Annotated in this window: 55 protein-coding genes, 1 tRNA gene and 1 pseudogene (2 of these 57 running past the window's edge); 41 read left to right on the top strand and 16 right to left on the bottom strand. The window is 51.7% G+C overall.

Annotated elements, in window-relative coordinates:
- The 4 genes in view from IPM52_13280 to IPM52_13265 are tightly spaced (at most 3 nt apart) and all read right to left on the bottom strand, a layout consistent with a single transcriptional unit that may run on beyond the window.
- A protein-coding gene (locus tag IPM52_13280; protein MBK9292578.1) for a DUF1320 family protein crosses the window boundary here: on the bottom strand, window positions 1-85 show its beginning. It extends 338 nt beyond the left edge of the window; only the first 85 of its 423 coding nucleotides appear in the window; it begins with the start codon at window positions 83-85; its stop codon lies beyond the left edge, outside the window.
- A gap of 3 nt (window positions 86-88) precedes the next feature.
- Entirely contained in the window at window positions 89-328 is a 240-nt protein-coding gene (locus IPM52_13275; GenBank protein MBK9292577.1) for a hypothetical protein, read from the bottom strand.
- Window positions 322-1,833 (bottom strand): hypothetical protein, encoded by a 1,512-nt coding sequence (locus IPM52_13270; GenBank protein MBK9292576.1) that lies wholly within the window; start codon window positions 1,831-1,833, stop codon window positions 322-324. The genes IPM52_13275 and IPM52_13270 overlap by 7 nt, the downstream gene beginning before the upstream one ends.
- 1 nt (window position 1,834) lies before the next feature.
- Window positions 1,835-2,296, bottom strand: coding sequence for a terminase (locus IPM52_13265; protein MBK9292575.1), 462 nt, complete (start codon window positions 2,294-2,296; stop codon window positions 1,835-1,837).
- A 128-nt stretch (window positions 2,297-2,424) separates the two neighbouring features.
- Between IPM52_13265 and IPM52_13260 the strand changes: the two genes are divergently transcribed.
- The 7 genes from IPM52_13260 to IPM52_13230 are packed head-to-tail and all read left to right on the top strand — an operon-like array spanning window position 2,425 to window position 6,767.
- The gene (locus tag IPM52_13260) at window positions 2,425-3,360 is read left to right on the top strand and encodes an HK97 family phage prohead protease (GenBank protein ID MBK9292574.1); all 936 of its coding nucleotides are present in this window, start codon (window positions 2,425-2,427) and stop codon (window positions 3,358-3,360) included.
- 18 nt (window positions 3,361-3,378) lie between these two features.
- Window positions 3,379-4,419 carry a hypothetical protein gene (locus IPM52_13255; protein MBK9292573.1) on the top strand — a complete coding sequence of 347 codons (1,041 nt, stop codon included), beginning with the start codon at window positions 3,379-3,381 and terminating at the stop codon, window positions 4,417-4,419.
- Window positions 4,420-4,434: 15 nt separating this feature from the next.
- Entirely contained in the window at window positions 4,435-4,665 is a 231-nt protein-coding gene (locus IPM52_13250; protein MBK9292572.1) for a hypothetical protein, read from the top strand.
- A gap of 2 nt (window positions 4,666-4,667) precedes the next feature.
- A complete protein-coding gene (locus tag IPM52_13245; GenBank protein ID MBK9292571.1) occupies window positions 4,668-5,867 on the top strand; it encodes a hypothetical protein in 1,200 nt (399 codons plus the stop codon).
- A 3-nt stretch (window positions 5,868-5,870) separates the two neighbouring features.
- Window positions 5,871-6,284 carry a hypothetical protein gene (locus IPM52_13240; protein ID MBK9292570.1) on the top strand — a complete coding sequence of 138 codons (414 nt, stop codon included), beginning with the start codon at window positions 5,871-5,873 and terminating at the stop codon, window positions 6,282-6,284.
- A gap of 4 nt (window positions 6,285-6,288) precedes the next feature.
- Window positions 6,289-6,603, top strand: a complete 315-nt coding sequence (locus IPM52_13235; GenBank protein ID MBK9292569.1) for a hypothetical protein — start codon at window positions 6,289-6,291, stop codon at window positions 6,601-6,603.
- Between the two features lie 11 nt (window positions 6,604-6,614).
- Entirely contained in the window at window positions 6,615-6,767 is a 153-nt protein-coding gene (locus IPM52_13230) for a hypothetical protein (protein ID MBK9292568.1), read from the top strand.
- Here IPM52_13230 and IPM52_13225 read toward each other — a convergent pair whose 3' ends face one another.
- Window positions 6,768-7,007: a hypothetical protein gene (locus IPM52_13225; protein MBK9292567.1), complete on the bottom strand. Its 240-nt coding sequence runs from the start codon at window positions 7,005-7,007 to the stop codon at window positions 6,768-6,770.
- Here IPM52_13225 and IPM52_13220 point away from each other — a divergent pair.
- The 17 genes from IPM52_13220 to IPM52_13140 all read left to right on the top strand — a co-directional run bounded on the left by IPM52_13220 (window position 7,006) and on the right by IPM52_13140 (window position 20,069).
- Window positions 7,006-9,018 (top strand): hypothetical protein, encoded by a 2,013-nt coding sequence (locus IPM52_13220; GenBank protein MBK9292566.1) that lies wholly within the window; start codon window positions 7,006-7,008, stop codon window positions 9,016-9,018. The two genes, IPM52_13225 and IPM52_13220, sit on opposite strands and share 2 nt — an antisense overlap.
- Window positions 9,015-9,545, top strand: a complete 531-nt coding sequence (locus IPM52_13215) for a hypothetical protein (GenBank protein MBK9292565.1) — start codon at window positions 9,015-9,017, stop codon at window positions 9,543-9,545. Before IPM52_13220 ends, IPM52_13215 begins: the two co-directional genes overlap by 4 nt.
- Window positions 9,546-9,553: 8 nt before the next feature.
- On the top strand, window positions 9,554-10,486 hold the full coding sequence (locus IPM52_13210; protein MBK9292564.1) for a hypothetical protein: 933 nt from the start codon (window positions 9,554-9,556) through the stop codon (window positions 10,484-10,486).
- A complete protein-coding gene (locus tag IPM52_13205) occupies window positions 10,483-10,980 on the top strand; it encodes a hypothetical protein (protein MBK9292563.1) in 498 nt (165 codons plus the stop codon). Before IPM52_13210 ends, IPM52_13205 begins: the two co-directional genes overlap by 4 nt.
- Window positions 10,977-11,267, top strand: a complete 291-nt coding sequence (locus IPM52_13200) for a hypothetical protein (protein MBK9292562.1) — start codon at window positions 10,977-10,979, stop codon at window positions 11,265-11,267. The genes IPM52_13205 and IPM52_13200 overlap by 4 nt, the downstream gene beginning before the upstream one ends.
- A complete protein-coding gene (locus IPM52_13195; protein MBK9292561.1) occupies window positions 11,264-11,701 on the top strand; it encodes a lysozyme in 438 nt (145 codons plus the stop codon). Before IPM52_13200 ends, IPM52_13195 begins: the two co-directional genes overlap by 4 nt.
- Window positions 11,698-12,003, top strand: coding sequence for a hypothetical protein (locus tag IPM52_13190; protein MBK9292560.1), 306 nt, complete (start codon window positions 11,698-11,700; stop codon window positions 12,001-12,003). Before IPM52_13195 ends, IPM52_13190 begins: the two co-directional genes overlap by 4 nt.
- On the top strand, window positions 12,003-12,443 hold the full coding sequence (locus IPM52_13185) for a hypothetical protein (protein ID MBK9292559.1): 441 nt from the start codon (window positions 12,003-12,005) through the stop codon (window positions 12,441-12,443). Before IPM52_13190 ends, IPM52_13185 begins: the two co-directional genes overlap by 1 nt.
- On the top strand, window positions 12,430-12,852 hold the full coding sequence (locus tag IPM52_13180; protein ID MBK9292558.1) for a hypothetical protein: 423 nt from the start codon (window positions 12,430-12,432) through the stop codon (window positions 12,850-12,852). The genes IPM52_13185 and IPM52_13180 overlap by 14 nt, the downstream gene beginning before the upstream one ends.
- Window positions 12,853-12,872: 20 nt before the next feature.
- Window positions 12,873-13,115, top strand: a complete 243-nt coding sequence (locus IPM52_13175; GenBank protein MBK9292557.1) for a hypothetical protein — start codon at window positions 12,873-12,875, stop codon at window positions 13,113-13,115.
- A 30-nt stretch (window positions 13,116-13,145) separates the two neighbouring features.
- Entirely contained in the window at window positions 13,146-14,231 is a 1,086-nt protein-coding gene (locus IPM52_13170; GenBank protein MBK9292556.1) for a hypothetical protein, read from the top strand.
- A gap of 4 nt (window positions 14,232-14,235) precedes the next feature.
- Window positions 14,236-15,054, top strand: coding sequence for a hypothetical protein (locus IPM52_13165; GenBank protein ID MBK9292555.1), 819 nt, complete (start codon window positions 14,236-14,238; stop codon window positions 15,052-15,054).
- A gap of 8 nt (window positions 15,055-15,062) precedes the next feature.
- Window positions 15,063-15,869: a hypothetical protein gene (locus IPM52_13160; protein MBK9292554.1), complete on the top strand. Its 807-nt coding sequence runs from the start codon at window positions 15,063-15,065 to the stop codon at window positions 15,867-15,869.
- A complete protein-coding gene (locus IPM52_13155; protein ID MBK9292553.1) occupies window positions 15,862-17,313 on the top strand; it encodes a hypothetical protein in 1,452 nt (483 codons plus the stop codon). The genes IPM52_13160 and IPM52_13155 overlap by 8 nt, the downstream gene beginning before the upstream one ends.
- A gap of 20 nt (window positions 17,314-17,333) precedes the next feature.
- The gene (locus IPM52_13150; protein MBK9292552.1) at window positions 17,334-17,726 is read left to right on the top strand and encodes a hypothetical protein; all 393 of its coding nucleotides are present in this window, start codon (window positions 17,334-17,336) and stop codon (window positions 17,724-17,726) included.
- 2 nt (window positions 17,727-17,728) lie between these two features.
- Window positions 17,729-18,517, top strand: a complete 789-nt coding sequence (locus IPM52_13145) for a hypothetical protein (protein MBK9292551.1) — start codon at window positions 17,729-17,731, stop codon at window positions 18,515-18,517.
- Window positions 18,518-18,635: 118 nt separating this feature from the next.
- Window positions 18,636-20,069: a PAS domain-containing sensor histidine kinase gene (locus IPM52_13140; GenBank protein ID MBK9292550.1), complete on the top strand. Its 1,434-nt coding sequence runs from the start codon at window positions 18,636-18,638 to the stop codon at window positions 20,067-20,069.
- Here IPM52_13140 and IPM52_13135 read toward each other — a convergent pair.
- From IPM52_13135 to lpxD, 5 genes and pseudogenes are all read right to left on the bottom strand, one after another.
- Window positions 20,051-20,983, bottom strand: a complete 933-nt coding sequence (locus IPM52_13135) for a UDP-3-O-(3-hydroxymyristoyl)glucosamine N-acyltransferase (protein MBK9292549.1) — start codon at window positions 20,981-20,983, stop codon at window positions 20,051-20,053. The genes IPM52_13140 and IPM52_13135 overlap by 19 nt on opposite strands.
- Before the next feature lie 8 nt (window positions 20,984-20,991).
- Entirely contained in the window at window positions 20,992-21,558 is a 567-nt protein-coding gene (gene efp / locus IPM52_13130) for an elongation factor P (GenBank protein MBK9292548.1), read from the bottom strand.
- 98 nt (window positions 21,559-21,656) lie between these two features.
- Window positions 21,657-22,445 carry an acyl-ACP--UDP-N-acetylglucosamine O-acyltransferase gene (lpxA, locus tag IPM52_13125; protein MBK9292547.1) on the bottom strand — a complete coding sequence of 263 codons (789 nt, stop codon included), beginning with the start codon at window positions 22,443-22,445 and terminating at the stop codon, window positions 21,657-21,659.
- 12 nt (window positions 22,446-22,457) lie between these two features.
- A pseudogene (locus tag IPM52_13120) lies at window positions 22,458-23,850 on the bottom strand (bifunctional UDP-3-O-[3-hydroxymyristoyl] N-acetylglucosamine deacetylase/3-hydroxyacyl-ACP dehydratase).
- A gap of 59 nt (window positions 23,851-23,909) precedes the next feature.
- Window positions 23,910-24,962, bottom strand: coding sequence for a UDP-3-O-(3-hydroxymyristoyl)glucosamine N-acyltransferase (lpxD, locus tag IPM52_13115; protein MBK9292546.1), 1,053 nt, complete (start codon window positions 24,960-24,962; stop codon window positions 23,910-23,912).
- 189 nt (window positions 24,963-25,151) lie between these two features.
- Here lpxD and IPM52_13110 point away from each other — a divergent pair, with 189 nt between their 5' ends.
- From IPM52_13110 to IPM52_13060, 11 genes are all read left to right on the top strand, one after another.
- Window positions 25,152-26,141, top strand: a complete 990-nt coding sequence (locus IPM52_13110) for an AAA family ATPase (GenBank protein ID MBK9292545.1) — start codon at window positions 25,152-25,154, stop codon at window positions 26,139-26,141.
- Between the two features lie 28 nt (window positions 26,142-26,169).
- The gene (locus IPM52_13105; protein ID MBK9292544.1) at window positions 26,170-27,048 is read left to right on the top strand and encodes a DUF58 domain-containing protein; all 879 of its coding nucleotides are present in this window, start codon (window positions 26,170-26,172) and stop codon (window positions 27,046-27,048) included.
- Between the two features lie 22 nt (window positions 27,049-27,070).
- Entirely contained in the window at window positions 27,071-28,066 is a 996-nt protein-coding gene (locus tag IPM52_13100) for a hypothetical protein (GenBank protein ID MBK9292543.1), read from the top strand.
- Complete coding sequence (locus IPM52_13095; protein MBK9292542.1) at window positions 28,066-29,067, top strand: VWA domain-containing protein; 1,002 nt, start codon at window positions 28,066-28,068, stop codon at window positions 29,065-29,067. Before IPM52_13100 ends, IPM52_13095 begins: the two co-directional genes overlap by 1 nt.
- Before the next feature lie 12 nt (window positions 29,068-29,079).
- Window positions 29,080-30,141 carry a VWA domain-containing protein gene (locus tag IPM52_13090; protein ID MBK9292541.1) on the top strand — a complete coding sequence of 354 codons (1,062 nt, stop codon included), beginning with the start codon at window positions 29,080-29,082 and terminating at the stop codon, window positions 30,139-30,141.
- A complete protein-coding gene (locus IPM52_13085; protein ID MBK9292540.1) occupies window positions 30,134-30,856 on the top strand; it encodes a tetratricopeptide repeat protein in 723 nt (240 codons plus the stop codon). Before IPM52_13090 ends, IPM52_13085 begins: the two co-directional genes overlap by 8 nt.
- 95 nt (window positions 30,857-30,951) lie before the next feature.
- Window positions 30,952-32,805: a protein BatD gene (locus IPM52_13080; protein ID MBK9292539.1), complete on the top strand. Its 1,854-nt coding sequence runs from the start codon at window positions 30,952-30,954 to the stop codon at window positions 32,803-32,805.
- Window positions 32,806-32,814: 9 nt separating this feature from the next.
- Window positions 32,815-33,576, top strand: a complete 762-nt coding sequence (locus IPM52_13075) for a tetratricopeptide repeat protein (protein ID MBK9292538.1) — start codon at window positions 32,815-32,817, stop codon at window positions 33,574-33,576.
- Window positions 33,543-34,847: a hypothetical protein gene (locus tag IPM52_13070; GenBank protein MBK9292537.1), complete on the top strand. Its 1,305-nt coding sequence runs from the start codon at window positions 33,543-33,545 to the stop codon at window positions 34,845-34,847. Before IPM52_13075 ends, IPM52_13070 begins: the two co-directional genes overlap by 34 nt.
- A gap of 293 nt (window positions 34,848-35,140) precedes the next feature.
- The gene (locus IPM52_13065) at window positions 35,141-38,032 is read left to right on the top strand and encodes a T9SS type A sorting domain-containing protein (protein MBK9292536.1); all 2,892 of its coding nucleotides are present in this window, start codon (window positions 35,141-35,143) and stop codon (window positions 38,030-38,032) included.
- A 31-nt stretch (window positions 38,033-38,063) separates the two neighbouring features.
- The gene (locus IPM52_13060) at window positions 38,064-40,346 is read left to right on the top strand and encodes a T9SS type A sorting domain-containing protein (GenBank protein MBK9292535.1); all 2,283 of its coding nucleotides are present in this window, start codon (window positions 38,064-38,066) and stop codon (window positions 40,344-40,346) included.
- Window positions 40,347-40,392: 46 nt separating this feature from the next.
- Here IPM52_13060 and IPM52_13055 read toward each other — a convergent pair whose 3' ends face one another.
- Complete coding sequence (locus IPM52_13055) at window positions 40,393-42,483, bottom strand: ComEC family competence protein (protein ID MBK9292534.1); 2,091 nt, start codon at window positions 42,481-42,483, stop codon at window positions 40,393-40,395.
- Between the two features lie 93 nt (window positions 42,484-42,576).
- A tRNA-Glu gene (locus tag IPM52_13050) sits at window positions 42,577-42,648 on the bottom strand.
- A 196-nt stretch (window positions 42,649-42,844) separates the two neighbouring features.
- On the opposite strand from IPM52_13050, the gene IPM52_13045 reads away from it, so the two are divergent.
- From IPM52_13045 to IPM52_13035, 3 genes are all read left to right on the top strand, one after another.
- Window positions 42,845-44,773 (top strand): AMP-binding protein, encoded by a 1,929-nt coding sequence (locus IPM52_13045; GenBank protein ID MBK9292533.1) that lies wholly within the window; start codon window positions 42,845-42,847, stop codon window positions 44,771-44,773.
- A 232-nt stretch (window positions 44,774-45,005) separates the two neighbouring features.
- Window positions 45,006-45,512: an RNA polymerase sigma factor gene (locus IPM52_13040; protein ID MBK9292532.1), complete on the top strand. Its 507-nt coding sequence runs from the start codon at window positions 45,006-45,008 to the stop codon at window positions 45,510-45,512.
- A gap of 94 nt (window positions 45,513-45,606) precedes the next feature.
- Window positions 45,607-48,003: a DUF4397 domain-containing protein gene (locus IPM52_13035; protein ID MBK9292531.1), complete on the top strand. Its 2,397-nt coding sequence runs from the start codon at window positions 45,607-45,609 to the stop codon at window positions 48,001-48,003.
- Between the two features lie 47 nt (window positions 48,004-48,050).
- Here the strand turns inward: IPM52_13035 and IPM52_13030 are convergent, their stop codons facing one another.
- Window positions 48,051-48,596, bottom strand: a complete 546-nt coding sequence (locus IPM52_13030; GenBank protein MBK9292530.1) for a hypothetical protein — start codon at window positions 48,594-48,596, stop codon at window positions 48,051-48,053.
- A gap of 186 nt (window positions 48,597-48,782) precedes the next feature.
- On the opposite strand from IPM52_13030, the gene IPM52_13025 reads away from it, so the two are divergent.
- Genes IPM52_13025 through ubiE form a run of 3 tightly spaced genes read left to right on the top strand, consistent with a single transcriptional unit; the run spans window position 48,783 to window position 51,708 of the window.
- A complete protein-coding gene (locus IPM52_13025; protein MBK9292529.1) occupies window positions 48,783-49,931 on the top strand; it encodes a pyridoxal phosphate-dependent aminotransferase in 1,149 nt (382 codons plus the stop codon).
- Entirely contained in the window at window positions 49,928-50,962 is a 1,035-nt protein-coding gene (locus IPM52_13020; protein ID MBK9292528.1) for a D-glycero-beta-D-manno-heptose-7-phosphate kinase, read from the top strand. Before IPM52_13025 ends, IPM52_13020 begins: the two co-directional genes overlap by 4 nt.
- 29 nt (window positions 50,963-50,991) lie before the next feature.
- Window positions 50,992-51,708 carry a bifunctional demethylmenaquinone methyltransferase/2-methoxy-6-polyprenyl-1,4-benzoquinol methylase UbiE gene (gene ubiE / locus IPM52_13015; protein MBK9292527.1) on the top strand — a complete coding sequence of 239 codons (717 nt, stop codon included), beginning with the start codon at window positions 50,992-50,994 and terminating at the stop codon, window positions 51,706-51,708.
- A 98-nt stretch (window positions 51,709-51,806) separates the two neighbouring features.
- On the opposite strand, the gene IPM52_13010 is transcribed toward ubiE, so the two are convergent.
- From IPM52_13010 to IPM52_13000, 3 genes are all read right to left on the bottom strand, one after another.
- On the bottom strand, window positions 51,807-53,489 hold the full coding sequence (locus IPM52_13010) for a hypothetical protein (protein MBK9292526.1): 1,683 nt from the start codon (window positions 53,487-53,489) through the stop codon (window positions 51,807-51,809).
- Window positions 53,490-53,611: 122 nt separating this feature from the next.
- The gene (locus IPM52_13005) at window positions 53,612-55,705 is read right to left on the bottom strand and encodes a fibronectin type III domain-containing protein (protein ID MBK9292525.1); all 2,094 of its coding nucleotides are present in this window, start codon (window positions 55,703-55,705) and stop codon (window positions 53,612-53,614) included.
- A gap of 32 nt (window positions 55,706-55,737) precedes the next feature.
- A protein-coding gene (locus IPM52_13000) for a hypothetical protein (GenBank protein MBK9292524.1) crosses the window boundary here: on the bottom strand, window positions 55,738-57,671 show its 3' portion. It continues 4,141 nt past the right edge of the window; the window shows 1,934 of its 6,075 coding nt (coding positions 4,142-6,075); its start codon lies off the right edge, out of view — the gene reads right to left on this strand; the stop codon is at window positions 55,738-55,740.

Here is a 57,671-nt window from a genome sequence, read left to right as displayed (position 1 = left end):
GGTTGGCTTGGTCGCTCTGATGGAGCACTTCGAGGGTGGCCGCATCGCTGACGGCTTTATAATCGTTGTTGGTTAAAAAAGGCATCGCTCAAGATTTTGGGGTGGTTATGTGCAGGGCAATTTTACGTGCGGTATCAAGGCTAAATTCTGGGATGAAGCGTTTGTTGCGTATGGCTTGTTTGAGCTGCTGCTGCTCAAAAACCCGGGGTTTGCCTTGATGAAGGAGCACCAAATAGCGGCGATGGGTGAGCTGGGTCATGATATTGGCAAGGCTGATGGCGCGTTTGAGGCGCCAGGTAAAGAGGATTTTGTTGATAAGTGTTACCATATGTTACGCGAGCTGAGGCGTTTTTGCAGTTTTGGGCTGAAAGAGTTGGTGCGAAGGTGGCGTTGCAACAGCCAGATGGCGCCTTCGTCGGCATCGGGGCCGTCATCGTGGGCGGGGCTGCCTTTTTCAAAACTCAGGAGTTGATCGATACCGGTGAGCATGTCGCGATCGGTTTGGCGATTGATGTTGTAGTGTACGAAGCCGCGTTCCCACAATGGGCTAATGGCCTCGATGCGCTGAAACTTGTCGGGTTTGCGGCGGTGGTCGGGTCGTATGGGCAGTTGATAGCCGCGTTGGTTGCCTTCGGTGGCAAACTCGTCGAGTATCATGTCCTGCATAAAATTGGCCTCCATCACATAGTAGCAGATGGTGCCTTCCGGCAGGTTTTCGTGCAGGTCGTAGAGCCAGCGTACCATCTCGGTGATGGAGCATTGGCGCACAAAGGCCTCCAGATGGTGCAGCTGGGTGCCTGTTTTGCCCCATACTTTGATGGCTTTGTAGTCGTTTTTGGTGCCCGAGCGGAAGCTGGGGTCGCAGTAGGCCACCAGCATATCATATTTATTATATGGCATGGGCTTTGTCCAGCGTATCCAGTGGCTGCGAAACACGGCCCCATGTTTGATGGGGTTGTTCATATATTCTTTCTGGAAGCTGCGGTAGCCCATAAATTGTTCGAGGTGTTTCACTTCGTCCGGGCTCCATTTTTCTTTCCAGCTGATGTGGCCTTTTTTGTCGTAGATATTTATCTGGCTGACAAATGTGCCCTCAGTGGCGGCTATATTGGCCAGCACGCTGTTTTTGCTCAGCAGGTTTCCCACCATCACAAAGCGTCCGCGGCCGCCGTCGAGGGCACCAAACAAAGCTTCTTTTACCCATAGGGTAAGTTTTTCGACACGGGCAGGGTTTTCGACGAGGTCGTCGTCGTCGAGGTCGTCGATCACAATGTAGTCGGGGCGTTGTTCGCGGTAGCGCAGCCCGCGGGGCGACTGGCCGCGTCCGCGTGCAAAGAAGGCGCAACCATCGGAGGTTACAAACTGTCCTTCCTGCCAGCTGCCGGCATTGTATTGCGGCCCGAAATCGTTGATGTAGCGCCGGTTGTATTGCAGTTCGGCCTGAAGGTCGCTCAGCAGTGTGTTGGCATTGTCCTGGCTTTTGCCCACCAGCACCATTACATTTATTCCGCGTTGTCTTTGGGCTTTGAGCCACAGGGGGATCATGATGTCCATGTGGGTGCTTTTGGCGTGGGCTCTGGGCCAGATGAACACGCCCCTGAGGTTGGGGGTGTGCAGTATTTTGTTGGCGGCAGCCACCTGAAAAACAGCTGTTTTAACCTTGGCAAAATGGGGGAAATAGTAATCGGTGAAAAAGGCGTAATCGGCCAGTGCCCGGTTGATGCGTTGTAGTTTTGCGCTTTGGGGTTCGTCGGGCTCTATGGTCGTTTGCTCCTGCACGGTGCGGCAATGGGCCTTCCATGCTTCGAGGGCTTTTTTTTCGTTGAGGGCCATATCACTTGCTCAATTGCTCGCTCACGTAAATGTCCTGGTATTTATTTATGGCGCGAACCAGCTCGGGCGACAGTTCGGGATCGATGGTGCGGCGGTGTTGTATCCAGCGGTTAAAGGCCATAAACACCTCAATGGCATCCACCACGCTGGCTTTGCGATCGAGTTTTTCGATGGTGCTGGCAAATTTGCTCAGGCGGTCGCCCAGCGATACCATCATGGTGGGGTCTTTGGTGTTGTTCACCTCGTCGAGCAGGTTGTTTATAGTGCGCAACAACTTGTTAACCAGCTCGGGACGGGTGATGTTGCTGGCCGCCCTGAGGGCCTCCCATCCGCCGTTTTTAACCCATTTATTGATGGTTACAGGCGTAAGGCCGGTTTTTTCGGCTATGGTTTTTTGCATCTCGCCCTGCATGTAGAGGATGCGGGCATATTCTTTCTTGCTTTCGCGTTCGTTTCGGGCCATCGGCGCGTGGTTTATGGCTGCAAAATTGCAGCCTGCCATAGCTTGTTTAAAATAGTACTACCATTAGAACATCAATAATTTACGGCCAACAAGCCTTCTATTTTCTTTGCCGCAAAATTGATGATGTTATGAGCTACAAGGTGGTAATCAACACCCCGGCACTCAACAGCTACGGCACACGTGTGCTCACCTCGGGCATCGATCTGGAGCAATATCGTCGCAATCCGGTGTTGTTGTGGATGCACAGCCGCCCCTGGAAAGGTACTACTGACGAGGTACTGCCAATTGGTACGGTGCAGGAGCTCGAGGTGCACGACGAGGTGCTCACGGGCCGCCTGGTGTTTGACCAAAACGACACATTTGCACAGCGCATCAAGGAAAAGTGGGATGCAGGCGTATTGCGCATGGTGAGCATGGGCATCGACATTGTAGAGCAAAGCGACGATCCGCATCATCTGGTGCAGGGCCAAACACGGCCCACCATTACCCGCAGCAAGTTGCGCGAGGTGAGCGTAGTGGACATAGGCAGCAACGATGATGCCCTTGCCCTTTACCACGAGGGCAAACGGCTTAACCTTGCATCCGCCGAAACCGACATTGTTTTGAGACCTTTAAAACCCTTTTTAAATATGAATCAAATTGCCCTGAAATTAGGTTTGGCAGCTTCGGCCAGTGCCGACGAGCTCAGCCAGGCCATAGAAGCCCTGCAGCAGCGTGCCGCCAAGGCCGACCAATTAGAGGCACAATTGCAGCAACTGCAATATGCCCAGCTTGAGCAACTGGTGGATCAGGCTATCCAAAACCGCCAGATTACCACCGACCAGCGCGAACATTTTGTTAACCTTGGCAAGAGCGCCGGATACGAAAGCTTAGCTAAAACCCTTGCCTTGCTGAAACCTGCTCAAAAGCCCACCGATGTAATCAAAGGAGCGCAGGCCAAAGCCGGCGGATATGCCAAGCTGAGCGAGCTGCCTCAAAATGAGCGCATCGAGCTTCGCACCAACGATCCAGCCGCTTACAAAGCCTTGTTTGAGGCTGAGTATGGTTTTAAACCCGAGTTGTAATCCAAAAAAAGCATCCTTATGAAAAAACTCATCTTCATTCTTACATTGATGTTCAACATGGCAGTGGGGTTCACCCTTGCCGAATTGCATGGCCTGCCACCTTTGGCCGTAGCACTGTCGCTTGGCCTGGCCGGCTTTTTGGTGCCTATGCCGTCGCAGGCCTTTATGGCCGGCATTTTTGCCGAGGTATGGACGGGCGAAATGGTGAAAGCTTTCCGCAACAGCATGGAAAACATTGGCTGGCTGCAGCGCATCAAGGCCTACGACCAGTATGCCGAGAACGATGTGATCCACTTTGTTAACCTGGGCGGCGATCCGGGCGTGCTTATCAACAACACCACATACCCGATCGAAGTGCAAAGCCTTGAAGATGCTGACAAGGCCATCTCGCTCGACAAATACCAGACCAAAGCCACACGCATTACCGACGACGAACTGCACGCCATAACCTATGACAAGATGGCCAGCGTGATCGAAAGGCATCGCGAGAGCATTGATCAGGCCAAATACAGCCGTGCTTTGCACGCCATTGCCCCTGCCGGCCACAGTGCTGTTACCCCTGTGCTGCTGACCACCGGAGCTGCCTCCACCGATGGCTTACGCAAAACCCTCACTCGTGCCGACCTTATTGCCATGAAGCAGGCCTTCGACAAGCTCAAAGTGCCTACGCAGGGCCGCATCATGGTACTATGTCCCGACCATGTGGCCGACTTGCTGCAAACCGATCAGAAGTTTGCTGACCAATATTACAATTACGCCAGTGGCCGCATTGCCAATATGTATGGCTTTGAGGTATATGAGTTTGCTGATGCCCCCTATTTTGCCCAAGACAAAAGCAAACTGCCTTATGGTGCTGTTCCTGCAACAGGCAACTTTATGGCCTCGGTGGTCTTTTATGCCCCTCGCATGATGCGTGCCACAGGCAGCACCAAAGCCTATTTGTCAGATGCAGCCTCGAACCCGACCACACAGGAAAACCTGATCAACTTCAGGCACTACTTCATTGCCTTGCCTCTGAAGAACGAGGCCATCGGAGCCATTGTTTCCGCGGCCGTTTAAAGATAAGCGCTAAAAATGAAAAGTAACAAAAAGAAAAGCGCCATGACGTCGGAACCTGCAGCCCCTGCGGCTGCAGGCGCTTCCGACCTGAGGATGGAGAGGGCACAACGCCTGTTTGCCCGCATGCCTGATCTGCAAAGCCTGCATTTTACCTCGGATGGGCTGGCATTTGCCGAACATCAGCATGCCAGGGCCCATGCCCGAAACCTTAGCGACGATACCATTGTAACCATCGAAAGAAAGTAAGTATGCTACCACGCGTAAGAATTGATTTTGCTAACGGTGCACTGGGTCAGGTGCAGGCACAGCCCGATGGGGTTTTTGGCCTGCTCAGCTCGGCAGCTCCGGTGAGCGGTAAGCTCGAGCTGCTCGAAACCTATGTGTTGCACTCGTTGGCCGAAGCCAAAAGCCGTCTGGGCATCACCTCCGAAAACAATCCCGGACTGCTGAAGGTGCTCACCGAATTTTACAGTCAGGCAGGTGAAGGAGCTGAACTTTGGCTCAAATGTTTTGCCGAAACAGTGAGCATGACGCAAATGATCAGCCTGGAAACAGACAACGGGGTAAAACAAATGCTTCAGCAAGCACAAGGGCGGCTGCGCGGCCTCTTTGTGCACTTCAGCACACGCCTTGCCCAAACCATCAGCCTCAGCGGCGGGCTCAATCAGGATGTGAGCACAGCCCTGGTGGCAGCACAACAAACGGCCATGTGGGCAACCACCCAACTCAAAGCCCCAATTTTTGTGATCGTCAGCGGGCTCGACTACAGTGGCAACCCCATCGACCTTACCGACCTCACCACCCTCGAACTCAACCGCACAGGAGTGATGATTGGCGACACGGCCAGCGGGAAAGGCTGCGCCATTGGTTTGTTGGCCGGACGCCTGGCACGCATTCCGGTACACCGCAATCTGGCCCGCGTGAAGGACGGCCCCGTAATCAGCCTGAGCCAGGCCTGGATAGGCAGCACCCCTGCCGAAGAGGCCGATGCCACCATGCTGCACGACAAAGGATACATCACCTTGCGCACACATACCGGCAGAAGCGGGTACTATTTTACCGACGATCCGCTGGCCACACTGCCCACCGACGATTACAATCACCTCACGGCCCGTCGAACCATCGACAAGGCATACCGCCTGGCCTACGACAGCCTGCTGCCGCAACTGCTCGACGAAATACCCCTCAATGCAGATGGCAAGGTGAGCGTGGCCTTTGCCAAAAGCGTAGAAACAACTGTCGAGAATGCCATCATCAATACAATGACCACTAACGGCGAGCTGGGCAACGACCCTTCGAACCCTAACGACACCGGTGTGCAATGCTACATCGACACCAATCAGAACATTGTGCAAACCGGCCAGCTCAAGGTGCAGCTGCGCGTGAAACCCTACGGCTATGCCCGTTACATCAATGTTGAGCTTGGATTTAAAACCAATAACATTTAAATCATGTTCGATTCACGTCAGTACGAATATGCCGACATTACCCTGGCCCTTGGCGGAAGGGTGATTACCGGTCTGCGGGGCATCAAGTATGCCAGCAAAATGGAAAAGGAACTGGTTTACGGCAAAGGCAACGAGCCACTGCACATTCAGCGGGGTAATCTCAGCTACGAAGGCGAAGTGAGCCTGCTACAAAGCGAGCTCGAAACTTTGCGCGCTGCCGGCGGAGGTAGTGTGCTCAACTTGCGCCTTGATGCAGTGGTGGCCTATGGCAACCCCAGTAAGGGCGATGTGCTGGTGGTTGATAAAATACGCGGCTTAGAGTTTACCGAAGACGGCAAGGAAATGAAACAAGGCGATAAGTTTATGGAAATCACCTTGCCTTTTATTGCCCTACGCATCGAAAACCAAAAAAGCTGAAGCCATGAGCAAAGAGAAAAACTTAGTAGGCCAAGTAGAGCCGGCACAGATTGAGCAATGGAAAAAGCAGCACGGCGAGGTAAAAGCCCTGATCATTGACGGCCACATCGGGTATCTGAAAAAGCCCGATCGGCGCACCCTGAGTTATGCCAGCACCGTTGGCGCAAAAGACCCTATCAAGTTTAACGAAATCATCCTCAACAACTGCTGGCTCGGGGGCAGCGAGGCCATCAAAACCGACGATTCGCTCTTTTTGTCGGCCGGGCAGGTGCTCGCCGACCTTATCCAGGTTAAAGAGGCTGAACTGGTAAACTTATAGAGGCTGTTGGGGTGAAGGCGACGGACTTTGTGCGTATGATCAATGCCCAGCTCAGCTACTACATGCACATACCCGACCCCGACAGCCTAAGCGACGAACAATGGGCCATGAGGTTCAAGGAGCTGGAATGGATAAGGCGGCAGGAGGCTGAAGCTAAGCGGTAGCTAACGGCCGATTGCCACTGCTGCCGCAAAAAGCAAAACAAAGGCCAGCCAAAGTGCAAAAAGCAGCCGGGATATAGCAGGACGCTGTTTTCTGTTGACCCATGCCACATACAAAGGAGCCAACGGGGCCAGCAGAACGTAAGAAACCAAAAACGGAATACGCTTGATAACCGCAATGCCAAGTTTGACCATCAGAACGGAAATTGCAACTAAAAGGTAAACGCTAATCAGGGTGCTCATGTCGAATATTTTGGAATATACGCTGAACCTCAAAGGTAACCTCGAAACAAAGTTACTAAAAATTGGCATCAACAACGACAAGCAGCTTAATACCTGGGCAAAAGTGCAACAGCAGGTCAATGCGGCAAGCGATACCATGAACAAGATGGGCAGAACGATAGGCGCGATGAACGAACGAATTGCAGCTTTGCGGGCACAACGCGAGTGGATACCCGCAAGCAACCGCTCGGCCATCAGGCAAGCCAATATCGAGATAAAGGCCCTGGAAAAGGAGATCAGCAAACTCGAAAACCTCAATGGCGGTAAATTTAAATCGTGGTTCGACCAACTGAAATCTGCCGTTCCGGGCCTTGAAATGGTTACCAACCCCTTGGTGCTTGGCAGTGCTGCAGTTTACAGGCTAACGCAGGCCTTAGGCGGAAGTAAACAAGCCTATATGGAGGAAAGTGTAGAAGTTGCAAAACTACAGCAGGTAATGCGCAATGCCATGAACGCCCGTGCCGATGAGGTGAGGTCAATCCTCGACCTGGCATCGGCACAGCAAAGGCTGGGGGTGATCGGCGACGAAACCCAGCTTGCCGGCGCCCAGGAGTTGGCAACCTACCTGACAAAAAGCGAAAGCCTCCGGCAACTTCTGCCTGCCATGAACGACATGCTGGCACAGCAATATGGCCTGAATGCCACCCAGGAGCAGGCCATACAAATCGGAAGCATGTTAGGCAAAGTGATGAACGGGCAGGTTGAGGCACTCTCGCGCTATGGCTACAAATTTGACGAAGCACAGCAGAAAATCCTCAAAACCGGAACCGAAGCCGAGCGGGTGGCTGTGCTGTTCGATGTTGTCAACCGTGCAGTTGGCGGCGTTAACCAGCAGCTGGCCAACACCCCCGAGGGCAAGTTGAAGCAGCAGGCTAACAATCTGGGCGACCTGCAGGAAAGGATGGGCAAACTTGTAGTGTTGGCCGAGGCCTCGTTTGCCCCGGTCATTGCATCCATAGGGCAATTTTTCGACAAGGTAATCGGCTTTTTTGAACAGAACCAGGATATAATTCAACAAATCATCGGTCTGCTGGCCCGCACCATCACGGGTGCTTTCAGCGGGTTTTGGGCAATTTTAAGAACGATAGCCGATGCGTTCGGAGTATTTGTTGATAAAATTAAGGCCGGCAGCCCCTTGTTTATTGGCCTGGCCTCGGCAATAACCGGTGTGGCAACTGCACTGCTATTGATGAAGGGTGCACAGATGGCATCAATAGCCTGGTCATCGGCTATCATGCTCTGGAACAACCTGCAAACAGCAAGCTGGTGGCGGCTCAATGCGGCCATTTTTGCCAATCCTGTTACATGGATAATTGCCTCAATTGTGGCATTAGTGGCCCTTATTGGCTTCCTCATCGTAAAGCTGGACGGATGGAGCCAAACATGGAAAAACCTGATGAATTATCTGGTTGTATCATGGCAAATATTCAAAACCACCCATCAGATCGCCTGGCTCGAGATACAGGACACCTTTCTGACGGGTATTGAGCTCATCCAACGGGCATGGTACAAGTTGCAAGCGCTCTGGGATAAGGATGCCGCCAGAGCTGGTTTGGCCACGATAGAGAACAAACAACTCGAAAGGGCTGCCGAAATTGCCGCCGCAAAAGGCAAGATGGATCAATTGCAAGCTCAGCGCAATGCCATCAAAGTGTTACAGCTAAATTGGAACAACACCACACTTGGAGACGTGGCAGGCAGCCTTAAAAAAAAGCTGGGGATTGATGCTCCGGTCATCAGCGGTACTACCGGGCTCGCCGCAAATGACCAAATCAACCCAAGCCCTGTGGCCGCTGCCACCGAAAACATTACCTCAGGTGGCACACGCAACACCCAAATCAACATCAACCTGCGCAATCTGGTTGAGCACATCCACTTCGAAGGGCAATGGCGCGACAAATCGGCCGATATGCAGCAACAGGTGGAACAGGCGCTCATCAGGGTGCTCAACATGGCCTACGCAACCGCATGAAAACACAAGCAAGCATAGCATTTGGCTACAACCTGCCGCCCCTTAGTTTTGCTGAAAAGGTGGTGATTGTGCGCCAGCCCGATGGCAGCATTGAGCTGGCCGAAGGGCTGATGCCTACCAAACAATATCCTGTTGTGTTTACAGCCGACGGCCTCGACAGCTTCAGCTTCCCCATCGATCCTTTTGTTTCGGTGAGCCAGCGCAATGTCGTGGTGCGCCGCCATGTGGCCAAAGGCAACATACGCGGCACCATCAAAGAGCGCTGGACACAGGATGATGCCGAAATAACCATCAGTGGCCTGCTCGTTGGCAGCGAACAATCGCTGGCCGAAAACTTAGGCCTGCTCATGCGCTACTGCAACCTGGCTGCCCCAATACAGGTGCAGTGCCGACTGCTCAACGAACTTGGCATCTACGACATTGTGATCGAACAATACGACCTGCCACACACAAAAGGCCAAGCAAACCAGGCTTTTAGTATAAAAGCCTACAGCGACGATGTTTACGATCTTTTAATTGCCCATTGATGTATATAATGCAGTGGAATATCACCATAGGCAACTACCGCCTGGCCATGCTCGAAAGCGTGGAAATTGTGCGTTCAGTCGAGCAACTTTCTGACACGGCAATCATTGTGCTTCCAGCCACTTTTTTCAACAAAACCCTGAATATAGAGCAACAAATCAAACCGGGCGATGCCGTGAAAATTCAGCTGGGCTACGATAATTACATACGTACCGAGTTTGAGGGCTATCTTGAGCGCATTGCCACAAACGACGGCAGCCTGAGCCTGCACTGCGAAGATGCACTCTACATCTTTCGTTATCCTTTGCAAAACCGCGAGTTTATCAATCCCAGCCTCGACCAACTGCTCAACTACCTGCTGCCCGGTGGCTTCCAACTGGCCAACGACTACGATTTTCGTTACGACCGCTATGTGGTACGCAACCAAACTGCCTGGCAAATGCTTAAACAATTGCAGGAAGAAACTCGGGCCAACATCTACATTAAAGGGAAAACCCTGCACGTGCACCCGCCTTACAGCGAGCTTTTTGGTGAAGCCGTTTACTCCTTTCAGCATAACATAGAAAAAAGCGAGCTGGAGTTTAGAAACGCCGACGATCGTAAAGTTCAGGTGGTGGTTGAAGGCAAAAGCCACGATGGCAAAGTGCTGCGCGCCACTGCCGGGCAAAGCGGGGGTGATGTGGTGCAAATAAAAATTGAAGGCGTCAGCCACATGCCCAGCCTGCAAAAGCTGGCCGACGAACAACTCAAAGTGAAATCGTACACCGGCTACAGCGGTAGCTTCACAGCTTGGCTGCTCCCCTTTTGCGATGCCGGTTTTGCCGTCAGCCTATACGACAATGACTATCAGCACAAATCGGGCACCTATTATGCCACCGAAGTCATTACCCGAATGAGCAAAGAGGGCGCCTCTCGTACCATAATTCTCGGTCGAAAATTATGAGCCAGAACGTGAAAGATATTATCCGTGCCATTGCCGGCCCCGCAACCGACAATCTTTTTGTTGCTAAAGTGGTGATGCTCGACGAAAACACCTGCACGGTAGAGAGCGGCGACATGCTATACAGCGATGTGCAGCTTTTTAGCAGCAACGTACCCGGCAATCTGTTGATAAAACCTGCCCTGAACAGCCGGGTGCTGGTGGCCGACCTGAGCAACGGCCTGCGCCGCCGGTTGTGTTTGATTAAGGTGGACGAGGTTCAGCTCATCGAACTAAAACAAGACAAACTGCAATTTACCATCGACGCACAAAGTGGCACTCTTCAACTGAACGCTCAAGGCGTCAGCCTGGGCAAAATCCTGGCCGAGCTGATGCAACTGCTGCGCCAATTCAAGGTGAACGTGCTCGCCCCCAATGCTCCGAGTGGCCCGCCCACACCCGATGTGGTAACCAAACTCATCGAATTGGAACAAAACATCAAAACCCTGCTGCCATGAACGACATTGTGCTGCTAAACGACTTTTCGCCAGCCATAGCCGATGGCGACTTCGTTGTGGCCGAATGCCTCAATCAGGAGGTGGCATGCCTGCTGCAGGCCTCAAAAGGGCACTTCAGGCAACATCCGGGCCTGGGCGTGGGACTACCCGAACATCTGCTTGACGAACAAACCGAACCACTGCGACGCGAAATCGGCCTTCAACTACGTCGCATAGGCCTCCGCATGTTCACTTTGTTCATCAACAACGGAAACATCCTTCTTAAAGCAGAACGTTCGACGCCATGAAAACAAGCTCCACCGGTTTGAATTTGATCAAAACGCACGAGGGCCTGCGCCTTGAAGCCTACCAATGCCCTGCCGGACGATGGACAATAGGATACGGCCACACACGAACAGCACAGGCCGGTATGCGTATCACCGAGGCACAGGCCCACATGTTGCTCCAAAGCGATCTGGCAGCAGCCGAAGCGATAGTAAACACTGCACTCCCCGGCTTGAAGCAGCACCAGTTCGATGCACTGGTGAGCTTTGTGTTCAATGTGGGAGCAAAAGCATTTCTCAACAGCACTCTGCTGCGCAAAATCAGAACAGCAGCCCCGGAGGCCGACATTAGGGCCGAGTTTGCCCGCTGGATTTATGCCAACGGTAAGCCATTGCCGGGCCTGGCCAAACGACGTGCCGACGAAGCCAATTTGTTTTTCAACACCAATCAAGCATGAGAGAGTTGCTCATAACCGCCATAAGCTCGGGTATTTTGGGAAGCCTGTTCACCTGGCTGGCCAGCCGCCGCCAACGCAACAACGACTTTATTGCCGATTTGCAAAAAAGCATCGGCCTGCTCACCGAAAACTATACCAAAACCCTCGATGAGCTCATAGTTGTGAAACGGCAAAATGCAGAACTACTATTGCTGGTCAACGACCTTCAAGGTCAGATTCAAAAACTAAAAGACGAAAATGCAACCCTCATCAAAAAGATGAACGAACTCAAATGCCTGCTAAAACAACAAAATCAGTCTTAATGGCCACGATTATCCTGGCAATGACTGCCGGATGCAAAGCGCCCCAGCCGGCCAACCAGGTGCCGGTAATGAGCCGCATTGAGCTTCGGCCAAGGCTGGTTCCCGTGCACCTGCCCGACGACAGCGCCCTGCTGAGGCTGCAACTTGAATGCGACAGCACCAAACGTGTGCTGATTACAGCCCTCGACGAACTCAAGGGATACAACGTCAGCACTGCACTCCAACTCGCAGGCAGCCAGCTCACCTACCGCAGCAGCTACACTCCCCCGGTGCAGCACATTGCCGTGCGCGATAGCATTGTCGAACGGCAAGTGCCCATAGAGGTGGTGCGCACCGTGGAGGTAAACCGCCTTTTCATTTGGCAAAAAACACTGATGTGGTTGGGCATAGCCTTTATACTGATTGTTGCACTTAAAATTATCGGCTATGTGCGCCTTTAAGACCATACTTGTAGGCCAGGGGCAAAGCCTTGCAGATGTGGCCATCGAACATTGTGGCAGCCTCGATGCCATGTTTGCCATACTCAGCCTCAACCGCTCTATCCTGTCGGGCATTACAGACGATATCGCACCAGCCACATCGCTTACCCTGCCTGATGAACCATCGAAGCCTGCCCCGGCCTTGCACCACACAACGCCGCCACCTTCCTATTCAACCGCACAACTCATCACCCATGCCCTTGCACAACGTCTGCCCCAGTTGCCTGCCAGCCTGGTCGAAAACGAGCACGAGCCCCTCACGGCCAACGACCCCCCACAGCCACCACAGGCTAACTACTACCTGGGCGACGACCATGTGTATCACCACACCAACGGACGCTGGAAACGCACCCCTCTCATTAACTTCTGAAACACCAACAAAGAAAATATATGACAAAACAAAAGAAAAACACAAACCCTGCTGCGCCCGACACCGAAGCCCTCAGGCAAGCCTTGATGGAGGCCGAAAAACAACAGGTTCAACAGGCTGAGAATGCGGTGGCTGATGTTGAACAACGCTACGGGGTGAGCATTGGCCTGCGCCTCGATGTGCAACGCCTGAGCCAGATTATCACCTTCATGATTACCAACAGGCAAGACAGCGTTACCCTCAAATATGAAATTTGGAAATAAATCAAAAACTATTTAAAACCCTTTTAAACCATGGCACAATACGACCTCATCTTTTTACGCAACAATGCCACCAGTGGCATTGAGTTTGCCGAGCAAATTGTCCCCAAGCCTACAGCCCAGGGAATGTTTCTCACCCAAGACCCCATCAACGGCGCCCTTTCGTGGAGTAAAACCCTAATAGACGGTGTGCTCAGCGGCACTGTAAGCGGTTCGGCCATAGTGAGCAACCTCGACACACCCCCCGCAGCAGGCAAACTGCCCGATGCTCTGGCGGTATATAACAAAATCGTGAACCACCTGGCCGCCAGCGACGCTATGGTGTTCAAGGGAGGCCTCAACTGTGCCTCCAACCCCAACTATCCGGCAGGAAATGCGGGCGACTCCTACCGCATTACGGCAGCAGGCCGCGTAGGCGGCGCCTCGGGCCCTGTAGTAGAAGTAGGCGATGTGCTCATTTGCAGCCAGGACAACAGCGCAGCAGGCGACCACGCTACCGTGGGCACAAACTGGGTGATTGTGCAAACCAACATTGATGGCGTAGTAACCGGCCCTTCGAGCTCCGTTGACAATCGCGTGGCGCTCTTTAACGGCACCAGCGGAAAGGTGATCAAACAGGCTACTGTGGCTATCAGCGAAATAGCACTCAAATCGAGCCTCATTGCCGACATCAATGCCGCTGGCTCTGGTACTATTGCCAAAGAACGCCTCTATGCCTTTACCAAGGCCGACATAGGCCTGGGCAACGTGCCTAATGTTGACACCACCGACGCGGCCAACATTACCTCCGGCGTGCTCAATGCTGCCCGCATACCCAGTCTTACGGCCAGCAAAATCAGCGATTTCAACACGGCCGTGCTCAATGCACCCTACACCTACGGCTCTGCCACCAACATCAACCAAACACTCGCTGCTTTGGCTGCCAACGTGGCCGACCACGATACCACCCTAAGCAGCGTGGCCCTGCGACGCACCCCAACCAAGCCTGCCAGCGCAACCGCAGCAGGCACCTTATTCGATGTGCATATCGACAGCACCGAAGGTTATCTTTACATCTGCACCGTGGGCGGAGCCGCCGGCACTGCCCGCTGGAAGCGTGCTGCACTCGCAAGCTGGTAATGCCATGGCACAATACGACCTTGTTTTGCTGCAAAACCAAAGCCCCTCGGACGTGAGCTTCAACGAGGTGATGCTGGGTGTGCCCAACGAAGCAGGCCATGCCCTCACCCAAAACCCCGCCAACGGCGCCTTGGCGTGGAAACCAGCTATGCTGCTTGTGGCCACGCTGCCCACCAACACCAACCTCAACACCGTTACCACCAGCGGCTGGTACGACCTGCCGGCCCTCAGCTCTTACGACAACATACCTGAGGTACCACCGCCGGCCGTTTTGCAGGTGTTCGACATTAAATCTATGGTTGTTCAGCTTCTTTATGCAGCATACCCCGACCAATCGGGCCACTTTATCTTTTTCCGCAACAAGGTGGGCAATTATTGGCGCGGCTGGCAGCCGATAGCCCAAAGCGCCAACCCGCCCGCCGAACTGCTCGACGAAAATGATGTTGTCAATTTGATCAACAACAGCAACAAACAAATCATCGCAGAAAACCCTGTTGTTGATACTTTTGATTTGCTACCTATTCACAAAAACCACCTGATACTCCTTTATGCCGAATTAGACCCAAGAAATCCACCTCCTTATTTTAATGTCAATATTCATCACCAAAATCAATTTACGCCAGGCGAAGGCTACGAGATTGGGAGTGTGTACGAACTATGTTTGATGTCCGATACAGAAACCCAACTCAATTTCATTGTGGATGAAACAGTTATTTCGGGCGGCGAGCAATTAGTGCATGGGAGGTATGACCTTATAAAGTACACGTCCGCGCGGCTCACATGCATCAAAAACAACGAGTGGTTAGTTGAATATACAAGATAAATATAATCATGGCACGCAGCATAGGCGAGATATTTGACCAGATCGTTGAGGCGAGGGCACAGCAGCCAGGCTTAGAGGCACTTGACAGCAGCAGTAAAATGGCTGTGTGGCGGCTGTGGGCGTATGTAACGGCTGTGGCAATAGCCTCACTGGAACAACTGTTTGACCTCTTCAAACTCGATGTGGCCGATATGCTAAGACGTAAATCGCCGGGTTCGTTGCCCTGGTACCGCAGTACTGCCATGCAGTTCAGGCCGGGCAGCACACTCATCTACGATACCGAAGGCCGACCCGTTTACCCAAATGATGGTCAGCCTGCCATCATCGACCAGTGCAGCGTGCTCGAAACCAACAGCGGCCTGGTGATCAAAGTGGCAAAACGGGATGGCGACAACCTTACATCGCTTACTAACGATGAGATGAGGGGTTTGGTGGCCTATATGCAGGCTTTAAAATATGCCGGAACACCCATACGCTTCATCAGTGGCCCTGCTGTTTTTCTGGATATAAGGCTTGACATCTTTTACGACCCAATGGTGCTGCAAAGCAGTGGCCAACCGTTCAACAGCGATAATGAAGTGGCTGTTGATGCAGTTAAAAACCTGCTTAAGAAATTACCTTTCGACGGCAGGCTCCTGCGTAGCCAAATCATAGAAACCTTGCGCGCTCAGGAGGGAATTGTGGATGCAGCCATCACCGAGGCAAACACATGCTACGACAACCAGGCACCAAAACCACTTGGCAATTACCATATCCCCGAAAGTGGCTGGTTCGAACTTCGCAACATACTAATCAATTACATTCCAAATGTATAACCTTCGTTTCGACAAGCTCATCAATCAGTTGCTGCCGCCTTTCATGCGCCAAACCACGCACGAACAGTGGCTTCTGGTGTTGTTGAAGCCAATCGAAACATTGTATAACCGCTTTATTAACATCAACACCGAAACATCACAGCTGGCACAGGTTACCGGCCAGGTCGCTTCGGTTGAATATTATCTCAATAAACGCTTCTGCGGCAATGGGGAGCTGAAAATCATCCGCATTACCGACGAGTCGCGTCAACCCGACATCTACCTTTTCCTCGCCCCACATCTCGAACAATCCTACTTATTCAGGTTTTTCGACGCTCGCTTACCCCCCATTATTTTTGCGCTAAACGATTGGCATGGGCCTCATTTTGTGGTAAATGTGCCAGCCAATCATTTCGATGATTATACCAACCTGATCAGTTTAGTTAATGCCATACGGCCACGAGGCTTTGTATGGGAGTTGCGCAATTATGTATTGGACGGATACGAACACAGCTGGCACGGCCGGATTTGCATACAGCAAACCATGGCACAGCCAAGCTTTGACCATGAATGGTCTGGAGAAATTTGTCTGCAATTTCCCTTGCCGCCAGAGCTATTTACATATTACATAATTTGGTCAGGTCAGGTCTGCGTGCAAATTCCTGAGCCATCAACAACACAACATTTACACCAATGGACAGGCCAGGTGTGCGTGCAACAGCCTGCCGGTTACATCCATAGCTGGATAGGCCAGGTGTGCGTGCAGCAGCCTGCCGGCTACAACCACAATTGGACAGGCCAGGTGTGCGTGCAGCAGCCTGCCGGCTACAACCACAGCTGGACAGGCCAGGTGTGCATGCAGCAGCCTGCCGGCTACAACCACAGCTGGACAGGCCAGGTGTGCGTGCAACAGCCTGCCGGTTACATCCATAGCTGGATAGGCCAGGTGTGCGTGCAGCAGCCTGCCGGCTACAACCACAATTGGACAGGCCAGGTGTGCGTGCAGCAGCCTGCCGGCTACAACCACAGCTGGACAGGCCAGGTGTGCGTGCAGCAGCCTGCCGGCTACAACCACAGCTGGACAGGCCAGGTGTGCGTGCAACAGCCTGCCGGTTACATCCATAGCTGGATAGGCCAGGTGTGCGTGCAGCAGCCTGCCGGCTACAACCACAATTGGACAGGCCAGGTGTGCGTGCAGCAGCCTGCCGGCTACAACCACAGCTGGACAGGCCAGGTGTGCGTGCAGCAGCCTGCCGGCTACAACCACAATTGGACAGGCCAGGTGTGCGTGCAGCAGCCTGCCGGTTACATCCATAGTTGGACAGGCCAGGTGTGCGTGCAGCAGCCTGCCGGCTACAACCACAATTGGACAGGCCAGGTGTGCGTGCAGCAGCCTGCCGGCTACAACCACAGTTGGACAGGCCAGGTGTGCGTGCAACAACTTTTCTCAGATGATGAAAATTAAACCACAAAACCTTTATAGATATGTCAAACAAAGTTCACAACGGCAATGCAAGAAACAAGTTCTTGACTATTCACAAGAAGGATGCACAGGGCAATAATGTGCCGGGCTATCCTAAGTATTATTCGATTGTAGAGGCCTTCAGCCACCCTCAAGGCAACGAACCAGCCCTGACGAATGCACAATTTGCCCAACTTAGCGATGCGGCCTATACCACTCGCCTGAACAAATTTGTACAAAAAGTTGCACAGCAAAACCCTGGTATCGAACTGGATGTCCCGGATCTAAAAGTTGGAGCAGTGGTTTATACTGCCATGTGCGATATCGCTGTTCCGGTGCCTCCTGATGGCGCAGTAACTGATAGCGTTGGCGCCGGTGATGGAAGTGGAACTATTCCAGTACTCGACAACTTGTAAGTATGGACAGGCTGAAATTAGACCTTTCGGGGGGCATGCCCCTAAACCTTGACGACCTGCACTTCGAAGCCAGTGCGCTTCGAAGTGCTTTGTCCGACATTGTCAAATCGCTATACCCAGGAAATCTTGCAGTCGTACTGCATGGATGTGAGTTGAACCAAACGCCAACAGGTATTTCAGTTGGTGCAGGGGCTATTTTCTATAATGACGAAATTTGGCCTGTGGCACAGCACCACCTCACAGTTCCTCTTCCTTTACCAGATGAGCCAATGTGGGTGTTTAGCTCACAACCTGGACCACACGGCACTAAAACCTTCTTCAACGGCGAAGTTCACAATGTGCACGAGCTACGTAGGTGTATGATGAAACTATCAGGGGATGATGGAGCGATTGCAGCAATCCCTGTTTCATTAGTGCCCTATGCTGGTAAGCTCAACCGCAAAGAGGTGCGGTTGTACCCAATCGCCGCAAATGGTGTTAACGATCTTTCAAACATCAGCAAAAGAAGTTACGCGCTTAAAGTAGGTGAAATAATGCAGTTATTTCTTGGTTATAGTTTTCATCTGTTTGGCTCAGAGCCACTGCACCTAACAACCCTCCCATCTTCTTTACGTCCCCCGTATTTGTCGGAGCATTTAGTTAATGGATTTCAACCGACTTACTACCAGCAACCTAATGTACCTATACTGCTAAAATTTCATTCAGACGGAAAAATCACAGCACAACGCATAATACCGCAACAAGGCTTGTCCGAAGTAGTGCTGCAAGCCACCATTATTCTAATTCTATAAACTAAATTTTACACATTTGGTTTTTGAATTTGATACATTTGGTTTTTGGGATCATAGAACCCAGCTTGAGCTGCAAAAAACACACGACAACCTGCTTTATTTTTTAAACCACCTGCCCGTGGGCATCGCACTCATTAACGAACATTTCCAAATCAGGCGGGTAAACCAGGAACTGCAGAAAACACTGAATCATCATCCAGGCTGTGTTCCCGGGGCCGACATCCGAAAACTTTTTGCAACCTCCTCGCAGGACGATTTTTATAGACTCATATTTAATTTACCTGAAGAAGAAAGCGCCTCCGTTTCACCTGTGCTTATCGTTGACGGTGAGCAGCAACAAATTTTCTGCAGGCTCATGGCAAGGCGAATTGACATGGAAGACGGGAACTATGTTGTATTATTTGAAGACATATCCAAAGAAATAGAAACCCGTCAGGAACTCGAGTACAACCGGCAAATTCTGGAAAAAGTAGGCACCCATGTATGGGATGTGGTGGGTTTTGCAGGCCAGGATCTGCGTTTTCGATGGATAAGCCCTTCGGTCAGACAATATGGCTATGAACCTCACGAAGTGGTCGGAAAAAGCATTTTTAGCTATGTGCATCCTGACGACCTGCCTGCAATCGTGCAGGCTACCCAGGAAGCGATAAAAAATGGCCAGCCCGGAATTGCAGAATATCGCCTGATAAAAAAAGACGGTCAGGCTGTGTGGGTCGAAACCAGCGGAAATCTTGCCTACGATGCACATGGCAACATTTCTTCCGCAGTATTTGTAACGCGCTCAATCGAAGAACGGAAGAAAATGGAAAAGATGCTTCAGCAGCAAAACCAGGAACTGGCAGCGCTCAACGCCACCAAGGACAAGGTGTTTTCGATCATCGCACACGACCTGAGGAGTCCTTTCTCTGGTTTACTGGGGCTTACTGAACTCCTGGTGGGTATCGACCAGGTAAACGAAGCATCAGAAATACCTAAGCTTGCCTCAGCAGTGCACCAATCGGCCCTGCGGGCTTTCAATTCCCTGAACGACCTGCTGGATTGGGCAAGATTGCAACGACAAAGCATCGTCCCAAAGCCGGAACAATTTGAGGCAAAGGCAGTTTATGAGCAGCTGCACAAACAATTCGAGCAAAACCTAAGGGATAAAAACCTCACCTTCCATATGGCATTTTCGCAGGATCTGAAAATATTTACCGATCCGGTGTTGCTGGAGCGTATTCTTTGGAACCTGCTTTCGAACGCCATCAAATTTTCTGAAAAGAATAAGGCAATCACCCTCCGGATTGAGACAGAAAACCCTGATAGATACATATTAAGCATTGAAGATCAGGGCATTGGAATACCCAATGACATGCTACCCGAGCTTTTCGAGCTAAGCGAACGGAAACAACGTAAGGGAACCAACAACGAGCATTCGGCCGGTCTGGGACTGATCATCGTAAAAGACCTTGTCAAGTTGCTTGGAGGCAGCATTGAAGTGCGAAGCGAGGAAGGCAAAGGCAGCACATTCAGCCTGTGGTTGCCGGGTAAAAATCAGGTGCCTGAATCCTGAAACCTGCTGGCCATCATACGCAGTGCGGCCATCTCTCGCCATTTTTTTCTGGCCTCTTCTGCGGGCACGCCAAAGTAGGTTTTTCCAGCTTCAAGGCTTTTGTCCACTCCTGAAGTAGCAAGGACTACCGCACCTTTGCCGATCACCAGGTCTTTGTTTACCGACACCCTGCCCCAAAGAATCACATCGTCTTCGATGCGGGTCACCCCGGCTATGGCAGCAAACGCGCCAATCAGGCAGTTTTTTCCGATATAGGTATCGTGCCCCACCTGGCAATGGTTGTCCATCTTTGTGCCATCGCCAATTACGGTATCGCCTGTAACGCCGCGGTCGATGGTGCACAGCGCGCCCACTTCCACCCTGTTGCCCACCATAACCTTGCCGCAGCTTTCGAACTTGCGGTAGCCCTCGGGCCTGCGCTGGAAATAATAGGCATCGGCGCCGATCACCGAGCCGGAATGAATGATAACCTCGTCGCCTATCACACAATGGTCGTAGATGCTGACGTTGGCGTGGATGACGCAATTGCGGCCGATGACCACGTGATGTCCGATGAACACTCCCGGCTGAATCACCGTTCCTTCGCCAATCACGGCAGTGTCGCTCACCATCGAGCCCGAAGGCACAAACGGCCTGTGTTTTTTGATGAGTGAAATAAATGCATCAAAAGGCTGGTCGTGAAAGATCAGCGCCTTGCCCTCAGGGCATTCCACCTTCTTGTTGATGATGATGGTCGTCGCGGCCGAGTTGAGGGCCTTCTGGTAGTACTTGGGATGATCCACGAAAGTGAGATCGCCCGGTTCCACCATGTGTATCTCGTTGAGGCCGGTAATTAAAAAGTCGGGTTGGCCCTCGAAACTTACGCCGAGCATGGTGGCCAGACCCGACAGGGTATAAGGTGTGGAGAATTTCATGCGCAGGCTTATTCTTTAGCCCTTTCGCTGTAGGTGCCTTCGGCTGTATTTACCTTCACCTTGTCGCCTATGTTGATAAACAAAGGCACGCGGATCACGGCGCCCGTTTCGAGCGTGGCTTCTTTCATGGTGTTGGTGGCGGTGTTGCCGCGTTCACCAGGTTCGGTATAGGTGACCTCGAGCACCACGCTGGCCGGAAGCTCGGCGCTGAGCACGCTGTCCGATTCGGTGTGGTAGAGCACTTCGGCAATGTCGCCTTCGCGCAAAAACTGCGGCGCATTGATCAAATCTTTGGGAATGCTGATCTGCTCAAAGGTATCGTTGTTCATGAAGTAGTAATCTTCGCCGTCAGCATATAGAAACTGCATGGGACGACGCTCCACACGTTGCACGTTGATTTTTACTCCGGCCGGGAAGGTATTCTGCAGGATTTTGCCGGTGCGCAGGTTGCGCAGTTTGGTGCGGACAAAAGCATTGCCTTTGCCAGGTTTTACGTGAAGAAATTCGACGATCGAAAAGAGTTCGCCATTGAGCTCAAAGACCAGACCATTCCTGAAATCTGCCGTTGTTGCCATAAAATATTCTGATTAGTGATTTGATTTTAAGGCTGCAAAAATAGTAAAAAAGCCCCTTCAAGGGCCAGTTGTTTTGTTATAAAAATCACAATTACAAGCTATTCACGGGCCTTGCCCGGGCCTTTCATGATGCCGCGCGTGGAATTGGCAATGAAATTGAGTATTTCGTCGCGGTCGGGCGAGGCAGGCACATTGGCTTCGATGTAGGCCACAGCCTGGCTCACATTATAACCCTTGAGATAAATTATCCTGTAGATGTCCATGATGGCATTGATGCGCTCATCGCTGAATCCTCTGCGGCGCAAACCGATGGAATTGACACCGATGTACGACAACGGCTCCCGACCTGCTTTGGTGAAAGGCGGCACGTCTTTGCGCGCGAGTCCGCCACCGCTAACCATGCTGTGTGCTCCAATCTGGACGAACTGGTGCACGGCAGCCAGGCCACCAATGATGGCCCAGTCGTCGATTCTGATATGACCAGCCAGGTTGCAGGCGTTGGCCAGAATCACGTTGTTGCCGATGATGCAGTCGTGCGCCACATGCACATAGGCCATAAGCAGGCAATTGTTGCCGACTACAGTCTCCCAGCTGGCTTTTGTACCACGGTTGATGGTCACAAACTCACGGATGGTGGTGTTGTCGCCTATGCGCACAATGGTATCCTCGCCATTGTATTTGAGGTCCTGCGGAATGGCAGAGATTACTGCACCGGGAAAAATCCGGCAGTTTTTGCCAATGCGCGCACCTTCCATGATGGTCACATTCGATCCAATCCAGGTACCTTCCTCGATCACTACATTTTTTTCAATGTTCACAAATGGCTCAATCACCACATTGGAGGCGACTTTGGCCTGAGGATGCACGTATGCAAGTGGTTGATTCATAAATATATAATTCTATTTTTTCACGATTTGCGCCATCAGGTTACCCTCAGTGACCATCTTGCTGCCCACATATGCAACACCCTTCATATTGCAGATGCCACGACGGATCGGGGAGATGAGCTCGAGTACAAAAACGAGGGTATCGCCGGGCACAACCTTGTGCCTGAATTTTACATCATCAATTTTTAAGAAGTAGGTAATGTAGTTCTCAGGATCAGGCACCGAATGCAGCACGAAAATGCCTCCGGTCTGGGCCATGGCTTCCACCTGAAGCACGCCGGGCATGACAGGCTCCTTTGGAAAATGTCCGACGAAAAAGGGCTCATTCATGGTTACATTTTTTAAGCCCACTATAAACTCGTCGTTGAGTTCAAGAATGCGGTCGATCAACAGAAAAGGAGGGCGATGCGGCAGGATGCGCTGTATCTGCATCACGTCGTAAACCGGTTCCTTAAGCAGGTCGAAAGGCGGTTCTTTTTTCATGTGTCAGTTGATTGGAATATTGGTTGAAGATGATCTTAGCGAATTCCGTATTGGCATAATGACCTGGCTTATAGGCCTTTACATGACCCTTGATGCGCCGGCCAACCAGGCTGAGGTCGCCTACCACATCCAGCAGTTTGTGGCGTGCCGGTTCGTTCGGAAAATGCAGTTCCAGGTTATTAAGGATGCCTTCTTCTTTCACCTTTACTTTAGGCTTGTTGAAGAGTTCGGCCAGGCGGTCAAGTTCTTGCTGGCTCACTTTGCGGTTAACAAACACGATTGCATTGCTCAGATCGCCTCCTTTGATGAGGTTGTTTCCCAGAAGGTATTCCAGCTCGTGCAGAAACACAAAAGTGCGGCAAGGCGCAATCTCAGATACAAATTCGGTCAGGCTCGACATGTGCGCGGTTTGGGTATTGAGCACCTGGGTGCCATAGTCGATGGTAACCTCCACCGAAAATTCTTCGGCAGGGGTGATACTCAGCCAGAACCCATTGTCAGGCTGTACGATGCGCAACTCGCGGTCGATCACAAGGTATTCGCGCTCACTCTCCTGCGCTTCGATTCCGGCCTGCATGAGGGCTTCAACGAAGTAGCGTGAGCTGCCGTCGCGGATTGGGGTTTCTTCCATGTCGAGCTCAATGAGCACATTGTCGATGCCCAATCCGGTGAGGGCGGCCATCACGTGCTCAATGGTATAGACCCTGGTTCCGTTGAGGCCAATGGTTGTGCCGCGGGATGTATCCACAACATTGTTCACATGTGCAGCAATGCAGGGTTTGCCGGGTTTGTCCACCCTGCAAAAAACCACCCCGTGATCTGTTGGTGCCGGCTTAAAAGTAAGTGTACCTTGTTGTCCGGTGTGTAGTCCGGTGCCTGAAACACTCACCGGCTTTTTTATTGTGCGCTGATATTCAATCATTTGTTGAGCTGAAATTCTGGTGGCGTCGGCAAAATTTCGGCAAAAGTAGGTTTTTTTTGCTATTCTGCCCCTACCCTGCTGTTTTCGAGGCCACTGAGGCGCTGCTCCAGCTCGCGTAGCCGACGGGCCATTTCGTCGAGATTTTTAAAGTGCACATGCACGCGCTTGAAGTCGCCTATGGGGATGGCCGGTGTGCCGATGAGCAACTGACCTTTTTCCTTGATGTTCGAACCTACACCCGATTGTGCGCCCAGCTTGGTTTCGTCGGCTATGGTCAGGTGCCCTGCAAACCCCACCTGACCGCCAATCATACATTTTGCCCCCAACTTAGTGGATCCGCTGATGCCGGTTTGGGCAGCAATCACAGTGTGTTCGCCAATTTCGACATTATGGGCTACCTGAATCAGGTTGTCGAGTTTGACACCTTTGCGGATGATGGTCGAACCCAGGGTTGCCCGGTCGATGGTGGTATTGGCGCCAATCTCCACATCGTCTTCAATCACCACATTGCCGGTTTGAGGCACTTTGCGGTAGGTGCCATCGGCCTGTGGTGCAAAGCCAAAACCATCGCTTCCGGCCACTGTGCCCGCATGGATGATGCACCGCCGGCCTATCCTGGTCTGTGAGTATAGCTTTACTCCAGGGTAAAGCACGGTGTCGTCCTCAACCACACAATCGTCGCCCACATACACCTGGGGATATATTTTGACACCCTTGCCGATGACGGCCCGCTCGCCTATGTAGGCAAACTCGCCCACATACACTTCGCTTTCGACCTGCGCAGAGGGTGCGATGAAAGCCATGGACGAAATGCCCTTTTTATCGCTATTTGCAGCCTGATAGAGCTCGAGCAGCCGGGCAAATGCGCTGTAGGCATCAGGCACCCGGATCAAGGTAGCGCTCACTGGCCGCTCGGCCTCGAAGCTATCGTTCACAATCACTACCGAGCTTTCTGTCTGATATATAAAAGAGGTGTACTTCGGATTGGCCAGAAAACTCAATGCCCCCGGGCGACCTTCTTCAATTTTGGCAATGCTGTTCACCTTGGCCAAGGGGTCACCCTCCACCCTGCCCCCGATGATCTGGGCGATCTGCTGTGCTGTAAATTCCATGGGATCGTTTGTTAAAGGGCTGCAAGTTACATCATTATCGCCAGTGTGCAAAGCGCGTTGAGTGTCAAACGTTTTTTACACGTAAAGTGCTTATTTTCATTAACTTTCGTTTCTTTTGTTTAACTTTTTTTAACTCCGCAAGCCATGGGTGCGAGGTATCTTTGCGCCTCACAAAAAGCAAGACCCATCATGGTAACGGATATCAGAGAACTGAACGAAAAGATTCAACAGGAGAGCCAGTTTGTCGATTTGATCAACCTGGAGCTCAGCAAGGTGATCGTAGGCCAGAGGGCCATGTCGGAACGCTTACTCATTGGCTTGCTTGCCAACGGACACATCCTGCTCGAAGGCGTGCCAGGCTTAGCCAAAACATTGGCAATCAAGTCGCTGGCACAAACCATCGATGCCAGTTTCAGCCGGATTCAGTTTACTCCCGACCTTTTGCCGGCCGACCTGATCGGTACGCTCATCTACAGCCAGAAGAAAGAAGAGTTTCAGGTGCGCAAAGGACCCATTTTTGCAAACTTTATTCTTGCCGACGAGATAAACCGTTCGCCTGCCAAGGTGCAAAGCGCCTTGCTCGAAGCCATGCAGGAAAAGCAGGTGACCATAGGCGAAAGCACCTTTGCCCTGCCGGAACCTTTTCTGGTGATGGCCACACAGAATCCCATCGAACAGGAAGGCACCTATCCCCTGCCCGAAGCGCAGCTGGACAGGTTTATGCTGAAAGTGGTGATCACCTATCCCAAAAAAGATGAAGAAAAGCTTATTCTCAGGCAGAATATCATAAACGAAACAAGAAGCGTCGGGAAAACTGTCCGGCCGGCCGACATCATCAAAGCCCGGCAGGTGGTCAGGGAAGTGTATCTCGACGAGAAAATCGAGAATTATATCACCGACATTGTTTTTGCAACCCGCTTCCCGGGCGAATACCGGCTCAAGCGCTTCGAGCGGCTCATTTCGTATGGAGCTTCGCCCCGCGCATCCATCAACCTGGCGCTGGCTGCCAAAGCCTATGCATTCATCAAACGTCGCGGTTATGTCATTCCGGAAGACGTGCGTGCTTTGGCCCACGATGTGCTGCGCCACCGCATCGGGCTGACCTACGAAGCCGAAGCCGAAAATGTGACCACTGAAGAAATCATCAGCGAAGTACTCAACACCATCGAAGTGCCATAAGAATCATCCGGGCGAAAAGGTAAGTGATATGAGCCAGAGCACCACAGCAAACGACATCTTTGCCAAGGTAAGGCGCATCGAGATCAAGACGCGCGGACTTTCGCAGCAAATCTTCGCAGGCCAGTACCACAGCGCATTCAAAGGGCGCGGCATGGCCTTCAGCGAAGTGCGTGAATATCAGTATGGCGATGATGTGCGCAATATCGACTGGAACGTCACAGCCCGTTTTAATCACCCTTTTATTAAGGTATTCGAAGAAGAACGCGAGCTCACGGTGATGTTGCTCATCGATGTCTCAGGCTCCAACATTTTTGGTTCGGGCAAACAGCTGAAAAGGATGCTTGCCGCCGAAATTGCCGCCGTGCTGGCTTTTTCGGCCATCAACAACAACGACAAAGTCGGCGTGATTTTTTTCAGCAATCAGGTCGAAAAATTCATTCCTCCCAAAAAGGGCACTTCGCACATTTTGCGCATCATACGCGAAGTCATCAGCTTTGAGCCCATGCACAGCGGCACCGACCTGGGCGAGGCCCTGCGTTTTCTCACCAGCGCCATTAAGAAACGCTCTACAGCTTTCCTGATATCCGACTTCATTGCCGATAATTTTGAACATGCCCTGCGCATCGCTGCCCGCAAGCACGACCTGATTGCCCTGCGTGTGACCGACAAGCGCGAGAACGAACTGCCCGACCTTGGACTGGTGCGTTTCGAGGACGCCGAAACAGGACAAACCCACTGGGTGGACACTTCCACCGAAGAAGCGCGCCGGTGGTATGCCAGCTGGATTGCAAAAAAGACAGAACTCCTCAACAACACCTTTTCGCGCAACGGCGTTGACAATGTGGTGCTTTACACCGACGAAGACTACGTCCGACCCCTAATGCATCTTTTCCGCCTCAGGGCATGAATCACCTAATAATGTCGCGCTCATGGCCGAAAAAAATGTAAACATCATCAGGATACTGTTTTGCTGCCTGCTCATGGCTTTAATGTTTTTGCCAGCAGAAATCCAGGCACAAACCGTTGAGGCAAGGGCAGTTGCAAGTTCCGACAGCCTGCCCATTGGCGGCCGGATCAAGTTGCAACTGCTGCTCAAGCTCCCATCCGGTTTTGAGGCACAATGGCCCGAACTGAGCGACACACTGAGCAAACAAATCGAGATTGTATCGATGACCGCACCTGAAACCCTGCCCATCGACAACAAACAAAACGTACTGATGCGACAGGAACTCACCATTACCAGCTTCGATACCGGATGGGTCAACATTCCGCCTGTCAACATTTCTTTTGCACCCCCGGGCGACAGCATGCGTTTCGTTGCCTCCACCAATCCACTGACAATCAGAGTATTTCTTCCGGATGTTGATCCCAATGCCCCGATCAAAGACATCAAAGGCATCGAAAAGCAACCCATTACCCTGGCCGAAATCCTGCCCTGGCTGATTGGCGCCCTCGTCCTGGCACTTGCCTTGTGGCTTGGAATCAAGTATTATCTCAAACGCCGCAACCGGCCAGTTCAACTCGCACCAATCGAAGTTCCTGCCATCCCACCTCACAAGCTGGCCCTTGAACAACTCGAACAGCTCAGGTACGACAAACTCTGGCAAAACGGACAGGTCAAGGAATACTATGTGCGATTGTCGGACATCATCAGGGTGTATATTGAAGCCCAGTTTCCGGTGAATGCAGTCGAGATGACCACCCCGGAAATCATGCAAGGCATCCGCCCGCTTGGCATCAATGAAGAAGCCCGCATAAAATTGCAAAGTACCCTGGAACTGGCCGACCTGGTTAAGTTTGCCAAATACAAACCAGGTAACCTCGAAAATGAGCTGGCGCTCAACCATGCCATTGATTTTGTGGTAGAAAGTTATGCAACGGTAGCCCAGGCTGCCGAAAACAATCAAAAGGAGGAGCTGGCATGATGCGTTGGATTACCGACATCAGTTTTGCACATCCCCACTGGCTCTATCTGTTGCTGCTTTTGCCGGCGCTGATCGTTTGGTATATTTACCGTAACCATAAGCTACATCCCAGCCTGCGCCTGTCGGATGCCGGCATGATGGAGCGCATTCCCAAAAGCCCGAGGGTGGCCTTGCGGCACCTGTTGTTTGCACTGCGTCTGATGGCCCTGGCGGTGCTGATTCTGGCCCTTGCCCGGCCACAATCGAGCAGCAAAGGACAAAATGTGACCGTGGAAGGCATCGACATCGTGATCAGCCTCGATATCTCCGGAAGTATGCTCGCACGCGATTTCCGTCCCGACCGCATGGAGGCCGCCAAAGAACTTGCCGCCGAGTTTATCCGCTCGCGCAAGGGCGACCGCATCGGATTGGTCATCTTCAGCGGCGAAAGCTTCACCCAGGTGCCTTTGACCACCGACCACAATGTGGTGCTCAACATGCTTTCGGGCATTAAAAGCGGAATGATCGAAGACGGAACCGCCATAGGCGACGGATTGGCCACAGCTGTGGCACGTTTGCGCGAGAGCAATGCCATCTCCAAGGTGGTGATCCTGCTCACCGACGGGGTAAACAACACCGGCTCCATCGACCCGGTTACTGCCGCCGAACTGGCCAGGGTGTATGGGGTGCGCGTTTACACCATTGGCATCGGGAGCTATGGCACGGCCCCATACCCAGTGCAAACCCCGTTTGGCATTCAGCTCCAGGACATGCCGGTTGAAATTGATGAACCTTTGATGCAGGAAATCTCGGCCCGTACCGACGGACGTTATTTCCGCGCCACAAGCAACCAAAAGCTGCGTGAGGTTTATCAGGAAATCGACCGCCTGGAGCGTTCGAAAATCGATGTCACCGAGTTCAGCCGCAAACATGAGGAATTCAAACCACTCCTGGTGCTGGCTCTGATCCTCATCGCCCTGGAGTTTGTGCTGCGCAATACTGTTTTAAGAAGTGTAACCTGAAAACTGACAGCCATGGAAAGCACGTTCATACGATTGGAGCGGCCCGAGATGCTCTACCTGCTGGCAGTTTTACCTGTCATGCTTGTGATTTTTCTGATTGCCAACTACCTGCGAAACAAAGCCCTTCGCCGGTTTGCCGACCCCGGGATGCATGCCACCTTATTACCCCAGGCAAGCAATGCCCGCCGCTGGATAAAATTTCTGCTCCTCAGCATCGCCTGGATCTTCGCAGTCATTGCCCTGGCCAACCCCCAGTCGGGCGCCAAACTGGGCGAGGCCAAACGACAAGGCATTGATATTTTCATTGCCCTCGATGTAAGCAATTCCATGTTGGCCGAAGACATCGTGCCCAACCGCCTCGAACGAGCCAGGCAAAGCATCCTTCGGCTGATCGACAGGCTGCAGGGCGACCGCATCGGCCTGATTGTTTTCGCCGGAAAAGCCTACACACAATTGCCCCTGACCACCGATTATGCTGCCGCCAGATTGTTTTTGAATACCGTACGACCCGATATGATTCCGGTGCAGGGAACCGCCATAGCGGAAGCTATTCGTATGGGCATGCAGTCGTTCGATGTGGAAACCCGAAACAAAGCCATTGTCATCATCTCCGATGGCGAAGACCATGAGCAGGGGGCCATCGAAGCTGCAAAAGAAGCCAGTGCCATGGGCATACGCATCTTTACCATCGGATTGGGTTCGCCCGATGGCGTACCTATACCGGTGTATAACCAATATGGAAAGCAGACCGGTTACCGCAAAGACCGGCAAGGCAACACCATCGTCACCAGGTTGAACGAAACCATTCTGCAACAGATTGCCGCTGCCGGCAACGGGATGTATATCCGCGCCAACAACGCCCGACTTGGCCTCGATCAGATTCACAACGAGCTGGAGAAAATTGAGAAGTCGGAGATCGAGACCAAAATCTTCACCGAATATAACAGTCATTTCCAATGGTTTGCAGCCGCAGCGATGTTTCTTTTGATCATCGAATTGCTTCTGGCATGGCGCAAATCGCTACTCGAGACCAGGATCAGGATCTTTAAACCCAAAGCAGTGGAAAATGAATAAGGCATGGACAATCATACTTCTTGCTTTGTTTTCGGTGGGTGCACAGGCCCAATCGGACAAGCAACTGCTGCGCAGGGGTAACAAAGCCTATGTGCGCGAGGATTTTGAGAAAGCTGCCTCCAGTTACCTTAATGCACTGGAAAAGAATCCATTGAACGACAAGGCCGGCTTCAACCTCGGCAATGCACTTTTCCGGCAGCAGAATTTCGAAGAAGCCCTGGAAAAGTATCGGACAGCAGCCGACATGACCCGCAACCGCGAGCGTGAAGCCAAAGCTTCCTACAATGCGGGAAACAGCCTGCTGCAATCGGGCAAATATGCCGAAAGCATCCCTTACTATCAGCGGGCCTTGCGCATCGATCCCGATGACGAAGACGCCCGCTACAACCTGGCCTATGCCCTGAGGATGCTCCAGCAACAGCAACAGCAGCAAAACGGAGAGGATCAGAACAAACAAGGCGACAATCAGCAACAGCAGGGCAACAATCAGGATCAAAACAACGATCAGCAGCAAAATCAGCAAAACCAGCAACAACAATCGCAGGACAATAATCAGCAACAGCAACAACCTCAGAGCCGGCAGCCGCAGCTGTCAAAAGAAGAGGCCGAACGGCTGCTGCAGGCACTCACCAACGAAGAAAAGCAAACAATGGATAAGGTCAACCAGCAACGGTTCAGAACCGGTCCGAGGGTGACACGCGAAAAAGACTGGTAAGCTTTGCGCTATGGTATGTGTCGAATTGATAACTTGCCCGACCTTTGCAATGAAACTGCAACAATGAGCGTTAGAAAAAAGTTGTGTTATCGGTTATGAAGGTTGAGATGAAAAGTGCTGTCAGGTTCTTTGCAGGCATACTTGTTTGGATGCTGCTCATGCCCTTGTTCGTCCGGGCTCAGGACCCTGTGCTTACCGTTTCGGGCAGCACACAGGTGGAAGTAGGCGAGCAGTTCAGGGTGGTGTACGAACTGAATGCCGAAGGCTCCAACTTTGTCGGGCCTTCGTTCAGGGGTTTTCGTGTGATAACCGGACCGATGGTTTCGACCAGCTCAAGTATTCAAATCGTAGGTGGCAAGGTTGAACGTTTTTCTTCCCAAACTTACACCTATATATTAAGTGCCACGCAGGAGGGCGAATTTACCATCGATCCTGCCAGTGTGGAGGCAGAAGGCAAAACCATCAGGTCGGGTCGTCTCACTGTGAAAGTTGTACCTGCCACCGGCAGAACTCAACGGCAAACCAGCACAGGCTCTGCACCCTCAGGTACCCTCAGCTCGCGCGACCTCTTTTTACGTGCCGTTCCCGACAAACGCTCAGCCGTGGTGGGAGAACAGATCATACTTACCTACCGCCTCTACACCCGTGTGCCACTGGCGAATCTCGAAATAACCCGCCAATCATCCTTTACCGGTTTCTGGAACAAAAATCTGCTTGAAGGCAACGAGATGCCGCAGTCGCGTCAGGTAATCGACGGAGAAGAATATATTGTAGCCGAGGTGCGTAAGGTGGCGCTCTTTCCTCAGAAAACCGGCAAGCTGACCATCGAGCCCATGGAAATCAAATGCGTGGCACAGGTCAGAACAAGTCCATCGCGTCCCACCTTCGATCCTTTCGAAAGCTTCTTCAACGATCCTTTTTTCACCAGAGGCATTCAAAACATTCCGCAAACACTTGTATCAGAAGAGGTTACCATTGACATCTCCCCACATCCCACAAGCGGCAGGCCAGGCTCGTTCAACGGTGCTGTGGGTCAGTTTGGGTTTTCGGCAGCATTAAACACCGAAGAGATCAAAGCCAACGAAGCCATCACCCTGACCTTGAGCGTTTCGGGAAGTGGCAACCTGGAGTTGTTCGACCTGCCCAGACCTGTTTTTCCTCCAGGTTTTGAGGTATTCGAGCCAAAACTAACCACCGACATCAAAACATCAGCCGATGGGGTGTCCGGCACCCGCCGCGCCGAATACCTTGTCATTCCAAGGTTCGAAGGCAATTATCGTATCGAGCCGCTCGAATTCAGTTATTTCGATCCCCGCCGCAAGGAATACATCACCCTGCGCTCGCAAGCCTTCGATATCAGGGTAAACAAAGGCGATGCCAGCGAGTCCGGGTCTGGTGTGGTTTTCAGTTCGCAGGAAAGCATTCAGATGCTCTCGTCCGACATCCGGTACATCCAAAGCTCAGCCGGGCGGCTCCAGCCCATCGACAGTTATTTCTTTGGGTCGTGGCGCTACATCCTGCTCATGGCACTGCTGGCTGCATTATTCGGAGGCGCCCTCTTCTGGCACTATCAAACACAAAAACTCAGGCAAAACCAAAATCTGCTCCGCAACCGAAAAGCCACAGGCGTGGCACGCAAACGGCTTAAGGTGGCCCGACATCTGCTTGGCAAAGGCGATCAGAATGCATTCTATTCGGAAATGTCGCAGGCGCTGTGGGGCTATATATCTGATAAATACGGCATCCCACGCGCAGAGCTGTCCATCGACAATGTGAAGAACTACCTGCTTGCCCGCAACGCACCCGAGGATCTCATCGACCAGCTTGTAGATACCCTGAACCTCTGCGAATACGCCCGTTTTGCACCCGGCGACACCGGCAAAAAAATGGAAGACCTCTATCAGAAAGGAATAGATGTTATCAGCAAGGCCGAAAACCTGATCAAATAAGACATGCCTATGAAAAGGGTAATGCACCTCATCCTGACCTTGATCATCCTCATTCCGCTGCTGGCCACGGGAGCTAAACCGGAGGAACATTTCCGCATTGCTGGCGAACAATATGCCCTGGCCCGGTACGACTCAGCCCTGGTGCACTATCATGCCATACTCGATCAGGGTGTGCATTCAGCCGCACTGTATTACAACATGGGCAACGCATACTATAAACTGCGTAAATACCCTGATGCCATTTTTTACTACGAAAAAGCCCTCAAGCTTGACCCGGGCAACGACGACCTGCGCCACAACCTTCAGCTGGCCAATGCCATGATTGTGGATAAGATCGAACCCATGCCGGTATTCTTTCTCAAACAGTGGTGGAATACATTTTATAATCTGCTTCCCGCCGACACCTGGGCCTGGATATCCATCCTGCTCTTTGGCCTGACGCTATTATGTGTGTGGTTATTCCTTACCTCCAGCCGCATGATCTGGCGCAAAACCGGTTTTTTCGCTGGCCTGCTGATGGCCTTTATGTTCATCGGAAGCTTTGGGCTAGCTTCTCAGAAATACTATTACACCCAAAGAACAAACGAAGCCATAGTTTTTGTGCCGACCATCACCGTAAAAAGCGCCCCCTCAGCATCGGGCGTGGATCTATTCGTGCTGCACGAAGGCACAAAAGTAAGGCTGCTCGAACAATCGGGCGACTGGCAAAAGATCCGCATCGCCAACGGCAGTGTCGGATGGATGCCAGCCGAAACCCTCAGGGGAATCTGAACATGGCGCTGCAACACCACTTAAAATATCTGATCCTTCTGGCTGTTGCAGCTCCCCTGCTTTTTTTGTCCTGTCTCAAATCCAACGAACCCGGCCTACCACTTGAGGTTGTGCGGGTGATCCAGCAAACAGGACACAACAAAGTTGAAATTCTAAAAGCACTGGCTCATTATGTTGAAAGTGAGGATACTGCCGGCCGGAATGCCCTCTACTTTCTGATCAGCAATATGGAAAAGCAATATGCCGTGGCCTACACCCTCATGGACAGTGCAGGTAATGAGCTGAGCTTCAATCCCCTGAGCTACCCCAACTATCAACAGATGATGAAAGCCTGGGACTCGGTTTCGGAAAGCCCTGGCGGACTGATGTTTAAACCCACACGCTACACCCTTGATCGCGACACCATCAAAGCTGAGTTGATACGCAACACCATACAACTGGCGCTCTCGAGCCGCAGGCTGCCATGGGCCGGACATATACCCGACAGCATTTTTCTCCGTTACGTCCTACCCTATCGCGTGGCAAACGAAGACCTCGAAGACTGGCGCAGCCTGCTGGCATCGCACCTTGAGCCCCTGAAAAACACGGCTGATGTGCGCAGCCCGGAAGAGCTGGCAGCACTCGTCAACAACCACATAGAACAAAACTTTACGGAAGACATCCGTCTGATCAAACAGGCCAATGTCACCAAAGCCTCTCAAATTCTGCATGAGCGCATGGCTAGCCCGCGCGATATGGCCATCTTCCGTGTGATGGCGCTACGTAGCCTCGGCATTCCCGCAACCCTCGACTACATTCCCTGGCTGAGCGACAGCCTCCACAGCGTCTGGTTTGCAAGTTATTACACCTCGGAGCACACCTGGAAGCCTTTGCTGCCAGCGACATTCGAAAGGCAGCTGCTAAACGACGACAGCCGAGTGCCCAAGATATACAGGCGCATCTTCCACACAACCGATTCAAGCCTTTTCGCCATAAAAGACCTAAAAAAGACCACGCCCCCTTTTCTGGGACACTTTCATTATCTGGATGTGACGTCATCCTATCTGCAGGTGCGCAACCTGACCTACCACGGCCCGTGCCCGGATGAGTTTATCTACCTGGCCATTCATAACGGAAGAAACTGGAAAGCAGTAGATTGGGCCTTCTGCAAAGGAGATTCCGCAAGCTTCAGGAATATCGGAAACCGGGTGAAGACAGCCTTTGTGTGGCTCGAAAAACTGGATGATGACCACCAGCTGCACCTGCTGCCGCCACGGGGAAAAGCTGATTGAGTATCCCCGAAAGAAACCTTTCATTTACAAACTGTATTTTAAGCAGCACATCTGTCATGTGAAGCACAATTATTTTGTATTGTTCGTTGAACCAAAATAATGCGGTTTGCCCGGCACCAAAGAACCATATCCTGCTATATTTGTGCAGTCAGAGCGCTGAGTCCGGGAAAGGCGTGTTAATTACTGTTAAAATTATTACGCATTTCGGGCTTGTCTGAATAATTATTTGGCGTAACTTGTGCCACTGTTTTAAACCGAAAACCATATACGAAATACCCACAAAACTGCATGATATGAGAAAAGGACTTCTACTCTCTGGTATCCTTTTGATTTTTTGCTTTAACCACCTGATTTCCAATCCTGTTAACGACAACAATCCGGCCTCCGCACCCTTGAGCGACGAGGCTTATCTGCACATGCTTCGCAGCAATCAGCACACTGGCAAGCTCGATCCGGCCCATGTGCTCGAAGCCAGAAATCAGGTGAACCGCATGGTTAGCAACAAAAACCAGACGAATCTGAACTGGACGCCGCTTGGACCGGACAATTATGGTGGCAAGACCAAAGCCATCATTTACGACTCGCGCGACCCGCAGAAAATCACACTGCTGGCAGGCTCGACAGGCGGCGGCATCTGGCGGACGGTAAACGAGGGCGTCACCTGGCAGCCGGTGAGCAGCCTCAACCTCACGGTAAGTTGCATGGTACAGGCCCCCAATGGCGACATCTATGTGGGAACAGGTGATGGCTTTGGCGCCCACCTGCTCACCGGCCTCAACGACATGGCCTACACCACCGGCTTTATGGGCAACGGCATCTGGAAATCGACGGACGGAACCAATTTCACCCAATTGCCCGCCACCGTTCCCCAGCCAAACGACAACAATGCCGCATGGGCTTTCATCAACGAGCTTGCTATCAACAGCAGCGGCCACATATTCGCAGCCACCAATGCGGGTTTGCGCTACAGCACCGACGGCGGCAACAGCTGGCAGATTGCCAAAGACAACAACGGCAACGATCTCAGCCTGAATGCCACCGATGTGCAGGTTGGCTCCGACGGCACCCTGATGGCCGCAGTTGATAACAAGGTGTACATCAGCAAAAATGGAGATCCGCAAGCCTTTGTGCTCCGCTCCACGGCCGAAAGCAACACCCTCCCCACAGCCGACGTATCACGCGTTGAACTTGCTGTAGCCCCTTCCGATCCGAATATCATGTATGCAGTGCTGATCAATTCGTTCGGCATACATCTGGGTATCTATCGCTCCGGCGACAAAGGCGACACATGGAGCGTGATTCTTCCGGCCACTACGAGTGTTAATCCATACAACCAGAGAGGTTTATACAACAACCACATTACGGTGTTCCCCAACGACCCGAACCGCATCATCCTTGGTGGTGTCAATCTTTGGCAAGGAAGGCGCGTGCTCGAGGCCGGCCTCTATGCCTGGGACGTAGTATCGTCGAGTGCTGGCAGCCTTTTCAGTCCGCTTTATGTGCACTTCGGACAGCAAAGAGTTGTTTTCAAACCCGGCAGCAACACCACCTTCTTTGTGGCTACCGATGGTGGGATATTCAAAGGTGAGGTGAACGGTGATTTGTTTAATTATTCGAACGGCAACCGCAATTACATGACTGCCCAGTTCTACACCGTGGCCCCCTCGGGCATCGAAAACAGGGTATTGGGCGGTGCACAAGATCAGGGCACTATCTTCATCTCAGGCGAAGGTAATACTTTTCGTCAGGGCGAAAAGCTTTATACGCCTACCACGTCAGGAGGCTCTTGTGTAGTTTCTACAATCAACCCAAATGCCATTGTCGTTTCGGCCACAGCTGGAAGCATGCAGAGGTCAGAAGACATGGCCTTTACCTTCTCCACGCAGTTCCTGCTTGCTTCAGGATTCGGCAACCCGCAGGCCTTCCGCACACCCATTGCCTTGTGGGAAAGCTTCACCAATGAAAACAGCCGCGACAGCATTACTTTCAAAGCAAAGAGAAACTATTCGCCGGGTGCTCAGGTGAAGGCCAGAAGCACCAATTTCGACCAGCCATTTCTTACCAACCTGCCAGCTGGCGTAGGCCTGAATCAAGGCGATACCATCCGCCTGAAAGATCCCGTTTCGACCAGGTTGTTCATTGCAGTGGCCAACCGTCTCTGGATGACCAAAGAATTCCTGAACTTTGCCAAAACCCCCGAGTGGTTCGAAATCTCCAACAGCACTGTTGGGTTTACCGGCATCCCGCAGTCCATTGCTTACTCAGCCGACGGCAACCATGTGTGGGTAGGCATGCGCGACGGCAAATTGTTCCGCATCTCCAACATTGCGCTGGCTTACAATGCAACACTTGCCAGTGTAACCAGCCCCCAATGCATTGTAGCCACAAGGCAGATGCAACTTTTGGTACCCGGCACCTCCACCCCGGTAAGCCAGGCCATCACTTCCATTTCCGTTGACCCCAAGAATCCAAATAACGTGATGGTTACCCTGGCCAACTATGGCAACGATCATTATGTTTTTGCCACCACCAACGGCCTCGATGGGAACCCCCTGTTTGTGAGCAAGCAGGGCAACCTGCCCAAAATGCCTGTTTACTCGGGTGTGATCGAAATGACCAACAACGGGTTGGCCATCGTTGGTACAGAGATGGGTATTTTCCACACCAACAATCTGTTCGACACCAACCCTGTCTGGTTAGCCGACCAAAACCTGGCCAACATCCCGGTGATGGATCTCAAGCAGCAAATCATCAATAAAACCCCCGACACCTTGCAGCTCATCAACGTGGACACCCTCGTGGTGAACTTCCCCGGAGCTACAAACTATGGTATTCTATATGCTGCCACTTTCGGTCGCGGTCTGATGCGCTGCAACGACTTCCGCATGCCGGTAGGCATAGGCGAACAACAGATTGCTGGCAGTAGCAAAAACTTCCCCGTTTTGGTTTACCCCACACCTGCCAGTGGCTTTGCCCGCGCCGAATTTGAGCTGCCCGCTGAAGCCGAACTCCGCTACAGCATCTTCAATCAGTCGGGCCAACTCATCGAAACACGCCAGCTCGGCAGGATGACACCCGGCAAACAACAAATACGCATCGATTTGAACGGATACCGCAGCGGCAGTTACCTGCTGATGCTCGACGCAGGTCAGCAAAAGTCCACTGTCAAATTCCTGGTTTACTAAGACGCATTATCAGCAATAAAACGAAGTGAAAATGAAGAATATTTACCTCCTTCTCGCACTGATTTCCTGGTTTTCGGCCAGCCTTTCGGCACAGACAAGGATTTATTCCCCTGCCCTGCGCGCACCTGCCAATAACGCCACAGGCCAGATGCCCGACGTGTTGCTCGATTGGGATGCCGTTACAGGTCAGGGCTTTGTTGTCACATACGAGGTGCAGCTTGCCCGCAATGCCGACTTTTCCGACGCCATCACCTTTCCTCCGGTCACTGTCACCGCCCTGCAGATGAACGAACTGCTTTTCAATACGGTTTATTACTGGCGGGTGCGTGCCTCCGATGGCACACTCACTTCCGACTGGTCGGAACCATTTTCATTCCGTGTGACCAATTCTGTTAGCATTACAGGCCCTGCCAACCAGTCGAACCAAATGCCAAACCCGCTCATTACCTGGTCGCCGCTCACCGGAGTGACCCAATATGAAATGCAGGTGGACACGGCCTATTCGTGGGCCAATATGGTTTCGGGTGTGACTGCACAACTCAATGATGTATTTGAGTTGTCGGCCAATCAGGCCTGGGCAGTTGGCAACGGTGGCACCATCCTCCAGTACAATGGCACCAGCTGGACACCTTTGACCAGTGGTACTACCCAAAATCTGAACGACGTATTTTTTGTGGATGCCAACAATGGTTGGGCAGTGGGTCAGGCAGGCACCATTCTTTATTTCAATGGTACGGCATGGGCGCCCCAAACTTCCGGGGTCACTGCAAACCTCAACGGAGTCTTTTTCACTTCCGCAACCAACGGTTATGCTGTTGGTGCCTCTGCAACCGTACTGCGCTGGGATGGAAACAGTTGGTCGCCGGTTAGTTCAGGAATCACCGGAAACGTGACGCTCAATGCAATACATGGTCTAGACGCCAACAACATATGGATTGCAGGTACAGCCGGTAACTTCTCCTATTTTAACGGAACCAGCTGGAGCAATGGCATTATTGCCAACCGCGAAATCACCGGACTTTGGGCTCTGGCGCCTGATAAGATCTGGGCTTCAGCACGCGCCGGACGCATCTTTTATTTCAACGGCCAAAGCTGGGCCGAGCAGGCATCCGGCTCCACCCGCGACCTCTGGGATGTGTGCATGCTCAGCGAAAACAACGGCTTCATCGTTGGCTCCAACGGCACCCTGATTCAATTCAACGGAACAGAATGGGGTGTGATCGCCAGTGGTACCACACAAAACCTGAATGGCATCTACCTTATGGATGCCAATACAGGATTTATTGTCGGAAACTCCGGTGCCATCATCAAGTTCCAGGGTGAAGGTTTCAATAGCCCTTATCTCAAAAGCTTCCCACTTTCCGCCAGCCTTTCAGAATTGAGGCTTGCTAACCTTGCATTTGGCGCCAACCACTATGTGCGCATGCGTGCCAGCCACGCCCAATCTACTTCCGATTGGTCATCGCCAAGGTCGTTCTTTGTCAACGCCAGCCCCACCCTCACCAGCCCGGCCAACAATGCCACAAACATTGCACTGGACACCCTGGTGCGCTGGAGCGCCATGACAGGAATCGTCAATTACACCATTCAGCGTTCGCTCACCCCCGACTTTGCTGATCCCTTCACCTTCGAAAGCTCGACAAACGAATACCGGTTCCAGGGCATGTCGTTCGGGCGCGATTACTACTGGCGGGTGAGGGCGCGCCATGCCGGAGGCAATTCATTCTGGTCGCCGGTGTTCAAGTTTACCACAGCCTCCACCGTCACACCCACTGCGCCTGCAAATAATGCCACCAACGTGATCAGGCTCCCGCGCTTCCAATGGCAACACATTAGGGGAACCGAAAAATATCAACTTCAGTTTGGCACAAGTAACACTTTTGACCCTGCTGTTACCAATACACAAATGCCAACAAGCAGTTCGTTCCAGACCGTCTTCCTGCTGGCACCTCAAACCACCTATTTCTGGCGTGTTCGTGGCATCCAGGGGCTGGATACCACCAACTGGAGCCAGACCTTTTCATTTGTAACCACAAGTGAAACTTCTATTGGTGAAAACCCCTCGGCCAGCATCCGCATCCATCCCAATCCGGGTCAGGGCCTCTTTACTATCAGTGCACCGGGAATGGTTGGTACCATCGAACTGGAGGTGTATAACCTGGTGGGTAAACGTGTTTACCATCAGCCCGCCATCGAAAACAGCCTGCTCGAAAACCAGCGATTCGACCTGCGCAATCTGGGTAAAGGAGTTTACCTGCTCAAGCTCCAAAGCAGCACCGGACAATCAGCGACGCGCAAGCTCATGATAGAGTAAACGACAGAAAATCAATAAAAAAACCTCTGCCCAAAGCAGGGGTTTTTTATTTCCTGAGTTGGTAAACGTAGGCGCCATCACGATTCAGGTCGTAAACCGGAATCTCCCGGGCAACTGCCACAGCTGCAATTGCATCCGACACATGCTTTCGGAGCGAGGCATCCAACAACACCACACGGCCTTCATCAGGCAAAAATGGCCGGAAACGCCTCGCAGCGCGCGTGCCATGATAAAGTAAAAAATCAGCATCAGCCCCGGCGACAGGTTTGGATACATCGCACAAACAGATCAATTGCCCGTCGAAAACTACATAAGACCCCTCCTTAACAAGGAACCCTGTCCGGATCGCATCGCCTGTAGCAAACGTTAAAGGTTTGTTTAAACCAAGTCGGTTCCAGTATTTTTGAAAATGGAAGGCCATTGCACCTTCATCTTGCAGCAGCGCGCTGTCGGCCACAAACACATGATTGCTACCACTCACAAAACTCATGGCCGTGCGGCCTTGTACAGAATACACCACAAAGCCTTGCTGCTTCAGGGTCTGCAGATGCCGGTGGGTGATGCTCCCGATAATAAGCAGCCCCATAAATAACAAAGGGATCAACACACCTGACCACTGCTTGCGAATCAACAATGCCAGCAGGAGAAACATCACCGACAATATCAACAACTCATAATGATTGATATACAGACGTTCCACCACAGCCATTGGCAACGATTCGACCCATTGAATCAGCGCATTCATTGCAAAAATGAGTGCTGAAGTAAGCTTTGCAAGCAACAGGGGAATCCAGGGCAAAGGACTGCTCAACAACATGAGCATGCCCGAGGCAATGATTAAAAAGGATAAAGGTGTGAGAAACAGGTTGCTCAGCCAGAAATAGAATGGAAACTGATTGAAATAATACAACACCATTGGTGTGGTCCCCAACTGGGCAGCAAACGCCACTGAAGTGGCCTCCCATAAATAGGCTGCAATCTTGTTCCTGAAAGTAAGTAACTGTGCAATAGGTTTTTGAAAGATCAGAATGGATGCTACTGCCGCAAACGAAAGCTGAAATCCGATGCTGAACACAGCATTGGGCTCGATAAGCAAAATGAGCAATGCGGCTGCTGCCAGGGTATTGAGTGCATAGCCCTTTCGATGAAGCATCTGGCCTGCCAGAAGAAAACTAATCATGAGCGAGGAACGCATGACCGAGGGCGACAGGCCAGTGATAAAGGCATAAAACCATATGATAATTAGCAAAAGGATACCGCGAATCAGATTTCCCCGCCTGAAGTGTTCCAGGAAGCCAAGCATCAAACTGAATATCAGGAAAATAATGCCTACGTGCAGCCCTGAAACACACAACACATGCATGGCTCCAGCTGCAGTGTACCCTTTACGCAATTCCTGTGAAAGCATCTCGTTGTAGCCCAGCAAAATGGCCGAAGCAACCGCAAATTCGTCTCCCTCAAGTCCATGCTTTTTCATGGAAGTCACAAGGTATCCCCTTGCCCGATATGCCAGTGCATATACCGGATTCTTTTCCACTTGTCCTGTGGGGTGCCATTCGCCATCCTTCAAAAACAGCTGATGCAGCACACCTTTGCGCGCCAGGTGTGTGCTGAAATCGAACTGACCGGGATTGAGCGGGGGCTGAACAGGTTCGGGTTTACCGGTGACGAGGAGCAAAGACCCGTATTCCGGCAACTCATCGGACAGTGGTTTGCGCAGATACAACATGAGCTTCCCGCTTGCCGGCCTGATACCGGAAGTGTCGGCCAAAGCCCTCACTTCAGCCACAACTCTGTAGGTGTTTTTGCGCTCCGAAAGCGGCTCGGTCAGCCTGACCAGCATGGCTCCATTGGTTTCGTAATTGGAAAAATGTTTTGAATTAAGTTCAGGCCGCGCAGCCAATGCAGCCATCAATCCTGCACCTATGTAAAATAGGTGTGTCATCAGGCCCGCAACCCACCGTAGCGAATAATCCTTCAGAAAAAACCAGCTTCCAAACGCCATGACAAGCAATGCAGGCGCAATCCACCAAAACAGGAAAAACATACCCGGCTCCACCTGCCACGAAAGCCATATGCCAAAGGCAAACATGGGCGTGATCCTGAGCAGCGGATATTTCTGCAGATGAATATTCAAGGTGAAAGACAGCTGTCGCAGGCGCTAAGTTAAAAAAGAGCCAGATTTGAGACAAGCCGTGTAAATAAAAAAAGCCGGATTGACCGGCTGATGTACTCCCTAGGGGATTCGAACCCCTGTTACCAGGATGAAAACCTGGCGTCCTAACCCCTAGACGAAGGGAGCGTTCGAAATGTGCTGCAAAATTAATGGTATTTTTCAAAACCACAAAAAAAATCTTAACTCTTGAATCAAATTAACAAATCTTTGCAACTTTGGGCTCACAAAAATCAGGGGGCGCTGCCATTCAAAAGATTTAATGTGCTGAATAGATGCTTGTTGTATCTTGATCAGTGCAGGCGCCACCTTAAAGAACCGGAGTATGAAGCGAAATGTGATACACCTGTTGAGGCAGGCAGCAGAAAAGTTTGCAACAACACCTTATCTGAACGATAAAACCGATGAAGGCTGGAAAGGCATCTCATTTGGCGAGACATTTGCGAAAGCGCAGCAATTTGCCTCTGCCCTTTTGGAGCTCGGTCTGGGTAAGGACGACAAAGTGGCCCTGCTGGCCGAAGGTCGTTCGTCGTGGGTAATTGCTGAATATGGCCTGCTCATGGCCGGATGCATCAACGTGCCGCTGAGCATCAAGCTTCTTCCCGAAGAAATTGTGTTCCGGCTCAGCCATGCCGGATGCAAGGCCATCATCCTTTCAGCCAATACCCTCGAAAAGGCACTGCCTGCCCTGGTCAAACTCGACCATCCCATCCGGGTGATCTATCTGGATGATGCACCTGCGCAACAAAACAGTCTGTTCGAGGCCTCCGGAATACCACTTGAAGAGGTGCTTGTTTTTGGTAAGATGATCGAATCGGGCAAACAAGCACTCGAAAAAAACCTATCCAGTTTGCTGGAATTTGAACAAAACCTCGACGAGAACCAGGTTGTCAACATTTGCTATACCTCCGGCACCACAGGCGACCCGAAAGGCATCATGCTGACCCACCTCAATTATTATGCAAACAGCACCGATGCCATGCAGTATTTTGATGTGAATGAGGGTGACCGTTTGCTGATCATCCTGCCACTCGACCACTCTTTTGCCCACACGGTGGGCATCTATGCCTGCGCCGTGAAGGGACTAAGCATCTTTTTTGTGGACGCCAGAGGAGGCAACAAAAACATTGTGCAAAACATACCCGGCAACCTGAAAGAGGTGAACCCCCACTTTTTGCTCACCGTGCCCACCCTGACCGGCAATTTTATGGCCAAAATGAAAGAGGGCGTTTACGCCAAGGGTGGCCTGATCCGGAGGCTGTTCGATGCAGGTCTGGCAGCAGGTATCGAACAGTATGGCAACGGTTATACGGGCAGAAAAAAACTCAGCTGGCAAAAACGCCTGGCATACAGAATATCCGATAAACTCATCTTTAGTAAGTTGCGTCAGGTTTTTGGAAACAGCATCAGGTTTTGTGTCGGAGGCGGGGCATTGCTCGATCTTTCGCAACAACAATTTTTTGCTGCCATCGGCGTGCCTGTCTATCAAGGATATGGCCTAACCGAGGCATCGCCCATCATTTCGGCCAACACCCCGCAGGTGCACAAGCTGGGCACGTCGGGCAAAGTGATCCCCAATCTGGAATGCATCATCGCCGACGAGCAGGGCCGTCCTTTGCCTACTGGTACGCAGGGCGAGATTGTCATACGCGGCAACAACGTCATGGCAGGCTATTACAAAAACCCGGAAGCCACCGCAAAAACCATACGCAATGGCTGGCTCTACACCGGTGACCTTGGATATTATGACGAAGACGGGTTCCTGGTTGTGGTGGGCCGTCAGAAAGCCCTGCTGATCTCGCCCAATGGCGAAAAATATTCGCCTGAAGGCATTGAGGAGGCCATTATGAGCACTTCGCGCTATTTCAGCCAGGCCATGGTGTACAACGATATGAAGCCTTACACGGTGGCTTTTGTGACTATGGATGACATCCGACGCAACCGCCTGATCCACGACTTTCAGCACGCCGATCCGGCCTTCGTGCTGGAGCAACTGATCAAGGATTTTCATGCTTTTGTTGAACACCCCAACTACAAAGGTCACTTCCCGAAGTACTGGCTGCCAAAAATGTTTGCCATCCTGCCTGAACCGTTTACGGAGCAAAACCTTATGCTCAACTCCACGATGAAAATGGTTCGCCACAAAGTAACAGAATCATACCATCCCCTTCTTGAAATGATGTATAAACCTGATGCAGAATCGCTTACATCAAATCACAATCTGAACCAGATTCGTTTCTTCCTTCAGCATTAGGCAGGCATACACACCAGGCATTCAACCCTGTATCATGCCGGTAATTTTCTGTCCGGCAAGATGCAGGGTTAAACATTTTTTCTGTCCTAACACTTTTTAACATCTCTTAAATTTCTGATAATCTGCAACTTACCATCACATTCATTAATTTTGTTTAACTTTTTTCCGATTTCGCTTGACAAATATCTTTTTGTGTTTAACTTTGTAAGCGTAACATTAAACAAATAATCCCATGACCGCAGTCGAATTTAACTATAACCTTACCGGAATGCAGAAAAGTCTGGAGGTATTTGCCCGTCAGCTCACCGGCAATGATGACGACGCAAAGGACCTTTTGCAGGAAACCTTCCTCAAGGCACTGGTGTACCGCGAGAAGTTTGTGAACAACAACAACTTCAAGGCGTGGGTTTTCACCATCATGAAAAATATTTTCATTAACAACTACCGTCGGAACAAGAAGGCTAAGACCTTTATTGACCAGACTGACAATCTGTATTATATCAATTCGGGAGCCGAGGACACCATGTTCAACCCCCTTTCGGTTATTGCCACCAAAGAGCTTACCCAGGGCATCGAGGAGCTGGACAAAGATTTCCGCAGGGCCTTCGAAATGTACAACGAAGGTTACAAGTACAAGGAAATAGCCGACAAACTCGGACTGACCATCGGCACGGTGAAAAGCCGCATTTTTTACAGCCGCAAAAAACTCATGGAAAACATGAGTGAATACAAACCATAATTTTTTTTGACCTAAGATTTTTTGTTTAACATTAAATCTAATATGTTAAACATTTTTAAGTATCAATTTAATTTCTAACTAATCCCCCACTCCAATGAAAAAACTCTATCTGCTTTCCTTGCTGCTTTTTGCAGCAGTTGCAACCTTCGCACAGACTGCCAGGGTGCAGGTTATCCACAACGCGGCCGATGCTGCCGCTCAAAGCGTGGACGTTTGGCTGAACAACAGCAAGCTCCTCTCGGATTTTGCATTCCGCCAGGCCACGCCATTTGTTGATGCTCCTGCCGGTACGCCCATCACGATCTCGATTCAGCCTCCGGGCAGCACCAGTGCTTCCAACCCGATCTGGTCGCAGACCTATACACTGGAGGCCGGAAACACCTATGTGCTTGTGGCCAATGGCCTTGTAAGTCAGGGAAATTACAATCCATTCAAACCTTTCGACGTGTATGTGAAACCCATGGCCAAGGAAGCTTCTTCTTCGGGAAACACAACTGACGTACTGGTGTTTCACGGAGCAACGGATGCACCCACAGTGGATGTTGTTGAAACTGGCGCCGGAGCAGGCACTGTAATCGACAACATGGCTTATGGACAATTTGCCGGTTACCTGTCGTTGCCCACAGCTGACTATGTATTGGACGTGCGCGACGAGACAGGCACGGTTACTGTGGCCAGATATGCCGCTCCCCTGCAGACCCTTGGTCTTGGTGGTCAGGCACTTACGGTACTGGCATCGGGTTTTCTGAATCCTGCGGACAACAGCAATGGCCCGGCCTTTGGTTTGTATGTGGCCCTGGCCTCCGGTGGCGAGCTCATACCGCTACCTCTTTACACACCTCCCTCAGCAAGGATTCAGGTGATACATAACGCTGCGGATGCTGCGGCTGAGCAGGTGGATGTTTGGATCAACGACTCCAAAGCCGTGGCCAACTTTGCTTTTCGCACGGCAACTCCTTTCGTGGATGTGCCGGGCAACACCCCCCTCACTGTGGCTGTGCAGCCTCCCGGAAGCGGAAGTGCATCAAATCCGCTTTGGTCGCAGACCTTCACGCTCGAACCAGGTAAGTCTTATGTACTGGTGGCCAATGGATTAATCAATCAGAATGCTTACAACCCATTCAAACCATTTGATGTGTACGTCAAACCAGACGCCAAAGAAGCCTCAGCCAGCACCAACACCACTGACGTACTGGTGTTTCACGGAGCAACCGACGCCCCCACAGTAGATGTGGTTGAGGTGGGCGCAGGTGCCGGTACCATTATTGACAACATGGCTTATGGGGCGTTTGCCGGGTACCTCAGCCTGCCAACGGCCGATTACACCCTCGACGTTCGCGATGAAACAGGAACTGTTACCGTTGCCCGCTATCTTGCACCTCTTCAGACACTTGGCTTGGGTGGTCAGGCCCTCACAGTAGTTGCTTCCGGATTTCTGAACCCGGCTGCCAACAACAATGGCCCCGCCTTTGGGCTGTTTGTGGCACTTGCCTCCGGTGGCGACTTGATTCCTCTGCCCTTCGTTTCGCCCAATGCACGCATTCAGGTGATTCACAACGCTGCAGACGCTGCCGCCGCTCAGGTTGATGTGTGGATCAATGAATCCAAGGCCATCAACAGTTTTGCCTTCCGTACAGCCACACCTTTCATCGATGCACCGGCAAATACTCCGCTCACAGTGGCTATCAAACCTGCCGGAAGTACCACCCCGGAGAACCCACTGTGGTCGGAGACCTACACCCTCGAACCCTACAATGCCTACGTGCTGGTTGCCAATGGATTGGTAAACCAAAACGGATACAATCCCTTTAAACCCTTCAACATTTACGTAAAACCCGGAGCCAAAGAAGCTTCGGCCGGTGCCAACACGACTGATGTACTGGTATTTCATGGTTCGACCGATGCACCGGTGGTTGATGTGGTGGAAGTTGGCGTGGGTGCAGGCACAATTATCGACAACTTTGCTTATGGCGAGTTTGCGGGATATCTCAGCCTCCCAACAGCCGATTATGCCCTGGCAGTGAGAGATGAAACCGGAACGGTGACTGTGGCCACTTTTGGCGCGCCACTCCAGACCCTTGGCCTTGGTGGTCAGGCGCTTACCGTGCTCGCCTCAGGCTTCCTGAATCCGGATGCCAACAGCAACGGTCCGGCATTCGGACTTTATGCGGCATTGCCTTCGGGGGGTGCGCTCATTCCCCTGCCGGTGGTTACATCACTTGCAGAAAGAATGGACAACAATCTGAGGTTGTATCCCAACCCGGCGAGTAGCAAGGTTCAGGTGAGCTTCGAATTGCGCAACAACGACCTGGTGAATGCCGAGATCTATAATATTGCCGGCTCGCTGATCAAAACATTGCCGCTTGGCGGATATTCCGAAGGCCCGCACCAGGTGAGCATGGATGTATCCGACCTGAAAGCCGGGGTATATATGCTTCAGCTCAGGACAGCCACCAGCGCTCAGACCCGCAAGCTGTACATAACCAGATAAATACAATTGATTGTTGAACTTCAAAAGCCGGTTTTCAGCCGGCTTTTTTATTTCTGTGTATTCAGCTCTGCCCTCAGGCTGGCAAGTGCCTCGTCGGGGAACCTGAGTGATGCAGCGAAAAGCTCTCTGGCCAGCATTTCGGGGCTGGCCTCTGCTTCCACAGCAGCCAGACTCAGGTGAATGAGCTGGATGATTTCTTCGCGGGCTGCCGAAATCAGCTGCCATGAACGTTCGCTCACATACAGCTGTTGCGAGATGTTGTATTCGAATTCCTCGCGGATATTTTGAAGCATGAGTGCGGCAAGCTGTGCAGCTGTAGCGGCCGAAGTCAGATGACGGTGCACCAGCATGCCCGGTTTGATGCGTTCGACAAGGACAATCAGCCGCTCGGCAGCCTGCACCCTGAGCGGAAACAGTCCAGCCTGGTTATCAGGTGTTTTCTGACTTTCCGGCAGGCGGTTCAACGAAATAATTTGCTGTTCTAATTGGGCCAAACGGTTTGATGCTTCGTTGCGAAAGCGGAATACATACAGGGCCAGGCCGACGGCTGTCAGCAGGGTAAGCCCGGAAATAATGAGGACGATGGTGAGCATGAGGATGTGTTTGCAGTTGTAAAACTAACATTATTGGGGTTTGGTATGAATCACTTCCTGATAAGGTGATAAAATGCCCGTTTACAGCAGGTTTAATTCTTAAATTTGCCCCCTAAATGCATCCTGCATGGAACACCAGGCCATATCGAAGAGGGTCAGGTCGCTCACCGAATCGGCCACCTTGGAATGACCCGCAAGAGCCGCGAGCTGAAAGAGCAAGGAATTGATGTGATCACCCTGAGTATTGGCGAGCCGGATTTCAATACGCCCGAAGCTGTGAAGCAGGCCGGCATCAGGGCAATCGAAGCCAACGACACCCACTATCCACCGGTGCCGGGAACTGCCGCCCTGCGTAAAGCTATTTCTGAAAAACTGCTTCGCGACAACGGGCTGCATTTCAAGCCTTCACAAATCATCGTCTCAAACGGAGCGAAGCAATCTATCATGAATGCTTTTTTCAGTCTGCTCGACGAAGGCGACGAGGTGGTGATTCCTGCTCCGTTTTGGGTATCCTATCCTGAAATGGTCAAACTGGCCTCCGGTGTACCGGTGATCGTTCCATCGGGGGTGGCAACGGATTTTAAAATAAGTCCCGAAGCCCTCGACAAAGCCATTAGCCACCGCACCAAAGCCTTCATTTTCAGTTCGCCCTGCAATCCGAGCGGGTCGGCTTATACCTTTGATGAGTTAAAAGCATTTGCTCAGGTGTTGGCACGGCATCCGCATGTAATGGTGATCAGCGACGAGATCTATGAGCTGATTCGTTTCGAGGGGCGGCATGTCAGTATTGCCGGTTTCGAAGAGCTCGAAGGACGGGTTATTGTGATCAACGGCTTATCGAAAGGATTTGCCATGACAGGCTGGCGGGTAGGCTATATGGCCGGGCCGCAATGGGTGGCCGACGCCTGCAACATTGTGCAGGGACAATATACTTCGGGAAGTTGCACCATTTCGCAGGCTGCTGCACTTGAAGCCCTTCGCACAAGGCCCGAAGACTCGGAAGAGTTGCAGCAAATGCTCCGCGCCTTCGAAAGCCGCCGCAACCTGCTCTACGAAAAACTCAGCGCCATAGAAGGTGTGAAACCTAATTTTCCATCGGGGGCTTTCTACATGTTTCCTGATGTGAGCTGGTATTTTGGAAAATCGGATGGTAAGCGACTGATATCCAATAGCTACGACCTTTGCATCTATCTGCTGGAAGAAGCACATGTTGCCCTTGTGGATGGTGCTGCCTTTGGCAATGCAGAATGCATTCGTTTTTCGTATGCCGCATCGGAAGGGCAGATACGCGAAGCTGTAAACAGAATTGAAAAGGCACTCCAGAAACTACGATGAGTTCAAACAAAACGGAAGCGTTGCCACTCAGGCCTGAACAGGCCACAAGCCTGCTCGATCAGTTTGGCAGGTTGCGCATCCTGGTGATTGGCGATGTGATGCTTGACGCCTATATTTTCGGAAAGGTTGAGCGCATATCCCCCGAGGCGCCTGTGCCGGTGGTATCGGTAAGGGAGCGCACCAGCCGCCTTGGAGGCGCAGCCAATGTGGCCCTTAACCTTCATGCCCTCGGCGCCGAACCGGTGATGATATCTGTGGTTGGAAACGATGTGCGTGGCAGCGAATTCATCGAGCTGTGCGAGCGTTATGGGATGCACACCGGCGGCATCCTGAGGCTCGACGACCGACCTACCACCACCAAATTCAGGATCATCGGAAACAATGTGCAGATGCTGCGCGTGGACGAAGAAACCACCCGGCAGGTGGACACACAGGTTACCACCAGCCTGGTTGAGCGGGTGGCCCGCGAGATAGCCCAAAAAAACGTGGATGCCATTGTTTTTCAGGATTATGACAAAGGCGTCATCGACAACCGGTTGATTGCCGAAGTGGTATCCATGGCCAGGGAACATCATATTCCTGTAGCGGTTGACCCTAAGAAAAGGCACTTTTTGGATTACCGCAAGGTGAGCCTGTTCAAGCCCAACCTCAAAGAATTGCGGGAGGGCATGAATTATACCGAAGAGATCACGATGAGCAACCTTTCACGGGCCGTGGAATTGCTTCAGGAAAAGCTTGAAGCAGATATGGTGATGGTGACCCTTTCCGAAAAAGGCGTGTACATCCGCGAAAGAAATGAAAATGCAGGTCAGGGTCATCATTTGCCGGCCTTTCTGCGCAATATAGCTGATGTTTCGGGAGCCGGCGACACCGTGATCAGCGTGGCAGCCGTTTGTCTGGCGCTGGGGCAGGATGCACGAACCACGGCATTTTTGTCAAATCTGGCCGGCGGGTTGGTATGCGAAGAAGTGGGCGTGGTGCCCGTGGACAAAACAAAACTGCGCAACGAACTGTTGAAGGTGTTGCAATAAATGTTTCCATGACTGAAAAGAAAGTACATATGCCGCCACCTGCGCCCGCTCCGGGCAAAAAAGGTCAGGTGGAGGCCATGTTCGACAACATTGCCCACAAATACGATTTCCTGAACCATTTTCTTTCGGCCAATATCGACAAGTTATGGCGCAGGCGGGTGGTTAAAGCGGTAGCGGAAACCCAGCCATCCAGGGTGCTCGATGTGGCCACCGGCACGGCCGATCTTGCCATTGCCCTGAGCAGGCACAGCAAGGCCAGGATTGTCGGCATTGATATTTCGCGCAAGATGCTCGACGTTGGCGAACAAAAACTGGCGACCAGAAAACTGCACGACCAGATTGAGCTGATACAGGCCGACTCGGAAAATCTACCCTTCGAAGATGGATATTTTGATGCCGTGATGGTGGCTTTCGGGGTGCGTAATTTTGAAGACCTCGACCGCGGATTGCGTGAGATGTTTCGCGTGACCAAAAAAGGTGGCATGGTGGCCGTACTCGAATTTTCGAAACCTAACACCTTTCCCGTCAAGCAATTATACAACTTCTATTTTCGCCATATCCTGCCCGGACTTGGCCGAATCTTCTCGAAAGACAAAGGGGCCTACACCTACCTGCCCGAGTCGGTGATGCTGTTTCCGGAAGGCGAGGCTTTTATGCAGAGGCTGGAGACAGCAGGATATAGCCAGACCCGCCAAAAACGACTCACTTTTGGGATTGCGACCTTTTACAGTGCCGTTAAGGCTTGATTTACAATCCTCTGGGTATTTTCAGCAATTCTTTGGTCTCTTACAACGCTTTCAGGGCAGACGACCCAAAAGTCAGCTGCAGCATCCATTGTCCGCGTTCAATTCAAGCGTAAGGTGTAGCCCATTTGGAAAACAAGATCGCTGAACGAGTCGAACTGCTTGCTTGTGGTGCGCAAATAGTGCAGGTTGGTGCGAAACTCATGTCTCTTTTTCAGTTTCATGTTGGCAACAAAACCGGCATTTACGACCATGCCATCGGAGTTGCCATCGACAGAAGAGTTGCTGAAATTTGTATTAAAGCTTAAGTTGATGCCAGATGGTTTGAAATTTTTCCCGGCACCCAGGCTCAGGCCGGTCAGCCTGTTTTCGAGCAGTGGACTGCTAAGCGTAGTGTGGTTGAGTCCGGCAGAAAAATTAAACCCTTTATTTAAAGTTAGTGTATAATTTCCTGAATACATGGTTGTTAGCATGTTTCCGAACTTTCTGGTAACCGGATTTAGGTCGTCCACTTGCTGTCGGATAAAGGCTGCATTGATGGCATGTTGCCGCGAGGTGTCGGAAAGGATATTGTAATAGGGCATGATGGTGAGGGAGCGGTTGACCTGACGGATTAACACTGAATCGTTGAGCACGATGGCCTGCGCCTGCTGCCGGAATGCGAAGTTGGAATAACCCAGGTTGAGCCCATAGTGAGGCCTGGGTGCGATGATTGCATTGGTATTGATGATTATTCTGCGCGTGGTTTCTGACCTGTTGCCCATGAGGTTGTTGCGGTTTGTTCCGAACATCCCGGTGAATGAAAATTTGCCTTTGAATAAGCTTCCTGTGGGCGAAACGGTGATATTTTCCTGGTCGTTTACGATCTGATAGGTTCCCAAGGAAAAATAGTCCGGTTGAATTCGCTCGTAAACAGTTTCCAGCTGGAAAGGCCCCACGGGAAATGACAAGGAAGCTTTTCCTGCCCATTTCAGTGTCGTACTCAGGCGGGGTGTAAATAGAGGAACGTTTTCGAGCAATGCTTTCGACGACTGGTCAGATGTAAACAGACTGCCTCCTGCTTCGATATTCAGCACTATCTGCCGGAAAAATGTGAGACGGGTAGTCAATCCTGCGAGCAGGTTTTCCTGTGGTGCAAACTTGCCGGTGAGACCGCTGATGGTTTGCTGATAAACACTGTCCTGCCAGTTGGGGATACTTTCGATGCGGTCGGAAGCTTTGAAAAGCATCAGATCCACAAAGTTTGACTGGCTGCCCAGACCAAGCTTTACACCCCAGCCAAGGCGTTCGAACTGTGGGTTTTCCATTGCTTGCCCGGTGAGGGCATCAATTAGCACGGGACTGCGCAACCTGCCGGTCATGGCAGCAAAACGAAGTTTTTTCGGATTGAGCTCGACCCCGGCCCCAAAAAAGGTATGACCAGAAAGCGTGTAATTGTTGAAGTGCATGGCGCTGTGACCAAGATGCAGCTTGAGCCATTTGTAGGTGGGTGTGAGCCCAAACTGATATAAAGGCTTTTCCACATTGAACCCAAAGCGGGAATAGCTGAACGACAATGGCAGATCGACGGTTTCGAAAATACTGAGTTTCAGGTTGCCAAACACAGAATAATTAAGAGGACTACCTTCAGGCTGTTTTCCTCGTTTTGGTTGGCTTGCCAGACTTGTACCAATGGCGCCCGACCAGCTCAGCGGCTTTGCTTTGATCACTTGCTCCAGATCTTGTCCAAAACTCTTTTGTGTGATCAACACCAACAACAGTAGAAATATTTTGTTGATTTTCATGATATTACAAATTTACTTGTGCAAGTTGAGCAAAACCGGTGATGAGTTCCGACCGATTGTTGGAGGTGATGCTCTGATGAGATCTGCACTGAGCTCGAGGCATGTGATTGGTTAACACCGGATCAAAAACGCATTCGAAGCGGACCTGCCCATTCTGATTCGCTCCCGTCAGCAGCCACTGCTTTGAGGTAGTAATCGAATCCCTGGCGGAATGCGCTTGGGCCACGATCGGTGTACGACCTGGAGGCTGCATCAAATCTGCCGACGAATTCCAGCTCATCTCCATCGGGTTTTTTTCTATAGAGGTTGAACCACACATCGTTCCGGGTATCGTAGGACCACTCGAGCAGGATTGATCGCTGCGCGGCATCGGGCTTAGCTTTAAAACCGCGGACTGCTGGTAGCCTGGATGCTTTGGTGTGCATCACATTGCGCAAAAAGGCCGTGTCGGAGACATTGCCGACACTGTCGATGGCCACAAGGGCAAAAGATGAAGGTTGTCCGGGAGTCAGGCTTGCCAGTGTGGAATTTTCGCCAGGTTTAAAATCGCGGTACAGCTTAAAGCGGCCCTGCTCACTGGTGCGGATCAGTCGGTGCACCCGCACATCGCTTGCAGCGCTGGGATACCAGTTCAATTTTACCTTATCGTCCTCCACACTCCATGGTGCCCAACGGGGTGCCGACGGTGCGACCAGGTCGGGAAGGCGTAGCGTAAAGGCAGGGGCATAGGGCGAGGTATTGTAATGAAAATCGGTTGCAACTACGGTATATTGAATTGACCGTGATAAGGATTTTAAATCAACCGTATCTGTAAAACTATTCTCAACAATAGGCCGGCTGGTGAGCTGATACCAGTCTTTGTTGCGGTCGTCGCGCACAAAAACCCTGTAGCCTTGAAGGTCGGCCTCAAGACCGGGATTCCAGTAAATATGAACCACACCTGTGGAATCTACCTTTGCGCTGAGGCCAGCCGGTGCTGCGGGAGGAATGCTATCAACCCATATGGCGGCCTGAATGAGCCCCGGGGTTTCATTGCCGGCTGTATCTACCGCATATACCCTGTAATAATTTGTGATAACGGGAACCGGATTGTTGTCCGTAAACCTACGCTGTCGCAACGGCAACACTTTATCGTGGAGGCTTTGATAAGGCCCGGACGCATTTATGCTCCTTTTGACAGACCAACCTATGGCGTCGGGTGCAATCAGCTGATTTTCAATTTCCCACTCAATCACAAAACTGTTGTCGGCCTGAACGACAGTCGTTTTTTGAGGTGGAAGGGGGCCTTCCATATCGCGGGCCATGCCCGGCACCGACTCGCCGGGCGCGGATGTTTCGGCAAAGGGCGTGATGCCAACGACACGATAAAAATATCGCTTGCCGATTGTCGCAGTGGTATCTCTGAAAAGGTGGACCTCGGGTTGGTCGTCGCCTGTTGCCGAAGTCAGAGGCAGGTTGTTGAGCCGGGTAAATGTTTTATTGTCCGAAGACCGTTCCACATAGAACGCAGTAAATCTGGCTGCGTTGCCAGGCCTGTCCCACATCACATCCACGCGGGCGTGACCACTGACCGTTTGAACCGATTGAACGCTTTGGGCAGGTGTCGGGATACCATCATACGTGGTATAGTGCCAAACAGTGTCGGCACCAAAGCCCGCCTTGTTGCCTGTGGTGCGTAAGCGGTAGATGTATTGTCGCCCGGCTTCCACATCCTTATCATAAAATACCAATCCCAGGGCGGCGGCAGCATTGCCCGACAAATCGGCGGCAAACATGGCCATGGCATGGCGGTTTTCCTGAAGATCAGCCACCAGACGAAGGTCAGCCAGGCCTGAAGCAGGCATGGCGCGTGTAGCCTCGTTACCAAAAAGACTTTGTGCTGCCACGGCCACCAACGGATCGTTGATGTCAGCCTTCGTTTCCCATTCCTGCTGTGGAAGCGCCCTGAAATCACCTATCTTATTGTATTTCAGTTTATTTTCGGCAAAGGGCCATTGGCTTTCGTCCCATTCAGCACGTTCGAGGATATATCTACTTGTGGATGCAATCTGCCAAACGGCAAAATTTTTCGGTGCCCAGCGCAGCACAATCCCTTCGGAGCCGTGCTTTCCGATAATGCCCAGATGGGTGGACGTCTGTTTTAGCCCCGATGGATGTTGCGCCAGCATGGCTGTTACAACTAAAAGAAAGATTATCAGGAGTTTAAATCTTTTCATGACTGATGTTTTCATTACCTGTTAATGATTTTTTAGAATTGGAGAACTGGCTTTTCGCGGTTCCAGTTGTAGTCGAATCGTTTTACGCTGTGCATATTTCCCCACTGCAGGGTGTAGTTGCCCTTGTTGCGGAAAAGCAAAGGTCTGAGTTGTTCCTGGGCATTGTAGGCACGGCTGCGGTTGATGGGTGAATTGATCTGCCACAGCTGGTTGATAAGATGGCTGTAATCGAGCATCGCAAGGTAATCAGAGAGGTTGACAAGCGGATAGACCGGAACATTGGTGTTCTGGATATTTACATTCACCTGCGATCCCATTCCACCCTGATTTTGGTTGGGTGGGACAATTATCTGCAGCTGGGCATTGTTAATATTCACATTTTGTTGTTGTTGCGTGGCTGCCATAGCTTCTTCGATCTCTTGCGGGCTAAGCGGACCGTGTGGCTTCCAGATGGTTCGTCCGGCTGGCAGCTGCACATTGCCAATGCCAAGCGCGTAGCGGGTGGAGTAGCTCCATAGGGCATCAGCTCCGCCATTCTTGAAACCAAACTGACCATCGAAAGCGCGAATATTCACGTTCACAGCATGTTCCATTAACCAGGTATTGTTGTAGTGGCGAGCTTCCGGGAAGTTGATTTTGATTGGCATGGTGGCATTGTGGGCATTTGTGCGTTGTTCGAGCTGGGTGTAGAAAGCATTGAAGAATGCCGGCTGCCCCAGGTCGGGTTTCTGAAACCAGATTAAGGGGCGAACCGGTGTGCTTTCGCCCATATATTGCACCGCATAGCCGTAGAGGTCATAGGTATCGAATGCCTCCTTTCCGGTGATCAGCGCAACAGGCAGCTCGTAGCTCACCAGCGGCAAACCACCGCCATCGGGCTGGGTCTTAATCTCGTACTCGTGCTCGCCCTGTCCGTATGCATTAGGTTTTTTGATGCGGATACGTGGGATGTAGTGCGAAGTGGTGACAGTGGTGTAGGTGCTTTGATCGATTTTGTAATCGGCAAGCTTGGCGCTGAGGCTGTTATACTTGCTGGTGCGGAAAAACCATGCAGTATGCAAAAGGCTGTGGTCGTAGGTTTTCGGGCTGTTGTCGGCCAACAGGAATCGGCTGAGCTTATGCGCTCCCTGGGTGATTTCCGTTTGCTTGCTGCCTGTTTGCCACTGGCCGCCCAGATTAAGCTGATTGCCCTGAAGATTGTTGTTGGATTTGGGTTTGTATTGCAGCCGTGCAATCACACGCACACGATAGATAGTCTCGTTTTTGAGTTGCTGGTAGGGCACATTGAATTTGATCTCCTGACCAACACAGTTGCAAGGCACCTCGATGGTTTTGCCACTTCCGGTTTCGAAAAACTGGACGAGATATTGTGTCTTTGATTGATCGAAGACCTTGGGGTCGCCTATCTCGCTTTTGTTGAAGAGGTAGCACCAGCTCTTGTTACCCAAAGTACGTGCAAAACCCTGAATTTCATCTTCTTTCAGAAAATACCGCTGCCTTACCACCGGATTGGTCGAAAGCAGTTGGTTGGCAGGAATGTAATCTGGTCGTTTTTTAGTCTGGAAGGTGCGGTTGTATTTTTCTTCAACGAGCATGGGGTCAGGCCCTGGTTTCGCTTCATAGCCACGCACTACAAAATCGAGTTTAAGGCTGCTGAGCTCGGGGAGGAATTCTGCGTTTTTGGTCAGGTATTTTGCCGAATAACCATCTGCGCTGTAAATCGGTTCGTCAATGAGCGGGATGGTCGCATTGCCTTTTTTGAGGCTGATGCTGTGAATGGTATAATAGAAGTAACGAGGGGCCTTGTCAGGTTCCAGTTCGTTGAAAACCATGAAGTTACCTTTGGGGAAGTTGAAAGCCACGCGCACATCATCATAAACCTCAACCTGATCGCCTTGTCCGGGGAACAAATCGGCCACGATAGGAAGGTCGCCAAACGGATTGACGTCGCTGCCACATTTCATTT

This window comes from Bacteroidota bacterium, assembly GCA_016715945.1.
Taxonomy (GTDB): domain Bacteria; phylum Bacteroidota; class Bacteroidia; order Bacteroidales; family F082; genus JALNZU01.
The sequence above is the reverse complement of the archived record's forward strand: the minus strand, read 5'-3'. Positions and strand labels throughout refer to the sequence as shown.

Bases quoted from the DNA above. Each gene is read 5' to 3' on its own strand.
- IPM52_13275 (MBK9292577.1), bottom strand. From the start codon at position 328: ATGGTAACACTTATCAACAAAATCCTCTTTACCTGGCGCCTCAAACGC.
- IPM52_13270 (MBK9292576.1), bottom strand. From the start codon at position 1,833: ATGGCCCTCAACGAAAAAAAAGCCCTCGAAGCATGGAAGGCCCATTGC.
- IPM52_13265 (MBK9292575.1), bottom strand. From the start codon at position 2,296: ATGGCCCGAAACGAACGCGAAAGCAAGAAAGAATATGCCCGCATCCTC.
- IPM52_13260 (MBK9292574.1), top strand. From the start codon at position 2,425: ATGAGCTACAAGGTGGTAATCAACACCCCGGCACTCAACAGCTACGGC.
- IPM52_13255 (MBK9292573.1), top strand. From the start codon at position 3,379: ATGAAAAAACTCATCTTCATTCTTACATTGATGTTCAACATGGCAGTG.
- IPM52_13250 (MBK9292572.1), top strand. From the start codon at position 4,435: ATGAAAAGTAACAAAAAGAAAAGCGCCATGACGTCGGAACCTGCAGCC.
- IPM52_13245 (MBK9292571.1), top strand. From the start codon at position 4,668: ATGCTACCACGCGTAAGAATTGATTTTGCTAACGGTGCACTGGGTCAG.
- IPM52_13240 (MBK9292570.1), top strand. From the start codon at position 5,871: ATGTTCGATTCACGTCAGTACGAATATGCCGACATTACCCTGGCCCTT.
- IPM52_13235 (MBK9292569.1), top strand. From the start codon at position 6,289: ATGAGCAAAGAGAAAAACTTAGTAGGCCAAGTAGAGCCGGCACAGATT.
- IPM52_13220 (MBK9292566.1), top strand. From the start codon at position 7,006: ATGTCGAATATTTTGGAATATACGCTGAACCTCAAAGGTAACCTCGAA.
- IPM52_13225 (MBK9292567.1), bottom strand. From the start codon at position 7,007: ATGAGCACCCTGATTAGCGTTTACCTTTTAGTTGCAATTTCCGTTCTG.
- IPM52_13215 (MBK9292565.1), top strand. From the start codon at position 9,015: ATGAAAACACAAGCAAGCATAGCATTTGGCTACAACCTGCCGCCCCTT.
- IPM52_13210 (MBK9292564.1), top strand. From the start codon at position 9,554: ATGCAGTGGAATATCACCATAGGCAACTACCGCCTGGCCATGCTCGAA.
- IPM52_13205 (MBK9292563.1), top strand. From the start codon at position 10,483: ATGAGCCAGAACGTGAAAGATATTATCCGTGCCATTGCCGGCCCCGCA.
- IPM52_13200 (MBK9292562.1), top strand. From the start codon at position 10,977: ATGAACGACATTGTGCTGCTAAACGACTTTTCGCCAGCCATAGCCGAT.
- IPM52_13195 (MBK9292561.1), top strand. From the start codon at position 11,264: ATGAAAACAAGCTCCACCGGTTTGAATTTGATCAAAACGCACGAGGGC.
- IPM52_13190 (MBK9292560.1), top strand. From the start codon at position 11,698: ATGAGAGAGTTGCTCATAACCGCCATAAGCTCGGGTATTTTGGGAAGC.
- IPM52_13185 (MBK9292559.1), top strand. From the start codon at position 12,003: ATGGCCACGATTATCCTGGCAATGACTGCCGGATGCAAAGCGCCCCAG.
- IPM52_13180 (MBK9292558.1), top strand. From the start codon at position 12,430: ATGTGCGCCTTTAAGACCATACTTGTAGGCCAGGGGCAAAGCCTTGCA.
- IPM52_13175 (MBK9292557.1), top strand. From the start codon at position 12,873: ATGACAAAACAAAAGAAAAACACAAACCCTGCTGCGCCCGACACCGAA.
- IPM52_13170 (MBK9292556.1), top strand. From the start codon at position 13,146: ATGGCACAATACGACCTCATCTTTTTACGCAACAATGCCACCAGTGGC.
- IPM52_13165 (MBK9292555.1), top strand. From the start codon at position 14,236: ATGGCACAATACGACCTTGTTTTGCTGCAAAACCAAAGCCCCTCGGAC.
- IPM52_13160 (MBK9292554.1), top strand. From the start codon at position 15,063: ATGGCACGCAGCATAGGCGAGATATTTGACCAGATCGTTGAGGCGAGG.
- IPM52_13155 (MBK9292553.1), top strand. From the start codon at position 15,862: ATGTATAACCTTCGTTTCGACAAGCTCATCAATCAGTTGCTGCCGCCT.
- IPM52_13150 (MBK9292552.1), top strand. From the start codon at position 17,334: ATGTCAAACAAAGTTCACAACGGCAATGCAAGAAACAAGTTCTTGACT.
- IPM52_13145 (MBK9292551.1), top strand. From the start codon at position 17,729: ATGGACAGGCTGAAATTAGACCTTTCGGGGGGCATGCCCCTAAACCTT.
- IPM52_13135 (MBK9292549.1), bottom strand. From the start codon at position 20,983: ATGAAATTCTCCACACCTTATACCCTGTCGGGTCTGGCCACCATGCTC.
- efp (MBK9292548.1), bottom strand. From the start codon at position 21,558: ATGGCAACAACGGCAGATTTCAGGAATGGTCTGGTCTTTGAGCTCAAT.
- lpxA (MBK9292547.1), bottom strand. From the start codon at position 22,445: ATGAATCAACCACTTGCATACGTGCATCCTCAGGCCAAAGTCGCCTCC.
- lpxD (MBK9292546.1), bottom strand. From the start codon at position 24,962: ATGGAATTTACAGCACAGCAGATCGCCCAGATCATCGGGGGCAGGGTG.
- IPM52_13110 (MBK9292545.1), top strand. From the start codon at position 25,152: ATGGTAACGGATATCAGAGAACTGAACGAAAAGATTCAACAGGAGAGC.
- IPM52_13105 (MBK9292544.1), top strand. From the start codon at position 26,170: ATGAGCCAGAGCACCACAGCAAACGACATCTTTGCCAAGGTAAGGCGC.
- IPM52_13100 (MBK9292543.1), top strand. From the start codon at position 27,071: ATGGCCGAAAAAAATGTAAACATCATCAGGATACTGTTTTGCTGCCTG.
- IPM52_13095 (MBK9292542.1), top strand. From the start codon at position 28,066: ATGCGTTGGATTACCGACATCAGTTTTGCACATCCCCACTGGCTCTAT.
- IPM52_13090 (MBK9292541.1), top strand. From the start codon at position 29,080: ATGGAAAGCACGTTCATACGATTGGAGCGGCCCGAGATGCTCTACCTG.
- IPM52_13085 (MBK9292540.1), top strand. From the start codon at position 30,134: ATGAATAAGGCATGGACAATCATACTTCTTGCTTTGTTTTCGGTGGGT.
- IPM52_13080 (MBK9292539.1), top strand. From the start codon at position 30,952: ATGAAGGTTGAGATGAAAAGTGCTGTCAGGTTCTTTGCAGGCATACTT.
- IPM52_13075 (MBK9292538.1), top strand. From the start codon at position 32,815: ATGAAAAGGGTAATGCACCTCATCCTGACCTTGATCATCCTCATTCCG.
- IPM52_13070 (MBK9292537.1), top strand. From the start codon at position 33,543: ATGGATGCCAGCCGAAACCCTCAGGGGAATCTGAACATGGCGCTGCAA.
- IPM52_13065 (MBK9292536.1), top strand. From the start codon at position 35,141: ATGAGAAAAGGACTTCTACTCTCTGGTATCCTTTTGATTTTTTGCTTT.
- IPM52_13060 (MBK9292535.1), top strand. From the start codon at position 38,064: ATGAAGAATATTTACCTCCTTCTCGCACTGATTTCCTGGTTTTCGGCC.
- IPM52_13045 (MBK9292533.1), top strand. From the start codon at position 42,845: ATGAAGCGAAATGTGATACACCTGTTGAGGCAGGCAGCAGAAAAGTTT.
- IPM52_13040 (MBK9292532.1), top strand. From the start codon at position 45,006: ATGACCGCAGTCGAATTTAACTATAACCTTACCGGAATGCAGAAAAGT.
- IPM52_13035 (MBK9292531.1), top strand. From the start codon at position 45,607: ATGAAAAAACTCTATCTGCTTTCCTTGCTGCTTTTTGCAGCAGTTGCA.
- IPM52_13030 (MBK9292530.1), bottom strand. From the start codon at position 48,596: ATGCTCACCATCGTCCTCATTATTTCCGGGCTTACCCTGCTGACAGCC.
- IPM52_13025 (MBK9292529.1), top strand. From the start codon at position 48,783: ATGACCCGCAAGAGCCGCGAGCTGAAAGAGCAAGGAATTGATGTGATC.
- IPM52_13020 (MBK9292528.1), top strand. From the start codon at position 49,928: ATGAGTTCAAACAAAACGGAAGCGTTGCCACTCAGGCCTGAACAGGCC.
- ubiE (MBK9292527.1), top strand. From the start codon at position 50,992: ATGCCGCCACCTGCGCCCGCTCCGGGCAAAAAAGGTCAGGTGGAGGCC.
- IPM52_13010 (MBK9292526.1), bottom strand. From the start codon at position 53,489: ATGAAAATCAACAAAATATTTCTACTGTTGTTGGTGTTGATCACACAA.
- IPM52_13005 (MBK9292525.1), bottom strand. From the start codon at position 55,705: ATGAAAAGATTTAAACTCCTGATAATCTTTCTTTTAGTTGTAACAGCC.